This is a genomic window from Stenotrophomonas sp. BIGb0135, from assembly GCF_024810105.1.
Lineage (GTDB): Bacteria > Pseudomonadota > Gammaproteobacteria > Xanthomonadales > Xanthomonadaceae > Stenotrophomonas > Stenotrophomonas maltophilia_AB.
This window is the reverse complement of record NZ_JANUDX010000010.1, coordinates 113232-168847: the sequence shown is the minus strand read 5'-3', so window position 1 is coordinate 168847 and position 55616 is coordinate 113232. Positions and strand designations below refer to the sequence as shown.

51 protein-coding genes, 1 other RNA gene, 1 pseudogene and 2 riboswitches (2 of these 55 cut by a window edge) are annotated in these 55616 nt (G+C 68.8%); of the genes and pseudogenes, 36 read left to right on the top strand and 17 right to left on the bottom strand.

Annotated features, from left to right (window positions below):
• The 5 genes from glyA to ribD form a co-directional block, all read left to right on the top strand.
• Nucleotides 1-1220: the 3' portion of a serine hydroxymethyltransferase gene (gene glyA / locus M2421_RS17905; RefSeq protein ID WP_259209298.1), read on the top strand. 34 nt of this gene lie to the left of the window's left edge; the window shows 1220 of its 1254 coding nt (coding positions 35-1254); the start codon falls outside the window, past its left edge; it ends in the stop codon at nucleotides 1218-1220.
• A 1-nt stretch (nucleotide 1221) separates the two neighbouring features.
• The gene (locus tag M2421_RS17900; protein WP_259209296.1) at nucleotides 1222-1647 is read left to right on the top strand and encodes a hypothetical protein; all 426 of its coding nucleotides are present in this window, start codon (nucleotides 1222-1224) and stop codon (nucleotides 1645-1647) included.
• Between the two features lie 4 nt (nucleotides 1648-1651).
• Nucleotides 1652-2095: a hypothetical protein gene (locus tag M2421_RS17895; protein ID WP_259209295.1), complete on the top strand. Its 444-nt coding sequence runs from the start codon at nucleotides 1652-1654 to the stop codon at nucleotides 2093-2095.
• A gap of 107 nt (nucleotides 2096-2202) precedes the next feature.
• On the top strand, nucleotides 2203-2724 hold the full coding sequence (gene nrdR / locus M2421_RS17890; RefSeq protein WP_259209293.1) for a transcriptional regulator NrdR: 522 nt from the start codon (nucleotides 2203-2205) through the stop codon (nucleotides 2722-2724).
• A gap of 73 nt (nucleotides 2725-2797) precedes the next feature.
• A complete protein-coding gene (gene ribD, locus M2421_RS17885) occupies nucleotides 2798-3880 on the top strand; it encodes a bifunctional diaminohydroxyphosphoribosylaminopyrimidine deaminase/5-amino-6-(5-phosphoribosylamino)uracil reductase RibD (protein WP_259209291.1) in 1083 nt (360 codons plus the stop codon).
• A gap of 153 nt (nucleotides 3881-4033) precedes the next feature.
• On the opposite strand, the gene M2421_RS17880 is transcribed toward ribD, so the two are convergent.
• The 3 genes from M2421_RS17880 to M2421_RS17870 form a co-directional block, all read right to left on the bottom strand.
• Complete coding sequence (locus M2421_RS17880; protein WP_259209289.1) at nucleotides 4034-4699, bottom strand: hypothetical protein; 666 nt, start codon at nucleotides 4697-4699, stop codon at nucleotides 4034-4036.
• A gap of 97 nt (nucleotides 4700-4796) precedes the next feature.
• Nucleotides 4797-5684, bottom strand: a complete 888-nt coding sequence (locus M2421_RS17875; RefSeq protein WP_259209286.1) for a hypothetical protein — start codon at nucleotides 5682-5684, stop codon at nucleotides 4797-4799.
• Nucleotides 5685-5865: 181 nt separating this feature from the next.
• Complete coding sequence (locus tag M2421_RS17870) at nucleotides 5866-6504, bottom strand: hypothetical protein (RefSeq protein WP_259209284.1); 639 nt, start codon at nucleotides 6502-6504, stop codon at nucleotides 5866-5868.
• 159 nt (nucleotides 6505-6663) lie between these two features.
• Nucleotides 6664-6808: riboswitch (FMN riboswitch) on the top strand.
• Between the two features lie 75 nt (nucleotides 6809-6883).
• Here M2421_RS17870 and M2421_RS17865 point away from each other — a divergent pair.
• The 5 genes from M2421_RS17865 (at nucleotide 6884) to thiL (ending at nucleotide 10894) form a co-directional block, all read left to right on the top strand.
• Entirely contained in the window at nucleotides 6884-7507 is a 624-nt protein-coding gene (locus M2421_RS17865; RefSeq protein ID WP_259209282.1) for a riboflavin synthase, read from the top strand.
• On the top strand, nucleotides 7504-8601 hold the full coding sequence (ribB, locus tag M2421_RS17860) for a 3,4-dihydroxy-2-butanone-4-phosphate synthase (protein WP_259209281.1): 1098 nt from the start codon (nucleotides 7504-7506) through the stop codon (nucleotides 8599-8601). The genes M2421_RS17865 and ribB overlap by 4 nt, the downstream gene beginning before the upstream one ends.
• A 167-nt stretch (nucleotides 8602-8768) precedes the next feature.
• Entirely contained in the window at nucleotides 8769-9236 is a 468-nt protein-coding gene (ribH, locus tag M2421_RS17855; protein WP_259209279.1) for a 6,7-dimethyl-8-ribityllumazine synthase, read from the top strand.
• Entirely contained in the window at nucleotides 9233-9712 is a 480-nt protein-coding gene (gene nusB / locus M2421_RS17850) for a transcription antitermination factor NusB (RefSeq protein WP_259209277.1), read from the top strand. Before ribH ends, nusB begins: the two co-directional genes overlap by 4 nt.
• 216 nt (nucleotides 9713-9928) lie before the next feature.
• Nucleotides 9929-10894 carry a thiamine-phosphate kinase gene (gene thiL, locus M2421_RS17845; RefSeq protein ID WP_259209275.1) on the top strand — a complete coding sequence of 322 codons (966 nt, stop codon included), beginning with the start codon at nucleotides 9929-9931 and terminating at the stop codon, nucleotides 10892-10894.
• A gap of 30 nt (nucleotides 10895-10924) precedes the next feature.
• On the opposite strand, the gene M2421_RS17840 is transcribed toward thiL, so the two are convergent.
• From M2421_RS17840 to M2421_RS17825, 4 genes are read right to left on the bottom strand one after another with little or no spacing between them, the layout of a single operon-like run.
• Nucleotides 10925-12313: an FAD-linked oxidase C-terminal domain-containing protein gene (locus M2421_RS17840; RefSeq protein WP_259209273.1), complete on the bottom strand. Its 1389-nt coding sequence runs from the start codon at nucleotides 12311-12313 to the stop codon at nucleotides 10925-10927.
• Nucleotides 12313-12852: a metal-dependent hydrolase gene (locus tag M2421_RS17835; protein WP_259209270.1), complete on the bottom strand. Its 540-nt coding sequence runs from the start codon at nucleotides 12850-12852 to the stop codon at nucleotides 12313-12315. The genes M2421_RS17840 and M2421_RS17835 overlap by 1 nt, the downstream gene beginning before the upstream one ends.
• A 16-nt stretch (nucleotides 12853-12868) precedes the next feature.
• Nucleotides 12869-13237: a YraN family protein gene (locus tag M2421_RS17830; protein ID WP_259209269.1), complete on the bottom strand. Its 369-nt coding sequence runs from the start codon at nucleotides 13235-13237 to the stop codon at nucleotides 12869-12871.
• A 4-nt stretch (nucleotides 13238-13241) separates the two neighbouring features.
• Nucleotides 13242-14957: a penicillin-binding protein activator gene (locus tag M2421_RS17825; protein ID WP_259209265.1), complete on the bottom strand. Its 1716-nt coding sequence runs from the start codon at nucleotides 14955-14957 to the stop codon at nucleotides 13242-13244.
• An 80-nt stretch (nucleotides 14958-15037) separates the two neighbouring features.
• On the opposite strand from M2421_RS17825, the gene rsmI reads away from it, so the two are divergent.
• Nucleotides 15038-15859 (top strand): 16S rRNA (cytidine(1402)-2'-O)-methyltransferase, encoded by an 822-nt coding sequence (gene rsmI / locus M2421_RS17820; protein WP_259209262.1) that lies wholly within the window; start codon nucleotides 15038-15040, stop codon nucleotides 15857-15859.
• Between the two features lie 340 nt (nucleotides 15860-16199).
• Here rsmI and rnpB read toward each other — a convergent pair.
• Both rnpB and M2421_RS17810 read right to left on the bottom strand, forming a co-directional pair.
• Nucleotides 16200-16550, bottom strand: an RNA gene (gene rnpB, locus M2421_RS17815) — RNase P RNA component class A.
• A gap of 29 nt (nucleotides 16551-16579) precedes the next feature.
• Nucleotides 16580-17389 (bottom strand): NRDE family protein, encoded by an 810-nt coding sequence (locus tag M2421_RS17810; protein WP_259209260.1) that lies wholly within the window; start codon nucleotides 17387-17389, stop codon nucleotides 16580-16582.
• 325 nt (nucleotides 17390-17714) lie between these two features.
• Here M2421_RS17810 and mraZ point away from each other — a divergent pair, with 325 nt between their 5' ends.
• From mraZ to lpxC, 15 genes and pseudogenes are all read left to right on the top strand, one after another.
• Nucleotides 17715-18161, top strand: a complete 447-nt coding sequence (gene mraZ, locus M2421_RS17805; RefSeq protein ID WP_259209259.1) for a division/cell wall cluster transcriptional repressor MraZ — start codon at nucleotides 17715-17717, stop codon at nucleotides 18159-18161.
• A gap of 14 nt (nucleotides 18162-18175) precedes the next feature.
• Nucleotides 18176-19144, top strand: coding sequence for a 16S rRNA (cytosine(1402)-N(4))-methyltransferase RsmH (rsmH, locus tag M2421_RS17800; RefSeq protein WP_259209257.1), 969 nt, complete (start codon nucleotides 18176-18178; stop codon nucleotides 19142-19144).
• The gene (ftsL, locus tag M2421_RS17795; RefSeq protein ID WP_259209254.1) at nucleotides 19141-19404 is read left to right on the top strand and encodes a cell division protein FtsL; all 264 of its coding nucleotides are present in this window, start codon (nucleotides 19141-19143) and stop codon (nucleotides 19402-19404) included. Before rsmH ends, ftsL begins: the two co-directional genes overlap by 4 nt.
• Entirely contained in the window at nucleotides 19401-21248 is a 1848-nt protein-coding gene (locus M2421_RS17790) for a penicillin-binding transpeptidase domain-containing protein (RefSeq protein WP_259209252.1), read from the top strand. The genes ftsL and M2421_RS17790 overlap by 4 nt, the downstream gene beginning before the upstream one ends.
• Nucleotides 21245-22726 (top strand): UDP-N-acetylmuramoyl-L-alanyl-D-glutamate--2,6-diaminopimelate ligase, encoded by a 1482-nt coding sequence (locus M2421_RS17785; RefSeq protein WP_259209250.1) that lies wholly within the window; start codon nucleotides 21245-21247, stop codon nucleotides 22724-22726. The genes M2421_RS17790 and M2421_RS17785 overlap by 4 nt, the downstream gene beginning before the upstream one ends.
• Nucleotides 22723-24117 (top strand): UDP-N-acetylmuramoyl-tripeptide--D-alanyl-D-alanine ligase, encoded by a 1395-nt coding sequence (murF, locus tag M2421_RS17780; protein ID WP_259209248.1) that lies wholly within the window; start codon nucleotides 22723-22725, stop codon nucleotides 24115-24117. Before M2421_RS17785 ends, murF begins: the two co-directional genes overlap by 4 nt.
• The gene (mraY, locus tag M2421_RS17775) at nucleotides 24107-25192 is read left to right on the top strand and encodes a phospho-N-acetylmuramoyl-pentapeptide-transferase (RefSeq protein ID WP_068849228.1); all 1086 of its coding nucleotides are present in this window, start codon (nucleotides 24107-24109) and stop codon (nucleotides 25190-25192) included. Before murF ends, mraY begins: the two co-directional genes overlap by 11 nt.
• On the top strand, nucleotides 25192-26520 hold the full coding sequence (ftsW, locus tag M2421_RS17770) for a putative lipid II flippase FtsW (RefSeq protein WP_259209238.1): 1329 nt from the start codon (nucleotides 25192-25194) through the stop codon (nucleotides 26518-26520). The genes mraY and ftsW overlap by 1 nt, the downstream gene beginning before the upstream one ends.
• Nucleotides 26517-27611 carry an undecaprenyldiphospho-muramoylpentapeptide beta-N-acetylglucosaminyltransferase gene (gene murG, locus M2421_RS17765; RefSeq protein ID WP_259209237.1) on the top strand — a complete coding sequence of 365 codons (1095 nt, stop codon included), beginning with the start codon at nucleotides 26517-26519 and terminating at the stop codon, nucleotides 27609-27611. The genes ftsW and murG overlap by 4 nt, the downstream gene beginning before the upstream one ends.
• 31 nt (nucleotides 27612-27642) lie before the next feature.
• The gene (murC, locus tag M2421_RS17760; protein ID WP_259209235.1) at nucleotides 27643-29079 is read left to right on the top strand and encodes a UDP-N-acetylmuramate--L-alanine ligase; all 1437 of its coding nucleotides are present in this window, start codon (nucleotides 27643-27645) and stop codon (nucleotides 29077-29079) included.
• Complete coding sequence (locus M2421_RS17755) at nucleotides 29076-30071, top strand: D-alanine--D-alanine ligase (RefSeq protein ID WP_259209233.1); 996 nt, start codon at nucleotides 29076-29078, stop codon at nucleotides 30069-30071. Before murC ends, M2421_RS17755 begins: the two co-directional genes overlap by 4 nt.
• Nucleotides 30068-30742, top strand: a pseudogene (locus M2421_RS17750) (cell division protein FtsQ/DivIB); the annotation flags it as partial. The gene M2421_RS17755 and the pseudogene M2421_RS17750, both read left to right, overlap by 4 nt.
• A gap of 53 nt (nucleotides 30743-30795) precedes the next feature.
• Nucleotides 30796-32031: a cell division protein FtsA gene (gene ftsA / locus M2421_RS17745; RefSeq protein ID WP_259209228.1), complete on the top strand. Its 1236-nt coding sequence runs from the start codon at nucleotides 30796-30798 to the stop codon at nucleotides 32029-32031.
• A gap of 284 nt (nucleotides 32032-32315) precedes the next feature.
• On the top strand, nucleotides 32316-33542 hold the full coding sequence (gene ftsZ, locus M2421_RS17740) for a cell division protein FtsZ (RefSeq protein WP_259209226.1): 1227 nt from the start codon (nucleotides 32316-32318) through the stop codon (nucleotides 33540-33542).
• 179 nt (nucleotides 33543-33721) lie between these two features.
• Nucleotides 33722-34633, top strand: a complete 912-nt coding sequence (gene lpxC, locus M2421_RS17735) for a UDP-3-O-acyl-N-acetylglucosamine deacetylase (RefSeq protein WP_259209224.1) — start codon at nucleotides 33722-33724, stop codon at nucleotides 34631-34633.
• A gap of 290 nt (nucleotides 34634-34923) precedes the next feature.
• Here lpxC and M2421_RS17730 read toward each other — a convergent pair whose 3' ends face one another.
• Nucleotides 34924-35364, bottom strand: coding sequence for a DUF721 domain-containing protein (locus M2421_RS17730; RefSeq protein WP_259209222.1), 441 nt, complete (start codon nucleotides 35362-35364; stop codon nucleotides 34924-34926).
• Between the two features lie 12 nt (nucleotides 35365-35376).
• On the opposite strand from M2421_RS17730, the gene M2421_RS17725 reads away from it, so the two are divergent.
• The 3 genes from M2421_RS17725 (at nucleotide 35377) to M2421_RS17715 (ending at nucleotide 40350) form a co-directional block, all read left to right on the top strand.
• Nucleotides 35377-36327: a M23 family metallopeptidase gene (locus M2421_RS17725; RefSeq protein WP_038690496.1), complete on the top strand. Its 951-nt coding sequence runs from the start codon at nucleotides 35377-35379 to the stop codon at nucleotides 36325-36327.
• A gap of 167 nt (nucleotides 36328-36494) precedes the next feature.
• The gene (gene secA / locus M2421_RS17720) at nucleotides 36495-39227 is read left to right on the top strand and encodes a preprotein translocase subunit SecA (protein WP_259209218.1); all 2733 of its coding nucleotides are present in this window, start codon (nucleotides 36495-36497) and stop codon (nucleotides 39225-39227) included.
• A gap of 169 nt (nucleotides 39228-39396) precedes the next feature.
• Nucleotides 39397-40350, top strand: a complete 954-nt coding sequence (locus M2421_RS17715) for a Nudix family hydrolase (protein ID WP_259209217.1) — start codon at nucleotides 39397-39399, stop codon at nucleotides 40348-40350.
• 48 nt (nucleotides 40351-40398) lie between these two features.
• Here the strand turns inward: M2421_RS17715 and M2421_RS17710 are convergent, their stop codons facing one another.
• Nucleotides 40399-40983, bottom strand: a complete 585-nt coding sequence (locus tag M2421_RS17710) for a DUF4124 domain-containing protein (RefSeq protein WP_259209215.1) — start codon at nucleotides 40981-40983, stop codon at nucleotides 40399-40401.
• Between the two features lie 49 nt (nucleotides 40984-41032).
• Nucleotides 41033-41860 carry a methylenetetrahydrofolate reductase [NAD(P)H] gene (gene metF, locus M2421_RS17705; RefSeq protein WP_259209213.1) on the bottom strand — a complete coding sequence of 276 codons (828 nt, stop codon included), beginning with the start codon at nucleotides 41858-41860 and terminating at the stop codon, nucleotides 41033-41035.
• A gap of 306 nt (nucleotides 41861-42166) precedes the next feature.
• Here metF and M2421_RS17700 point away from each other — a divergent pair, with 306 nt between their 5' ends.
• The 4 genes from M2421_RS17700 to M2421_RS17685 are packed head-to-tail and all read left to right on the top strand — an operon-like array spanning nucleotide 42167 to nucleotide 45525.
• The gene (locus tag M2421_RS17700) at nucleotides 42167-43087 is read left to right on the top strand and encodes an alpha/beta hydrolase (protein WP_259209211.1); all 921 of its coding nucleotides are present in this window, start codon (nucleotides 42167-42169) and stop codon (nucleotides 43085-43087) included.
• 20 nt (nucleotides 43088-43107) lie between these two features.
• A complete protein-coding gene (locus M2421_RS17695) occupies nucleotides 43108-44178 on the top strand; it encodes a histidine kinase (protein ID WP_259209209.1) in 1071 nt (356 codons plus the stop codon).
• Nucleotides 44175-44915 (top strand): LytTR family DNA-binding domain-containing protein, encoded by a 741-nt coding sequence (locus tag M2421_RS17690; RefSeq protein ID WP_259209206.1) that lies wholly within the window; start codon nucleotides 44175-44177, stop codon nucleotides 44913-44915. Before M2421_RS17695 ends, M2421_RS17690 begins: the two co-directional genes overlap by 4 nt.
• Before the next feature lie 52 nt (nucleotides 44916-44967).
• Nucleotides 44968-45525, top strand: a complete 558-nt coding sequence (locus tag M2421_RS17685; RefSeq protein WP_259209204.1) for a DUF3228 family protein — start codon at nucleotides 44968-44970, stop codon at nucleotides 45523-45525.
• Nucleotides 45526-45624: 99 nt separating this feature from the next.
• On the opposite strand, the gene M2421_RS17680 is transcribed toward M2421_RS17685, so the two are convergent.
• Genes M2421_RS17680 through ybaK form a run of 3 tightly spaced genes read right to left on the bottom strand, consistent with a single transcriptional unit; the run spans nucleotide 45625 to nucleotide 46983 of the window.
• Nucleotides 45625-46002 carry an Imm10 family immunity protein gene (locus M2421_RS17680; protein ID WP_259209200.1) on the bottom strand — a complete coding sequence of 126 codons (378 nt, stop codon included), beginning with the start codon at nucleotides 46000-46002 and terminating at the stop codon, nucleotides 45625-45627.
• Nucleotides 45995-46510 (bottom strand): hypothetical protein, encoded by a 516-nt coding sequence (locus M2421_RS17675; RefSeq protein ID WP_259209198.1) that lies wholly within the window; start codon nucleotides 46508-46510, stop codon nucleotides 45995-45997. Before M2421_RS17675 ends, M2421_RS17680 begins: the two co-directional genes overlap by 8 nt.
• A complete protein-coding gene (gene ybaK, locus M2421_RS17670) occupies nucleotides 46510-46983 on the bottom strand; it encodes a Cys-tRNA(Pro) deacylase (RefSeq protein ID WP_259209196.1) in 474 nt (157 codons plus the stop codon). Before ybaK ends, M2421_RS17675 begins: the two co-directional genes overlap by 1 nt.
• 92 nt (nucleotides 46984-47075) lie before the next feature.
• Between ybaK and M2421_RS17665 the strand changes: the two genes are divergently transcribed.
• A complete protein-coding gene (locus M2421_RS17665) occupies nucleotides 47076-47903 on the top strand; it encodes a hypothetical protein (RefSeq protein ID WP_259209195.1) in 828 nt (275 codons plus the stop codon).
• Nucleotides 47904-47979: 76 nt separating this feature from the next.
• On the opposite strand, the gene ahcY is transcribed toward M2421_RS17665, so the two are convergent.
• Entirely contained in the window at nucleotides 47980-49425 is a 1446-nt protein-coding gene (gene ahcY, locus M2421_RS17660) for an adenosylhomocysteinase (RefSeq protein ID WP_259209192.1), read from the bottom strand.
• Between the two features lie 80 nt (nucleotides 49426-49505).
• A riboswitch (S-adenosyl-L-homocysteine riboswitch) is annotated at nucleotides 49506-49592 on the bottom strand.
• A 125-nt stretch (nucleotides 49593-49717) separates the two neighbouring features.
• Between ahcY and M2421_RS17655 the strand changes: the two genes are divergently transcribed.
• Nucleotides 49718-52243: a prolyl oligopeptidase family serine peptidase gene (locus M2421_RS17655; RefSeq protein WP_259209184.1), complete on the top strand. Its 2526-nt coding sequence runs from the start codon at nucleotides 49718-49720 to the stop codon at nucleotides 52241-52243.
• A 199-nt stretch (nucleotides 52244-52442) separates the two neighbouring features.
• Entirely contained in the window at nucleotides 52443-55154 is a 2712-nt protein-coding gene (ppc, locus tag M2421_RS17650) for a phosphoenolpyruvate carboxylase (protein WP_259209313.1), read from the top strand.
• Between the two features lie 159 nt (nucleotides 55155-55313).
• On the opposite strand, the gene M2421_RS17645 is transcribed toward ppc, so the two are convergent.
• Nucleotides 55314-55616: the 3' portion of an acyl-CoA thioesterase gene (locus tag M2421_RS17645; protein ID WP_256774928.1), read on the bottom strand. 198 nt of this gene lie beyond the right edge of the window; only the last 303 of its 501 coding nucleotides appear in the window; the start codon falls outside the window, past its right edge — the gene reads right to left on this strand; its stop codon occupies nucleotides 55314-55316.

The following is a 55616-nucleotide window of genomic DNA, read 5'->3' as shown; positions in this document are numbered from 1 at the left end:
ATCCCGAACTGGCCAAGGCCATCGCCGCCGAAACCCAGCGCCAGGAAGACCACGTCGAGCTGATCGCCAGCGAGAACTACACCAGCCCGGCGGTGATGGAAGCGCAGGGCAGCCAGCTCACCAACAAGTACGCCGAAGGCTATCCGGGCAAGCGCTACTACGGTGGCTGCGAGTACGTGGACATCGCCGAGCAGCTGGCCATCGACCGCCTCAAGCAGCTGTTCGATGCCGACTACGCCAACGTGCAGCCGCACAGCGGTTCGCAGGCCAACCAGGCGGTGTACTTCGCGCTGCTGCAGCCGGGCGACACCATCCTGGGCATGTCGCTGGCCCACGGCGGGCACCTCACCCACGGCGCCAAGGTCAATGCGTCGGGCAAGCTGTTCAACGCCGTGCAGTACGGCGTGGACGAGGCCGGCCTGATCGACTATGACGAAGTCGAGCGCCTGGCCGTCGAGCACAAGCCGAAGATGGTCGTCGCCGGTTTCTCGGCCTACTCGCAGGTGGTGGACTGGGCGCGCTTCCGCGCCATCGCCGACAAGGTCGGTGCCTACCTGTTCGTGGACATGGCCCACGTCGCCGGCCTGGTCGCCGCCGGCGTCTACCCGAGCCCGCTGCCGCACGCCCACGTGGTCACCTCGACCACCCACAAGACCCTGCGCGGCCCGCGCGGCGGCATCATCATCGCCAAGGGCGCCAGCGAAGAACTGCAGAAGAAGCTGCAGTCCATCGTGTTCCCGGGCATCCAGGGCGGCCCGCTGATGCACGTCATCGCCGGCAAGGCCGTGGCGTTCAAGGAAGCGCTGGAGCCGGGCTTCAAGGCCTACCAGCAGCAGGTGGTCAAGAATGCCCAGGCGATGGCCGACACCCTGATCGCGCGCGGCTACAAGATCGTCTCCGGCGGCACCCGCAACCACCTGATGCTGGTCGACATGATCGGCAAGGACGTGTCCGGCAAGGACGCGGAAGCCGCGCTCGGCCAGGCCCACATCACCGTCAACAAGAACTCGGTGCCCAACGACCCGCGCTCGCCGTTCGTGACCTCGGGCCTGCGCCTGGGCACCCCGGCGGTGACCACCCGCGGCTACCTCGAGCAGGACTGCGTGGACCTGGCCAACTGGATCGCCGACGTGCTCGACGCCCCGGCCGATGAGGCCGTGATCGCCCGCGTCCGCGAGGCGGTCAGCGCGCAGTGCCGCAAGTACCCGGTTTACGGCTGACATGGACGAGGGCCGGCAACGGCGTACCTACGCCGTGCTGGCCCTGGTCACCGGCATCCTCGGGATGGCCGGGGGTGGCACCCTGGCGGTGATCGGGGTGTGGGTCGCCTTCGTTGAGCCGGCCTACCTGGACCGCGCCTCCCGGTTGTTGCTGGGCGGCTGGGGGGCGGCCGGCCTGATCGGGATCGCGGGCTGGCTGTGGTTGAGTGGCTGTTATCTGCGTCACGGCCGCGACGGGCTGCGCGCGAGTGGCCGCTGGGCGTGGGCCGCGCTGTGGCTGGGGATGCTGGCATCGGTGCCGGTGGTGGGGATGGCGGTCTGGCACGCCACCGAGAGCCCGCTGGGGCTGGTCCTGCTGCTGGCCGGGCCGCCGATGGCGTTGCCCGCCGCCCGGCTGGTGCAACTGCGTCGGACCCGGGGCAGCTGAGCGGATGGTGCCGCCACACCGGCAGCAGCGCGCGCTGCTGCTGCACCTGGGGTTGGTTGGCGTCCCGCATGCCGTGGCGGTCGCGGTGGGGGTCGGGCTGTGTCTGCGCGACGTGCTGCATCAGTATGGTGGGCCGGGCGATGTGCCTGGCTGGGCGATGGCCTGGTTCGCCAGCGTCGGCCTCATCGTTGTTGCGTGGTCCGCGCTGGCACTGCGCTGGTGGCGCGGGGGTGCCGAGGCGCTGCGGGCGTGCCCGGCGGGATGGGCCGGCCTGCGGGTCGGCATCGTGGCGACAGCCGCCATCTGGCTGGGCCTGTTGCAGGCGCTGTTCCCCGTGGAGGTCGCCGGGGCGCCCCAGCGGGCGGTTGCCCTGATCCTGCTGCTGCCCGGCATTCCGATGCTCTCCTGCGCGGCGCACCTGGTCTGGCTGCGTCGGCGGGCCGCCTAGGCGGGGCTGGCCTTCGGCCCTGCCATTTGCTGTAGCTGGTCTCTCTCAGGTACCGTTGCGACGCTGCCGTGACCACGGCATGACGTTTTCCTGATGCAAGGCGTTCCATGTACTGTCCGTTCTGCCAGCATGCCGATACCCGTGTGATCGATTCGCGCGTCTCTGAAGACGGGGCGACGATCCGGCGTCGGCGCGAGTGCGAGGCCTGCAACGAACGCTTCAGCACGCTGGAAACGATCGAACTCAAGCTGCCCGCCATCGTCAAGAGCGACGGCAGTCGTGAAGCATTCGATTCGCGCAAGGTCCGCAGCGGCTTCGACCGCGCGCTGCAGAAGCGCCCGGTGCCCGAAGACAAGATCGAGCTGGCGGTGCGCGCGGTGATGCAGCAGGCGCGGATCTGCGGCGAACGTGAAATCCCCTCGATCAAGGTCGGCGAGTTCGTGATGAACGAACTGCGCAAGCTCGACCATGTCGGCTACGTGCGCTTCGCCTCGGTCTATCGCAGCTTCGAAGACGTGGCCGATTTCCGCGAAGAGATCGAAAAGCTGGAGCGCGAACTGCCCTCCAGCACCGAACAGCTGCAACTGCTGGGCGACGTGATCGCGCTGACCAAGAAGAAAAAGGGCTGAACCCGGCCGCGTCGCGGCCACCCTTGCCGGGCTACCATCTGCGCTGCATGCCTGCCGCCGGATTCCCGTTGCCATGACCGACTTCTCCGCCCTCGACCACCTGCACATGGCGCACGCGCTGCGCCTGGCCGAACGCGCGGCGTACACCGCACGGCCCAATCCGATGGTCGGTTGCGTGATCGCCCAGGGCCAGGAGGTGGTGGGCGAGGGCTGGCACCAGCGCACCGGCGGGCCGCATGCGGAGGTGTTCGCGCTGCGCCAGGCCGGCGCGCGCGCGCGCGGCGCCACCGCCTACGTCACCCTGGAACCCTGCGCGCACCATGGCCGCACCCCGCCGTGCGCGCTGGCGCTGATCGAGGCCGGCGTGGGTCGCGTGGTCGCGGCGATGCGCGATCCGTTCCCGAAGGTGGATGGCGGCGGCTTCGTGCTGCTGCGCGAGGCCGGCATCGCGGTGGGGGAAGGACTGATGGGCGCGCACGCGCGCGAACTCAACCGCGGCTTCCTGTCGCGCATCGAGCGCGGCCGGCCGTGGCTGCGGGTCAAGCTCGCCGCCAGCCTGGACGGCCGCACCGCGATGGCCGATGGCCGCTCCAAATGGATCACCGGCGCGGCCGCGCGCGAGGACGTGCAGCACTGGCGTGCGCGTGCCGGCGCGATCCTGACCGGCGCCGACACGGTGCTGGCCGACGACCCGATGCTGACCGTGCGTTTGCCCGACACCGAGGTGCTGCCGCCGCTGCGCGTGGTGCTCGATACGCGGTTGCGCTCGCTGGAGTGCGCGCGCGTGCGCGAAGGCGGGGCGCCGACGTTGTACGTGCACGATGCGTCGGTGAGCCCGCCGGACGCGGCCGACGCCGAGTTTGCCAGCGTGCCCAGCCAGGACGGCCGCCTGGACCTGGGCGCGGTGCTGCGCCTGCTCGCCGAGCGTGGCATCAATGAGGTGCACACCGAAACCGGCGCTACCCTGGCCGGCGCGCTGCTGGCCGGTGGCTGGGTCGATGAGCTGCTGCTCTACCAGGCGCCCACGGTGCTCGGCGAGCATGGCCTGCCGCTACTGTCCGGGCTGGGCATCCATGCGATGGAGCAGCAGCGCCGTCTGCGCGTGGTCGACCAGCGTCAGGTCGGCGAGGACCTGCGGCTGCTGCTGCGGCCCTAGGCAGCGCCATTCACAAGCATTGAAATCCCCCCGTCTCGGCGATCACGAGCCGTTGGACCTCGTTGTTGCAGTCGTCCAGCGTCTGCTGTTCGTTCACATCCCGGACCAGCTCCTGGACCCTCTTTTCCGTGCCCCATCAACGTCCCGGTGATGTTACTCGCCCGGCCCTTCGTGGCCGTCCCGGCCTGCGCCCGACGCGATCCGTCGATCCCACTCGGCGAACGGCAGCAGGCCGAACAGCACGGTGCGGTAGAGGTGTTCGGCACGCGCGGCATGGACATCGCCATGACGGAACGACGACCAGCCGACGGCCGTGGAGAGATGGGCCACCGCGGTGTCGCCGCGCAGGCGTGCGGCGAAGGTCGCAAAAAAAGCATCGCTCAGCGCATGCCGGTCCGCATCATCCCCACTGCGCATCGCGTGGTAGGCAGCGAAGGCCGGTTCGACATCCGGAACCATGCACGCAAGCGTGTACTGCGCGATCTCGGGACTGCCCAACGGCACGACGTCGCGTGCCGTACAGGTGACCCGTGGCAGCCGGATCCGGAGCGCCTCGGACACCTCCTGCATCACTGCCCGGGACGGTGGCTGGATGCCCTCGCGGGTCAGCCATGCGGGAAGATCATCGATGACATCGTCCCAATCGAGGGTGCCCTCGGGCACGGCATCCTGGCTGACCGCCAACAGCGTCGCCCGTGCGTCGTTGTCGTCCTGGAGCAGTACCCGGGCCTGCAGGGTGTACTCGACCTCGGGTGACACCGCAGGGTCGGCGACCACCGTTGACGCATGCAACAGGACCGGGAACAGAGAGCGATACATGCGAGCAGGCCCGAACGTGAGTGATCGCACATTCTCCCGTTCCCGGGGTGGCGTTGAAATGCAATCGGTTGCAGATCGCGCAGCCGGTGCGCGCCCTTCACCGGCAGTCGTCGTCCCACATCGCTTCGGCCATCGAGCGCAGTGCCTTGCATTCCTGTGTCATCGCCGCCGGCGTCGATGTCGCGGCCTTGGCCTTCAGCTCGTCGGCCATCGCCTCCACGCCCGGCAGCTGGTCCGGCGCGGTATTGGCGATGCACTGGCGGTGCTGCAGCAGCAGGAGATCGCAGGCCGGCACGCCGGTGACCTTGGGCGCCGCGTCGGCCAGGGCGTCCTGGCGCCACGCGTTGAACGGCAACACTGCGTCCACGACCGGCGACACCAGTGCGTCCAGATTGCCGCTGTACCAGTAGCCGTTGTCCTTGGCCGGATGCAGGTCCAGGCTCCCGCTCAATTCACGGCGTGGCGCATCGCGCAGGGCGAGCAGGTAGGCGTCGGTGAAGCGCTTGAGGTTCTCGGCCGAATCATCGCGCAGCCCTGCGCTGAACAAGGGACGCAGCGCATCCAGCACCGTGACCTGGCAGGTGAAGCTGACGCTGGCGATCTTTGCATCGTCCACGTACGCATTGTCACGGACCTGGGCATGGGTGGCGCGACAGCGGGTCTGGTGCAGGTTGGCCGCCATCAGCGCTGGTACCGCGGCGCTGTCCCTGGCGCCGCCCGCCTGTTTCGCCAACAGTGATTGCAACGGCGCGGCCATCGCGGCGGCCAGTTCGCCGTGGGCCGGCGTGACCGCATCCTTGCCGTCGAACGCGGGGCGCAGCGCATCATTGAGCGTGCGCGCCGCGCCGGCGTCGTCTTCGAGCAGAACGCGCGCGTAGAGGTCGAAGGTCTGTTCGGGAGTGAGCCCCGCCGCCGGCGCGCCGGTGGCGAGCAGCGGCGCGCACAGCAGGAGAGGGAGGGCGAGCAGCCGGGGGGTCGTCATCATGTTCAGCGTCCACTGCGAAGGGGGCGAAGCCTAACGCGTTTCCCGGCAGCCACGCCTGGCGCAGGGCAGTCAGGTGCGCGGCCCGCACGACGCTCCGCTCCATTGGGAGAGCAACCCAAAAAAAACGAGCCCCTTTCGGGGCCCGTTCGATCATGGCGCGGCGGAAGCCGTCGCTGCCCGATCAGAAACTCGCGCGCACGCCCACCGAGAACTGGGTGACGTCGTCGTACGCCTGCACTTCACCGACCAGGCCCCAGGCCTGGGTGAAGTTGACCTGGCCGCCGAGGGTGCCGACCCAGGTGCCGTCCATGTCGCTGCCGTCGATGTAGCCGGCCTTCAGCCAGGCTTCGGTACGGGCCGACGGCTTGCCACGAACGCCCAGGGTGGCGCGACCGGCGTTGGTGTGGTCCTTCAGGCGATCCACTTCCTCGCCGTCGTAGGACAGCTTGGCTTCGTTGTTGATGCGCAGCCACGCGATGTCGGTGGTGAAGTCCAGGCGGTCGGTCAGCGGCATGTGGTAGCCGATGCCCAGCTCCGGCTGGCGCAGCTCCTGCTTCAGTCGGCCGTTGTAGCCGTAGTAGTCCCAGGTGTAGGTCTTGGAGACCATGCTGTAGCCACCGAAGACGTACACCTGTTCGGCGATGGCGAACGAGCCGCGCAGGTAGCCGCCGTCCAGCTTCGGCTTGGAGTCGGCGCCGTTGCGGTCCAGCTGCAGCTGGGTCCAGCCGCCTTCCACGAAGGTGTAGCTCATGGTTTCAGCGGCGGAGGCCGCGAACGGAGTGGTCGCCAGCAGGGCGGCGGCCAGGAGAATCTTGCGCATGCAGGTTCCTTTGATGACGTTGAGGTCCATTTCAGCCAGCCCTTCGTGGGCGGCAGGGGCGGCGATCACTGCCGCGCGGGCAGATTTTAACCATATCTTCACAAAAAGCGAGCAGTCAGCTTCGCTTGCTACAATGGCCAGGCCGGTTCGCCGGTACACAAACGTCTTCAGGGCGGGGTGCGATTCCCCACCGGCGGTAGGTGCGCAAGCACGAGCCCGCGAGCGCTTCCGGTTCCGCCGGAAGGTCAGCAGATCCGGTCCGATGCCGGAGCCGACGGTATAGTCCGGATGAAAGAAGACGGTGCGACCAGGCCTTCGGCCTGGTGCGCGCCTATATGCCTTGCGGCGTTTTTCGCTCACTTTCCGCGGAGAACGTTCCTTGTTTACTGGAATCATCGAAGGCGTCGGCCACCTGGCCGCACGCGAGACCCTGGGCGGCGATGTCCGCTTCACCTTCCATGTCGGGAGCCTGCCGTTCGAGAACGTGCAGATGGGCGAGAGCATCGCCATCAACGGGGTCTGCCTGACCGTCATCGCCCACGACGCCACCACCTTCCAGGCCGACGCCTCCACCGAGACGCTCGGGCTGACCACGCTCGGCCAGCTGACCGATGGCGCAGTGATCAACCTGGAGCGCGCGATGCGCCCGACCGACCGCCTCGGCGGCCACCTGGTCAGCGGCCATGTCGATGGCCTCGGCCAGGTCCTGTCCATCCATGACGACGCCCGCGCCCAGCGCTGGCGCTTCGCCGCGCCGGCCGCGCTGCTGCGCTACATCGCCAGGAAGGGCTCGATCTGCGTGGACGGGGTCAGCCTGACCGTGAACGAGGTCGACGACCAGGGCTTCGAGGTGGCGCTGATTCCGCACACCGTCGCCCACACCGCCTTCGCCGCCACCGGCGTGGGCAGTGCGGTCAACCTGGAAATCGATCTGGTCGCCCGCTACGTCGAACGGCTGATCGCCGTGCCGGCGCATGGTCCGCAGCAGGGAGCCACCGCATGAACTTCGCCTCCATCCCCGAGATCCTCGAGGACATCCGCCTCGGCCGCATGGTCGTCATCGTCGATGACGAAGACCGCGAGAACGAAGGCGACCTGATCATGGCCGCCGAGCTGGTCAAGCCGTCGGACATCAATTTCATGGTCACCCACGGCCGTGGCCTGGTGTGCCTGCCGCTGACCCGCGAGCGCGCCGCCGACCTGGGCCTGGCGCCGATGGTCCAGGCCAACACGGCGCAGTTCCAGACCAACTTCACCGTCAGCATCGAGGCCGCCGAGGGCGTTACCACCGGCATCTCGGCCTACGACCGCGCGCACACCATCCGCACTGCGGTGAAGCCGGACGCCAAGCCGGCCGACCTGCACCAGCCGGGCCACATCTTCCCGCTGATCGCCCAGCCGGGCGGGGTGCTGACCCGTGCCGGGCATACAGAGGCCGGGGTCGACCTGGCGATGCTGGCCGGGCTGGAGCCGGCCGGCGTGCTGGTGGAGATCCTCAACCCGGACGGCAGCATGGCGCGCCGCCCCGAGCTGGAAGTCTTCGCCCGCGAGCACGGCCTGAAGATCGGTTCGATCGCCGACCTGATCGCGTATCGCCTGGCCACCGAGAAGACCGTCGAACGCGTGGACGAACGCGAGATCGACACCGAGTTCGGCCCGTTCAAGCTGGTCACCTATCGCGACCGGATCGCCCACGACCTGCATTTCGCCCTGGTCCGTGGCACCCCGGATGCCGAGCCGACCCTGGTCCGGGTGCAGGTGGAAAACCCGCTGGCCGACCTGCTGCACTGGCGCCGCGATGATTTTGGCGTGGCCTCCACCGATGCCCTGCGCGCGATCGCCGCCGCCGGGCGTGGCGTGATGGTGGTGCTGTCGGCCCCGCGCGACAGCAACAGCCTGCTGGCCCGCCTGCGCCAGCAGCCGGCGCCGGTCACCCCCGGCAAGGACAAGGACGTGAGCCAGTGGCGCCGCAACGGAGCCGGGGCGCAGATCCTGTCCGACCTGGGCCTGGGCAAGCTGCGCGTGCTGGGCACCCCGCGCCGGCAGGTCGGCCTGGCCGGGTATGGCCTGGAAGTGGTCGAGACGGTCACGCCCTGAGCCGGGTGGACCCGGGCCCGTTCCGCCGGGCGCGCCCGGCTGGACGGCCCGGCATGACGCGCCCCTGCCCGGGCGCAGGGCGATGCGGTGGCCGAATTGGCGACCGCTGAGCCTCTGGCGCGCCCGTGCGCGGTAAACTAATCAACCTTTTGGACCCCACGCCGAACATGAGCCACTACGAAGGCGACCTCCGTACCCCGGAAAAGGGCCGTTTCGCCATCCTCGCCAGCCGCTGGAACGCCCGCATCACCGATGTCCTGGTGGCCGGGGCGCGCGCCAGCCTGGCCGGCAACGGCATCGATGAAGCGTCCATCGACGTGATCCGCGTGCCCGGCGCGTGGGAACTGCCACTGGTGGCCGCCCGCCTGGCCGCCGCGCACGAGCATGCGGCGATCATCGCCCTGGGCTGCGTGATCCGTGGCGATACCCGCCATTACGAGCACGTGGCCGATGGCTGCGCCGAGGGCCTGATGCGCGTGCAGCTGGACTTCGGCGTGCCGGTGCTCAACGGCGTGCTGGCGGTGGAAAACGCCGAGGATGCCGAGGCACGCGCCGGTGGCAGCCATGGCAACAAGGGTGAGGAAGCCGCACTGACGGCGTTGGAAATGGTCAATCTTCTGGAGCAGTTGCCGTGAACAAGTCAAACCCGGGCAAGCCGTCCGGCAAGCCGGTCCGCCGTGATGGCATCGACCCGGTGCTGCGCTCGCGTGCGCGCCGTCGTGCCCTGCAGGCGATCTATGCCTGGCAGATCTCCGGTGGCAACGCGCAGTCGGTGATCGCCCAGTTCGCCCACGAACAGGCCCGCGAAATCGCCGACCTGGCCTACTTCGAAGCGCTGGTGCATGGCGTGCTGGACAACCGCAAGGACCTGGACGAGGCACTGACCCCGTACCTGGACCGCGGCATCGAAGAGGTGGATGCGATCGAACGTGCCGCGCTGCGCGTGGCCGCCTACGAAATGCGCTACCGCATGGACGTGCCGTACCGCGTGGTGATCAACGAAGCCATCGAATCGGCCAAGCGCTTCGGCTCCGAACACGGCCACACCTACGTCAACGGCGTGCTCGATCGCGCGGCCGTGGAATGGCGCAAGGTCGAAAGCGGCCACTGAGCCGGTCGAGTGTCCGCCGGCGGCTGATCCCGCCGCTGCGCGTCCCTGGCGCCGACCGCTGGTCGGCTGACCGCGCAAAGCGCGGTCCGTCGCAGCCGGGATGATCTCCGGTTTCATGGCAGCCGACCCACGGTCGGCGCTACACCCCAACGGTCTTGCCGGATCCGACCCACGGTCGGGCCCCACTCGGCGGATGTTCCGCTGCCGGAGTTGCCGATGTCCCTCGCCGAATTCGCCTTGATCGACCGCATCCGCGCCCGTACCGCCGAACGCGAGGACGTGCTGCTCGGCATCGGTGACGACGCCGCATTGCTGCAGCCGCGTCCCAATGAACACCTGGTGGTCACCGCCGATACGCTCAACGGCGGCGTGCATTTTCCGGACGACACCGCGCCGTTCGATATCGGCTGGAAGACCCTGGCGGTCAACCTGTCCGACCTGGCGGCGATGGGCGCGCGCCCGGCCTGGTGCACGCTGGCGATGTCCCTGCCCGATGCCTCCCCGGACTGGATCGAATCCTTCGCCGACGGCTTCTTCGCGCTGGCTGACGAACACGCCATCGCGCTGGTCGGCGGCGACACCACGCGTGGCCCACTGTCGCTCTCGGTCACCGCGATGGGGCAGGTCGCGCGTGGCCAGGCGCTGCGCCGCGACCGTGCCCAGGTGGGTGACGACATCTGGGTCAGCGGCACGCTGGGCGATGCCGCCGGCGCGCTGCAGTTGTGGCAACGCGGTGAGTTGAACGTCGCCACCGCGACGCTGCTGGCCGACTACGAAGCGCTGCGCCTGCGCCTGCTGCGCCCGATCCCCCGGGTCACGCTGGGCCTGCGCCTGCGCGCCTTCGCGCACGCGGCCGTGGATATCTCCGATGGCCTGTTGGCCGATCTTGGCCACATCGCCGCGCGCAGTGGCGTCGGCGCCGAGGTGGACGCCGACGCGTTGCCGCTGTCGGCCGCGCTGCGTGGCGTGCTCGGCCGCGATGCCGCGCGCGACTGTGCGCTGCGCGGCGGCGATGACTACGAGCTGTGTTTCACCGCTGCCGCCGACCAGCGCGACGCGCTGCACGCGCTGGCCGAATCGCTGCGCCTGCCACTCACCCGCATCGGCCGCATCGTGGACGGGCAGGGCGTGCAGTGCGAGGGCGAGCGCGGCCCGGGCGGCTACCAGCATTTCGCCGACTGAGCATCGCCGGGCGCGGCGAGGCCCGCGGCATCAGGCGGCCGGCGGCAGCACCTTGCCCGGGTTGAGGATGCCGTCCGGGTCCAGCGCCCGCTTGATTGCATGCATCGCCGCCAGCGTGGCCGGGTTGAAGGCCTGCGCCATGAAGTCGCGCTTGGCCAGGCCGATCCCATGCTCGCCCGACAGCGTGCCGCCCAGCGCCAGGGTCAAGGCGAAGATCTTCGGCAGCGCCGCATGCGCGCGTGCGTTCTCGTCGACATCGTCGGGGTGGTAGAGGATGTTGACGTGCAGGTTGCCGTTGCCGGCATGGCCGAAGGTGACGATGACCAGGTCATGCTCGCGCGCCAGCGCCTGCACCCCCGCCACCAGTGCGGGGATGCGTGAGACCGGGACCACCACGTCTTCGTTGATCTTGCCCGGGGCGATGCTGCGCAGCGCCGGCGACAGCGCCTTGCGCGCGGCCCAGAGCTTCTCGCGTGCGGCACCCTCCATGGCCACGTCCAGTGCGAGCATGCCATCGCCCTCGGCCGCGTTGGCCAGCGCCTGCAGCAGGTAGGGCAGGGTGTCGTGGTCGCCGTCGGCCTCCACCAGCAGCATCGCGCCGGCCTCGGGCACCTCGGCGCCATTGCGGCGCAGCAGCTGCAGGCTGCGCGCATCCATGAATTCCAGGCGCGTGGGCACCACCGGTTGCGCCATCAGCCGCGATACCGCCGCGGCGGCCGCATCGGCGTCGCGGTACAGCACACGCAGGCCGGCCTGCGCCACCGGCAGCGGGGTGAGTTTGAGCGTGGCTTCCACGATCAGGGCCAGGGTGCCTTCGCTGCCCACCAGCAGGTGGGTGAGGTCGTAGCCGGTGGCATCCTTGGTATAGGCGCCGCCGCACTGGATCAGCTCACCGGCGCCGGTGACCGCGACCAGGCCGAGCACGTTGTCGCGGCTGGTGCCGTACTTCACCGCGCGCGGGCCGCCGGCATTGCAGGCCAGGTTGCCGCCGATGCTGCAGATGTCCGCGCTGGACGGGTCCGGTGCCCAGAACAGGCCATGCGGTGCCAGGGCATGCTGCAGGTCGCCGTTGAGCACGCCCGGCTCGACCACCGCGCAGCGGTTGCCGGGCTGGATGTCGAGGATGCGTGCCATCCGCGCGAAGGACAGCACGATGCTGCCGTTGACCGGCACCGCCGCGCCGGTGGTGCCGGTGCCGGCGCCACGTGCCACCAGGGCGACGCGATGGTCGCGGCAGGCCCGCACCAACGCCACCACCTGGTCGCGGTCGCGCGGGAACGCCACGCCCAGCGGCACCTGCTGGCGCCACGAGTTGTCCTGCGCGGCGGCGGCGAGGGCGCTGTCATCGGTGCGCCAGCCGTCCTCGCCCAACAGCGCGTGCACGGTGGACAGGAAGGCGGCGGGCAGGTCGGTATGCATCAGGGCGTCCGGGGAGTGGCAGGGGCGCGTTGGATCAACTTCCAGCCGACCACGGCGGCGGCCAGTGGCAGCCATACCCAACGCAGCTCGGAGAAAACGGTGGCCAGGCCGCGCGCGCTGAAGAACTGCCCGGCAAACGGCGAGACGCGGATCGGGCGCCACGGGGCGAACAGGCGCTCGCCGCTCCACGGCCACCACAACGCCACGCCGAGGCCGCCGGAGGTGAAGGCATCCAGCAGCGGATGCGACAGCGCACTGAGGCCTACGAAGGCGGCCGCCTGCACCGCGCCGGCACGCAGGCGTGCATGCAGCAGCGCGGCGAGCAGGGCCAGCAAGGCGGCGAACAGCAGCGAGTGGCTGGCGCCGCGATGGCCGAAGCTGTCGGCATAGGGAATGTGCAGGGCGAAGGCCAGCACGTCGGCATCGGGCAGCATCGCCGCGACGACGCCGGCGGCCAGCAGCGGCGTGGAGACGCGCCCGCGATCGGACGCGCACCACAGCGCCAGCGGGATCGCGGCGTGGGTGAACACACTGGGCATCAGGAAACGCTCGCCATCAACAATCCTCCAGCCGGAAGGCATCGCGCAGCCAGTTCAACCGCGGCGGCTCGCCGCTGGCCTCGATCACGTCGAACCGGCACGGCCGGTCGGCCAGCGCCGGGTGCGCCATCAGGAACAGCTGCGCGGCCAGCAACAGTTTGCGCCGCTTGCGCAGGTCCACCGAGGCGGCGCCGCCGCCGAAGCCGGCACTGGCGCGGTAGCGCACTTCGACAAAGACAGTGGTGTCGCCGTCGCGCATGACCAGGTCCAGCTCGCCGCCGCGATACCGGGCGTTGCGGGTGACCGGCGTCAGCCCGGCGCTGCACAGGTAGGCCTGCGCGGCGGCTTCCACCGCCGCGCCACGCTGCGCCCGCGCGGTTGGCACCGGCTTAGTTGGCGATCGGCATCGGCCGGCCGCCGCTGAAGGTCGACCAGGCCGGGACGCGCAGCACGTTGCCATTGCTGTCCAGGAACAGGGTGCCGGTGGCGCCGTCGAGGCCGCCCTCATTGGCCATCTTGTCCAGGTAGGCGCTGATCTTCCACGCATCGAAACCGAACGCGAACAGGCGCCCGGCCGCGCCGCGCGCGTTGGGCAGGATCTGCCCGGCGGTGCTGGCCGACGGCAGGCCGGCGACGCTGCGCACGTTCCATGCTTCGTTGGGGTAGACGATGCCGTCCAGCGCCATGTCGTCCTCGACCTTGCCCGCCCCGATGGTCAGCTGCGAGGTGCCCACGCGGGTGGCGCCACCGGCGCCGGCGAGCGCCAACTGCGGCGCCAGCGCGCGTGCCTGCGGGGCCTTCACCGCCAGCAGCACGCCCTCCACGGTACCGGCAGCGCGGACCTGCGCGCCGATGTCGCCGACCGCTTCGTTCACGCCGATGGTGGCCACCACCTGGCCGCCGCGCTGGGTGAAGCGCTCGCGGAACGCGGCGGCGGCACGGCGGCCGTTGTCGTCATTGCTGTGCACCACCAGCACCTTGGTGCGCTCGCGGCCACGCAGGTATTCGGCGGCGATGATGCCGTCGTCTTCCGGAGCCAGCGAGAAACCGGCGCTGCCGGCGGGCGGGCTGCTCTTGCCCCGGTTGAGGGCCAACACCGGCACCGGCAGCTGGGCACGGCCGAACACCGCATCCACTTCGTCGCGGCCGAGCGGGCCGACGATGAAGTCCACGCCGGCGCCCACGGCCTTGTCATAGGCGGCCACCGCACCGGCGGCGGTACCGGCGGTGTCGATGAACTGGATGTCCGGGCGCTGGCGGCTTTCACCGTAGTAGCCGCTGAGCAGGCCGTCGCGGACCGGCTGCGCGGCCGTGGCCAGGCGACCGCTCAGCGGCAACAGTACGGCCATCTTGACCGGCGGGCGGTAGCCGTCGCGGGCGGCCGGCGGGCGCTTGCTGGTATCGAACTGGGTGGCCTGTTCGCGATCGAACGGACGCGGCAGCGGCAGGCCGCGGGCGATCAGCGCACGCCCGGCGAAGTTGTACAGCGGCTCGTTGGCCGGCAACGCGGCGGCGCGGCTGCGCAGGGTGGCGTCGTCGAGGCTGCCCAGCAGGCTGGCGATGGTCTGCTGGTTGTCGCTGCGCGCCTTGCCGGTCAGCGCGGCGTGCGCGCGCGCGCGTTCCTGCGCGGCGCCGACGATGTCGCCGTTGGCGGCCAGCGCATCGGCGCGGGCGAGCTGCCAGCGCGTGCGCAGCTGCGGCGCGACGGTGTCGGCCGACTCCTTCAGCGCGGCCAGCGCCTGTGCGGGCTGCTTGTCGGCCAGTGCCAGTTCGGCGGTGGTCAGGTGGAAGCGCTGCTGGCTGGCGCCGCTGAGCTGGCGTGCGGTGACCTGCGCCAGCAGGCTGCGGGCACGCGCGTTGTCGCCTGCTTCATGCCAGGCGAAGGCTGCATCGGCCAGCGCGGCGGCACGCGCGCTGCCCTTGAGCGTGTTGGCCACCGCTTCCAGCTGCACGGCGGCATCGCGTGGCTTGCCTTGATCGATCAATGCCAGCGCCTGGGCCTGGGCCGGCGATTCGGGCGCGCTGGTCAGGCTCGTCGTGGCGCAGCCGGCCATCAGCAGCAGCGACAACGACAGGGCGGAGATCCGTGCGACGGGCTTGTTCATGATCAGGTCCATTCGATGGGGGCAGCGGCCAGGGCCGGGGAACGGTACGATTCTACCCTTGACCCACGAGTGCCGTTGCGATGAGTGCTGTCCCCACGCTGTATGTCGTTGCCACCCCGATCGGCAACCTGGCCGACCTGACGCCGCGGGCGCAGGACGTGCTGCGCTCGGTGGCCGCGATCTGCGCCGAAGACACCCGCCGCAGCGGCCAGTTGCTGGCCCACTTCGGCATCCAGCAGCCGTTGGTGGCGCTGCACGACCACAATGAAGACGCGTTGTCCCAGCGCATCGTCGCGCGCCTGCTGGCCGGGGAGTCACTGGCCCTGGTGAGCGATGCGGGCACGCCGCTGGTCAGCGATCCGGGCTACCGGTTGGTACGCGCCGCGCGCGAGGCGGGCATCCGGGTGAGCCCGGTACCGGGAGCCTGCGCGGCGATTGCCGCGCTGAGCGTGGCCGGCCTGCCCAGCGACCGCTTCACCTTCGAAGGCTTCCTGCCGGCCAAAGGCTCGGGCCGCCGCGAACGCCTGCAGGGCCTGGCCGGCGAAACCCGCACGCTGGTGTTCTACGAATCCTCGCACCGCATCACCGAATCGCTGGCCGACATGGTCGCCGCCTTCGGCGCCGAGCGCCCGGCAGTGCTCGCGCGCGAACTGACCAAGCTGTTCGAAACCGTCCTGGATGGGACCCTGGCCTCGCTGTTGCAGCAGGTGGAAGCGGACGACAACCAGCGCAAGGGCGAGTTCGTGGTGATGGTGCAGGGCGCCGCCGACGACGCGCAGGCGCAACTGGCCGCCGGCCGCCGCATGTACGCCAAGCTCAGCGAGCACCTCCCGCCGTCCACCGCGGCCAAGCTGGCCGCAGAACTCACCGGCGCCCCAAGAAAGGCCCTCTACGGCAGCTGATCGCGAGCTGGGCGCAGGCAGAGCCCCCCAAGGCTGGCCGCACGCGACGCCGAAAAGGTAGAGCCACCCCACGGGTGGCTGCACGCGACGCCGGAAAGGTAGAGCCACCCCATGGGTGGCTGCACGCGATGCCTGAACGAACACCAGCCACCCATGCGGTGGCTCTACGAGACCCGCAGCAAACACCGCATTTGAATAAAGCCCACGCAACCCATCTGGCGGCACAGCCCCCTTCAGTAAAGGGGGCGCGGCGACAGCCGCGGGGAATGGGACGCTGGTGGCCCGGGGCCCAAGGTTTGCGCTGCAAACCTTGGGGCTTTTTTCGTCACGACGAAAAAAGCGGCGGAGCCGGCCGATAAGCCGGGTTTTGTCGTGGACAGTCATTCCTCTAGGCGCTACGTCACCGCAGCGCTCAAGCAACCTACCCGGACCCGACGCGGGCCACGCCATTAGGTCCCTATTTGGTCTTGCTCCAGGTGGGGTTTGCCGTGCCGGTCTGTTGCCAGACTCGCGGTGCGCTCTTACCGCACCATTTCACCCTTACCGGCTTCCCGAAGGAAACGTAGGCGGTATCTTTCTGTTGCACTTTCCGTCGGCTTGCGCCGCCCAGGCGTTACCTGGCACCTTGCCCTATGGAGCCCGGACTTTCCTCGGCATCCGCAAGGGATGACGCGACTGTCTGGCCGACTCCGCCGCGCGCATTTTCGCACATCCGCCCGGTCACAGGGGCGACGGATGCGAGAGCGCATCCGCCACCAGCCCGGGCGACGCATGCCCGACCGCCAGCCGCGTCTCGCCGATGCAGGCACCGTCCGGGCCGAAGCGACGCTCATGGATGAAGCCCTGTCCGCCCGCATCCAGCGCGATGACCGTGCTGGCGCGGGTGCCGTACTCGGGGCTGCGGATGAAGGCCGCACTCAGCCAGCGCTCGCGCTCCAGGCCGATGCCGGTGTCGGGCAGGGTGCTGTCGTCGGCCCGGGTTTCATCGGCCAGGGCCCGCCACAGACCGCTCAGGTCGTCTTCGCCATGATCGGTCCAGGCCCGCAGTGCCGCGTTCAGCCGCAACGTTTTCGGCCAGGGCGCATCCAGCGGCCCGTTGGACATGCCATGGATGCCGGGCGCCAGCGCCTGCCTGCCCAGCGGGTGGTTGCCAAGGAACTGGCAACTTTCCTGGTCGGCCAGCAGCAGGTTGAATGGCGCGAAGGTGGTGGCGCGGGAGGCCAGCTCGTCGGCGAAGGCCACGGCGGACGCGCCCGCCCGCAGGTAATCGGCCACCAGCGCCCCGCGTGAGGGGCCGGTCTGGCGCGCGAGCGGATCGCGGACATTGGTGACCACGGCCATCCGGCCACCCGCGGCAACCCCGGCCCAGGTGCCGCCCGAACGCAGGTCACGTCCGGCCAGCAGCCCGCTGTCCGGCGCTGGCCAGGCCGCCAGCGGCGCGGTGGGGCGGCCGTGGAACTCGTCACGGTTGCCCGCCATGACCAGTTGCCAGCGGGGATGGGTTTTCCAGGCGAGGGCGAGCAGGCACATGGCGTCATTGTGCCGGGGTTTGCGCAAGACCGAGTCAATGGCGACGGGGCTCGGGATGAATGCGCGCCTATGTTTCACGCCCTCTACACGCGCCTGAACTTCGCCCCAATCTCAAAAAATGAGACGAAACAGCAACTTGTGGATAAGCCTTGAACAAGTCTCTAAACATTGCTGCAAGCCCTTGATGTCCAAGGCGATTTCCCGCTCGCAAAGTTGTTGACAACCCAATCGGCACTGCTAAGGTGGGCAACAGAGGCAAAACCGGGTTTTTTGTGGTTTTTCGTGGTTCAATGTTTCATCCAGGCGAAGGAAAGGTGCACGCGTCGTGTTTCAGGGCGAGACGGCCATCACGGTTGACGACAAAGGACGCATGGCGGTTCCCACCGCGCATCGCGACCTTGTCGCACGTGTGAGCAACAACCGCCTGGTCCTGACCTACAACCCGTTCGAGTCCGGCTGCCTCTGGCTGTATGCCGAACAGGAGTGGGAGCGGGTCCGCGACGACGTCATGGCCAAACCCAACACACAGCGCGTCGTGCGTCTGCTGCAACAGAAGCTGGTCGGTTCGGCCGCGCATCTGGAGCTGGACGGCAACGGCCGCATCAGTATTCCTGCCAGCCACCGCGGTGCCGTTGGCATTGAAAAGAAGGCGGTTCTGCTCGGCATGGGCGACAAATTCGAATTGTGGAGCGAGCAGGCACATCGCGCATTGATCCAGCAGACGTTGTCTGACGGGGATCTGGGCGATGGGTTGCTCGACCTGAAGTTGTGAGCCGGGGTGCCCGGATGCGCGGAGCAGCGCAGACCGGTCACCTTCCGGTGTCGCAGTCGCCGGCAGGGCATCTGCCGGTGCTGTACACGCAGGTCCTGGATGGCCTGAAGGTGATCGAAAACGGTACGTATCTCGATGGCACGTTTGGTCGTGGCGGTCACGCCCGCGGCGTGCTCGAGCAACTCGGTCCTGGAGGCCGGCTGCTGGTCATGGACAAGGATCCCGAAGCGATTGCGGTGGCCGAGCGCGATTTCGCGCCGGACCCGCGCGTGTCGATCTTCCGTGGCAGCTTCGCCGACCTGCTGCACTGGGACGCCACCGCCGACGGCCTGGACGGGGTGCTGTTCGACCTCGGCGTTTCTTCGCCGCAGCTGGACGTGGCCGAGCGTGGTTTCAGCTTCGGCAAGGACGGCCCGCTGGACATGCGCATGGACCCGGACAGCGGCGAAAGCGCGGCGCAGTGGCTCAACCGTGCCGAAGAGCGTGAGATCGCCGACGTGCTGTGGACCTACGGCGAAGAACGCCAGAGCCGGCGCATTGCCCGCGCCCTGGTGGCGCGCCGCGAGAAGCAGCCGTTCACCCGTACCGCCGAGCTGGCCGATGCGATCGCCGCGGTGATGCCGCGTGGCAAGGACAAGATCAACCCGGCCACGCGCAGCTTCCAGGCCATCCGCATCCACATCAACCGCGAACTGGCCGACCTCGAAGCCGGCCTGGACGCGGCGATGGCGCGCCTGAAGCCGGGCGGCCGGCTGGCGGTGATCAGCTTCCACTCGCTGGAAGACCGCATCGTCAAGCAGTTCATGAACCGCCACGCCAAGGCCCCGCCGAGCAATCGCCGGTTGCCCGAGGCGCAGCCGTTCGTGCCGAGCCTGGACCTGCACGGCGGCGCCATCAAGGCCGAAGACGACGAGTTGGCGGTCAACCCGCGCTCGCGCAGCGCCGTGCTGCGCGTGGCCGAAAAGCGCGAGGTGGCCGGGTGAGTCGCCTGCTGCTCATCGTGCTGCTGGCCTGCACCGTCGCCTCGGCGATCGGGGTGGTGTTCATGCGCCACCGCCACCGCCAGACCTTCATCGAGTTGTCCAGGGTCGAGCGTGCGCGCGATGAGCTCAACATCGAATTCGGCCGCCTGCAGCTGGAGCAGGCGACCCTGGCCGAGGCGACCCGGGTCGACCGCGTCGCCCGCGAGAAGCTCGGCATGAAGTTCCCCGAAGCGGCGGACGTGGTGGTGGTACGGCCATGAACAAGTCCGGCCGCAACCGCGCACGCAACAGCTTCAACCTGCGCCAGCGCCTGAAGTGGGTGGGCCTGGCGCTTGGGCTGTGCTCGGTGTCGCTGGTTGGCCGCGCGGCCTACGTGCAGATCATCAACAGCGATTTCTACCAGCGCCAGGGCGAAGCGCGCTACCTGCGCGAGCTGCCGATCAACACATCGCGCGGCATGATCACCGATCGCAACGGCGAGCCGGTGGCGGTGTCCACCCCGGTCGCCTCGATCTGGGTCAACCCGCAGGAACTGCTGCGCGCCCCGGACCGCATCCCCGAGCTGGCCACCGCGCTGGGCATGCCGCTGGACGAGCTGACCTCCAAGCTGGCGCAGAAGTCGGACAAGGAATTCATGTACCTGCGTCGCCGGATCAATCCGGACGAGGCGAAAAAGGTGGTGGCGCTGAAGATTCCGGGCGTGGCCTCGCAGCGCGAGTTCCGCCGCTTCTACCCGCAGGGTGAGGCGATGGCGCACGTGCTGGGCTTCACCAACATCGACGACCGCGGCCAGGAAGGGCTGGAGCTGGCCTTCGACGAATGGCTGCGCGGCAAGGCCGGCGCCAAGCGGGTGATCCGCAACCGCAAGGGCGACACCGTCGAGAGCGACCTGCTGCGCGCCGCCGAGCCGGGCAAGGACCTCACCCTCAGCATCGACCGCCGCATCCAGTTCCTGGCCTTCAAGGAGCTGCGCAACGCGCTGATCGCCAACAAGGCCGCCGGCGGCTCGATGGTGATCATGGACGTGGCCACCGGCGAAGTGCTGGCCATGGTCAACCTGCCCACCTACAACCCCAATTCGGTCGGCGGCGCCGCCCCGGACACCCGCCGCAACCGCGCGGTGACCGACCTGGTCGAGCCCGGCTCGACCATGAAGCCGTTGACCATCGCCTCGGCGCTGCAGTCCGGGGTGGTCACCAAGGACACCACGGTGGACACCAACCCGGGCTACATGGCCGTGGGCCGGTTCACCATCAAGGACGTGCCGCGCAACAACGGCGTGCTCAACGTCACCGGTGTGATCACCCGCAGCTCCAACATCGGCGCGGCCAAGATCGCGGCCAAGATGCCGGACCAGGTCTTCTACGACCACGTCCACAGCTTCGGGTATGGCGTGTCCCCGCACAGCGGTTTCCCCGGCGAATCAGCCGGCGTGCTGCCGCGGCCGGCGCGCTGGAGTGGCTCGTCCAAGACCACCATGTCCTACGGCTACGGCCTGAATGTCACCCCGCTGCAGATCGCCACGGCCTACTCGGCGCTGGGCAACGGCGGCAAGCTGATTGCGCCGACCTTCGTCAAGGGCCAGCGCAGCGAAGGCAAGCAGATCATCGACGAGAAGATCGCCAGGGAAGTGGTGGCGATGATGGAAACCGTGGTCACCCAGGGCGGCGCCAAGCAGGCGGCGGTGCTGGGCTACCACGTGGCCGGCAAGACCGGTACCGCGCGCAAGGCCGGCCCGGGCGGGTACGAGCGCGGCCATTACAACGCGCTGTTCGCCGGCGTGGTGCCCGCCACCAATCCGCGCTTTGCCACGGTCATCGTGATCAACGACCCGCAGGCCGGCAAGTACTACGGCGGCCTGGTGTCCGCGCCGGTGTTCCACAACGTGATGGAAGGCGCGCTGCGCCTGATGGACGTGCCGCCGGATGACATCGAGTCGTGGCTGGCCGCCCAGCAGTCCGGAAAGATGGGCCATGCCGCCTCGGTGCTGCCGATGCCGCCCCCGGAAACGGTGATCGCCCCGGATGCCGCCGCCGAATTCGATGCCGCGCTGCCCAGCGCGCACGCCCCGGTGCCGCCCGCGCAGGGAGGCACCCAGCAATGAGCCAGACGATGTTGCTTTCGCAGTTGATTCCCGACGTGGCGCTGGGCCATGACCCGTCCATCACCGGCCTGGTGCTGGACAGCCGGGCCGTGCGCCCGGGCAACGCCTTCGTGGCGATCGCCGGCTTCGGCGCGCATGGCCTGGGCTTCGTCGACCAGGCGCGCGCCAACGGCGCCGCGGCGATCCTGTTCGAGCCGCCGGCACCGATCGAACTGCCCGCACCGGCCGACGCCATCGCGGTCCCGGGCCTGCGCGCGCGCATGGGTGCGATGGCCGACCAGTTCCATGGCCAGCCGTCGCGTGCGCTGACGATGGTCGGCGTGACCGGTACCAACGGCAAGACCTCCACCGTGCAGCTGCTGGCCCAGGCCTGGCACCTGCTCGGCACCGCCAGTGGAAGTATCGGCACGTTGGGCGTGGGGCTTTATGGCCACGTGATCCCGACCGGCTTCACCACCCCGCTCGTGCTGCAGATGCATGAGGTGCTCGCGCAGCTGCGCGATGACGGCGCGCAGGCGGTGGCGATGGAAGTCAGCTCGCACGCGCTCGACCAGGGCCGCGTGGATGCCGTGCACTACGACGTGGCCGTGTTCACCAACCTCACCCGTGACCACCTCGACTACCACGGCGACATGGTCCAGTACGGCGCGGCCAAGGCCCGGCTGTTCCATCGCGAGGGCCTCAAGGCCGCCGTGGTGAACCTGGACGACAGCTTCGGCAGTGAACTGCTGCGCACCGTCGATGCCGGCGTCCAGCAGATCGGGCTGAGCTCGCGCGGCGCGCAGCAGGCCACGCTGCGCGCCGATTCGCTGAAGCTGGATGGCCGCGGCATCGCCTTCGACCTGGTGGTCGATGGCGCCCGCCATCCGGTGCAGTCGCCGCTGCTGGGCCGCTTCAACGTGGACAACCTGCTGGCCGTGGCCGGTGCATTGTTCGCACTCGGCCACCGCCCGGCGGCGATTGCCGCGCTGCTCTCGCAGCTGCAGCCGATCGCCGGGCGCATGAACCGCCTCGGTGGCGAGCGTGGCCTGCCGACCGTGGTGATCGACTACGCGCATACGCCCGACGCGCTGGAACAGGCGCTTGGCAGCCTGCACGACCACCTGGCCGGGCGCCTGGTGTGCGTGTTCGGCTGCGGCGGCGAGCGCGACACCGGCAAGCGCCCGCAGATGGCCGCCATCGCCGAGAAGCTTGCCGACGTCGTCATCGTCACCGACGACAACCCGCGCGGCGAAGACGGCGATGCGATCGTCGCCGACATCGTCGCCGGGCTCAGCTCGCCCGCCGCCGCCACCGTGCAGCGCGACCGGGCCACCGCGATCGCCACCGCGATCGGCCTGGCCGGCGCCGGCGACATCGTGCTGATCGCCGGCAAGGGCCATGAGCCCTACCAGGAAGTGCACGGGGTGCAGCATGCCTTCGACGACACCGACGTGGCCGGCCGCGTGCTGGCATCGCGGCAGGGAGTGACGCAATGAAGCGCACCCCGCTGTCGCTGATCGCACATTGGGCCGGTGGCGAGATCCATGGCGATGACACCGCCATCGACGCCATCAGCAACGACACCCGCACCCTGGGCCCGGGCAGCCTGTACGTGGCGCTGCGCGGCGAACGCTTCGACGGCCACGACTTCGCCGCCGATGCGGTCGCGCGCGGTGCCTCGGCGATGCTGGTCGAGCGCCTGCTGGACGTGGCGCTGCCGCAGATCGTGGTCGCCGACGGCGAGTACGCGCTGGGGCGCATCGCCCATGGCATGCAGCGTGACCGCGCCACCGAGGTCTTCGCGATCACCGGCAGCAACGGCAAGACCAGCGTCAAAAGCCTGCTGCTGGCGATCCTGGAACAGGTCGCGCGCGAGCAGCACAAGGTGGTCTACGCCAACCCGGGCAACCGCAACAACGAGATCGGCCTGCCGCTGGCCGTGCTCGATGCGCCGGAGGATGCCGACTTCGCCATCTACGAGATGGGGGCCGGCAAGCCGGGTGACATCGCCTACCTCACCGACATCGTGCGCCCGCGCTACGCGCTGGTGAACAACATCGCGCCGGCGCACCTGGAGCGGATGGGCAGCCTGCAGGGCGTGGCCACCACCAAGGGCGCGATCTACGCCGCGCTGCCGGCCGACGGCGTGGCCGTGATCAATGCCGACGACGCCTTCGGGATCTGGTTCGAGCAGCACATCGTCGGCCAGCCCCCGCGCAGCCGCGTGCTGCGCTACGGCCTGGACCACAGTGCCGACGTCTCGGCGCTGGCGATCCGCCCGACCGCCACCGGCAGCCAGTTCCTGTTGACCAGCCCGCACGGGCAGGTCGAGATCGCCCTGGCCTTGCCGGGGCGGCACAACATCAGCAATGCCCTGGCCGCTGCCTCGCTGGCGCTGGCCGCGGGCATCGGCCTGGACCAGATCGCACTGGGCCTGGCCCGTGCCGAACCCGTGCCGGGCCGGCAGATCGCGCACCAGCTGCGCAACGGCGCGGTGCTGATCGATGACAGCTACAACGCCAATCCCGGCTCGTTGGCCGCCGCGATCGACGCGTTGGCCGGCGGCAAGGCCGAGGGCTGGCTGGTGCTGGGCGACATGCGCGAGCTCGGCCCGGATGGCGAGGCGCTGCATGCCCAGGCCGGGCGCCGCGCGCGCGAGGCCGGTCTCAAGCACCTGTACACGCTGGGCACGCTCAGTGCGGCCGCATCCACCGCCTTCGGCGAGGGCGGCCGGCACTTCCAGGACCACGACAGCCTGGCCGCGGCGCTGGCCGACGAACTGCATGCTGGCGTGCGCTGCCTGGTCAAGGGCTCGCGCGGCAGTGCCATGGACAAAATTGTGAAAGCGCTGCTGGCGCGAGGAGAGGAAAGCCCCAATGTTGCTTGAACTGGCCCGATGGTTGCAGCAGTTGGAGAGCCTGTTCGGGCTGTTCGGCTATCTGACTCTGCGCGGCATCCTGGCCGCGCTTACCGCGCTGTTCCTGTCGCTGTGGCTGGGCCCGGCGATGATCCGCAAGCTGGCGCAGTTCAAGGGTGGCCAGCCGATCCGCACCGACGGCCCGCAGACCCACTTCTCCAAGGCCGGCACGCCGACCATGGGCGGTTCGCTGATCCTGCTCACCATCACCCTGTCGGTGCTGCTGTGGGCCGACCTGCGCAACCGCTATGTGTGGGTGGTGCTGGCGGTGATGCTGTGCTTCGGCGCCATCGGCTGGTATGACGACTGGATCAAGATCGTGCGCCGCGACCCGAACGGGTTGAAGTCGCGCTGGAAGTACCTGCTGCAGTCGATCTTCGGCCTGGCCGCGGGTCTGTTCCTGTTCTACACCGCCGACGTGCCGGCCGCGCTGACGTTCTATATCCCGATGTTCAAGTCGGTGGCATTGCCGCTGGCCGGGATCAGCTTCGTGGCCATCGCCTACTTCTGGATCGTCGGCTTCTCCAACGCGGTCAACCTGACCGACGGCCTGGACGGCCTGGCGATCATGCCGACCGTGCTGGTGGCCTGCGCGCTGGGCGTGTTCGCCTACGCCTCGGGCAACGTGGTGTTCTCCAACTACCTGCAGATCCCGCAGATCCCGGGGGCCGGCGAGCTGGTCATCATCTGCGCGGCGATCGCCGGCGCGGGCCTGGGCTTCCTGTGGTTCAACACCTATCCGGCCATGGTCTTCATGGGCGACATCGGCGCGCTGGCGCTGGGCGCGGTGTTGGGCACCATCGCGGTGATCACCCGCCAGGAACTGGTGCTGGTGATCATGGGCGGCGTGTTCGTGATCGAAACGCTGTCGGTGATGATCCAGGTCGCCTCGTTCAAGCTGACCGGCAAGCGCGTGTTCCGGATGGCGCCGATCCACCACCACTTCGAACTGAAGGGCTGGCCCGAACCGCGCGTGATCGTGCGCTTCTGGATCATCTCGGTGGTGCTGGTGCTGATCGGCCTGGCCACGTTGAAGGTCCGCTGATGAACGACCTGTCGCGCCAGGCAACCCGCCTTGAAGCCATCGGAGGCCACTTCGACAAGTGGCTGCTGGGCGCGATCATCGCGCTCACCGGGCTGGGTGTGGTGATGGTCGCGTCGAGCTCGATCGCGCTGATGAGCAGCCCGTTCTATTACCTCAACCGCCACCTGATCTTCCTGGCGGTGGGCATCGTGCTGGCGATCATCGCCATGCGCACCGAGCTCAAGAGCATCGAACAGTACAACCAGGTGCTGCTGCTGGGCTGCTTCGCCCTGCTGGTGGTGGTGTTCGTGCCCGGCCTGGGCAGCAGCGTCAACGGCGCGCGTCGCTGGATCAACCTGGGCATCTCCAAGTTCCAGACCGTCGAAGCGGTCAAGGTGCTCTACATCGTGTGGCTGTCCAGCTACCTGGTGCGCTTCCGCGATGAGGTCAATGCCACCTGGCCGGCGATGCTCAAGCCACTCGGCGTGGCCGGCGCGCTGGTGGTGCTGCTGCTGCTGCAGCCGGACTTCGGCTCCTCCACCCTGCTGCTGGCGATCACCGCCGGCATGCTGGTGCTGGGCGGGGTGAACATGCCGCGCATGTCCATGCCGGTGGTGTTCGGGCTGGTGGCGATGAGCGCGCTGGCGATCATCGAACCGTACCGCATGCGCCGCATCACCTCCTTCCTCGACCCGTGGGCCGACCAGCAGGGCGACGGCTACCAGCTGTCCAACGCGCTGATGGCCGTCGGCCGCGGCGAATGGACCGGCGTGGGCCTGGGCAACTCGGTGCAGAAGCTCTACTACCTGCCCGAGGCGCACACCGACTTCATCTTCTCGGTCACCGCCGAGGAGCTGGGCTTCCTCGGTACCTGCCTGATCATTTCGCTGTACGCCCTGCTGGTCGGTCGCACCTTCTGGCTGGGCATGCGCTGCGTGGAGATGAAGCGCCACTTCTCCGGCTACATCGCCTTCGGCATCGGGCTGTGGATCAGCATGCAGAGCTTCGTCTCGATCGGGGTCAACCTCGGCATCCTGCCGACCAAGGGCCTGACCCTGCCGCTGATTTCCTCCGGTGGCTCCAGCGTGCTGATGACCTGCGTGGCGATGGGCCTGCTGCTGCGGGTGTCCTACGAACTGGATCGCGCCGAGCGCCGCCAGGCCGTGCGCATGGGCGCCGCCGAAGGCGACGAGCCGGTGGGCGGTGAACCGGGCAGGGCGCCGGGCGCATCCGCCGTGGCCGCTGCGATGCAGGACGCCGCGCATGACGCGGCACCGCGCGACAGTTCGCCACGCGGCACCAGCCGCATGCAGCAACGCATCGAACCGACGTTGGGGAGGATGGGATGAGCACCGCCTCCGCCCCGTCCTCCGCGCGCCCGGTGCTGATCATGGCCGGCGGCACCGGTGGCCACATCTTCCCCGGCCTGGCCGTGGCCCGGGTGCTGCGCGAGCGCGGCATCCCGGTGACCTGGCTGGGCAGTGACGGTGGCATGGAAACGCGCCTGGTGCCGCAGCACGACATCCACATCGACACGCTGGCCATCAGCGGCCTTCGCGGCAAGGGCAAGCTCGCCCTGTTGACCGCGCCGGGGCGCCTGCTGCGCGCGGTGCGCGCGGCCGGCTTCCTGATCCGCGACCGCCAGCCCCGCGCGGTGATCGCCTTCGGCGGGTTCGCCTCCGGCCCCGGCGGCCTGGCCGCGCGCCTGCACGGCCTGCCGCTGCTGGTGCACGAACAGAACCGCGCGCCCGGCCTGACCAATCGCATCCTGTCGCGCTTCGCACGGCGCGTGCTGACCGGCTTCCCGGGCAGCTTCGCCCAGCGCGAGGAAGCGGTGGGCAACCCGGTGCGTGCGGAGATCGCCGCGATCACCCCGCCCGAACTGCGCCTGGCCAACCGCCAGGGGCCGTTGCGGCTGCTGGTACTTGGTGGCAGCCAGGGCGCGCGCGCCTTGAACACCGCCGTGCCGCAGGCGCTGGCAGCGCTGGGCGCCGGCAGCGCGTTCGACGTGCGCCACCAGAGCGGCGAAAAACTGCATGCCGAAGCGTTGAAGGCCTACCAGGATGCCGGCGTGGCCGCGCGCGTGGATGCCTTCATCGCCGACATGGCCGAGGCGTTCGCCTGGGCCGACCTGGTGGTGTGCCGCTCCGGCGCCTCGACCCTGGCCGAGCTGTGCGCGGTCGGGATCGGCAGCGTGCTGGTGCCGTTCGCCGCCGCCGTCGATGACCACCAGACCCGCAACGCGGAGTACCTGGTCGAACGGGGCGCGGCGGTATTGCTGAAGCAGGATGAAACGCTGGCCACGCACCTGCAGGGCGTGCTGCGCGAATTGTCCGAAAATTCCGCCCGTCGCATGCAGATGGCCAACGCCGCGCGTGCCCTGGCCAAAGTCGATGCCGCCGAGCGCATCGCCGACATCATCCTCGAGGAATCCAAATGAAGACCGCTACGCGCCTGCCGCGAGGCCGCGCATGATCCGCCGCCTGCACGACACCAACGACCTGGTCCGCGCGTTCCCGCGCGTGCACTTCGTCGGCATCGGCGGCACCGGCATGAGCGGCATCGCCGAAGTGATGCTGACGCTGGGCTATGAAGTGTCCGGTTCGGACAACGCCGACAACGCCGCGACCCGTCGCCTGGCCAGCCTGGGTGCGCGCGTGATGCGTGGCCACTCGGCCGCCAACGTGCTGGGCACCGACTGCGTGGTGGTGTCCAGCGCGATCCGCGATGACAACCCCGAGCTGATGGAGGCGCGCAGCCAGCGCATCCCGATCATGCCGCGCGCGGCCATGCTGGCCGAGCTGATGCGCTTCCGCCGCGGCATCGCGGTAGCCGGCACGCATGGCAAGACCACCACCACCAGCCTGACGGCGGCGGTACTGAGCGAAGGCGAGCTGGACCCGACCTTCGTGATCGGTGGCCAGCTGCTGGCCGCCGGTGCCAACGCCAAGCTCGGCGGGGGCCAGTGGCTGGTGGCCGAGGCCGACGAGAGCGATGGCAGCTTCCTGCGCCTGAACCCGCTGGTGTCGGTGATCACCAACATCGATTCGGACCACCTGGAAAACTACGGCAACGATTTCGCCCGGGTCCAGGCCGCCTTCGCCGAATTCCTGCAGCGCCTGCCGTTCTACGGCCTGGCCGTGCTGTGCATCGATGACCCGGAAGTGGCCGCGCTGGCCGCGCAGACGCCGCGCCACGTCATGAGCTACGGCATGAGCAGCACGGCCGACGTGCGTGCCGAGGACGTGGTCCAGGACGGTCCGCGCATGCGCTTCACCCTGCGCCTGCCCGAAGGCAGCAGCCATCCGGTGACGCTGGCGCTGCCGGGCGCGCACAACGTCCTCAATGCCCTGGCCGCCGCCGCGGTGGGCTGGCAGCTGGGCGTGGCGCCCGAGGCGATCGCCCGCGCGCTGGAGAGCTTTGCCGGCATCGGCCGCCGCTTCAACGACCTGGGCATCGTCACCACCGCCACCGGCGCCAAGGTGCGGGTGATCGACGACTACGGCCACCACCCGCGCGAGCTGGCGGCGGTGTTCGCCGCGGCGCGTGGCGGTTGGCCCGAACAGCGCCTGGTGGTGGCGTTCCAGCCGCACCGCTACAGCCGCACCCGCGACCAGTTCGACGCGTTCGCCGCGGTGCTGTCCGAGGTGGACGCGCTGGTGCTGAGCGAGGTCTATCCGGCCGGCGAAGCGCCGATCCCCGGCGCCGATTCGCGCTCGCTGGCGCGCGCCATCCGCGCCCGCGGCCGCAGCGAACCGGTGGTGGTCGGCCAGACCGCCGAGCTGTCGCACGTCCTGCCCGACGTCCTGCAGGACGGCGACCTGCTGCTGATGATGGGCGCCGGCGACATCGGCCACATCGCGCAGTTGATCGCCACCGAAGGCTTCACGGAGACCCCGGCGGCATGAACCCGATCTTCTTCCCCTCGCTGCGCATCACCGACCCGGCCCGCTTCGGCCGCGTCGCGGTGTTGCTGGGCGGCACCTCCAGCGAACGCGACGTCTCGCTGGATTCCGGTCGCAACGTGATCGAGGCGCTGCGTGCGCGCGGCGTCGACGCGGTGGCCGTGGACGGCATCCCGGCGCTGGCACGGGCCCTGGTCGAACAGCGTTTCGACCGCGTCTTCAACATCCTGCATGGCCACAACGGCGGCGGCGAAGACGGCATCGTGCAGGGCCTGATGCAGGCCTTCGGCGTGCCGTACACCGGTTCGGACGTGCTCGGCTCGGCGCTGAGCATGGACAAGATCCGCACCAAGCAGGTCTGGCTGTCGCTGGGCCTGCCGACGCCGCGTTACGTCAAGCTGGTGGAAGGCGTGGACGTGCATGCGGCCGCGGCCGAACTCGGCTTGCCGGTGGTGGTGAAGCCGGCCAACGAAGGCTCCAGCGTGGGCATCAGCCGGGTCGTCGACGATGCCGGCCTGGATGACGCGGTGGCGCTGGCCACGCGCTACGACGGCCAGCTGCTGATGGAGCAGATGGTGGTCGGCGACGAACTCACCGTGGCCATCCTCGGCGACCAGGCGCTGCCGTCGATCCGCATCGTGCCCAAGGGCCAGTGGTACGACTACAACGCCAAGTACATCGCCGAAGACACCCAGTACCTGTGCCCGGGCCTGGACGGCGAGGACGAGCAGGAGATCCGCCGCATCGCGCTGGCCGCCTTCCAGGCCGCCGGCTGCCGTGGCTGGGGCCGGGTGGACGTGATGCGCGACCGCGCCAGCGGCCGCTTCTACCTGCTGGAAGTGAACACCGCACCGGGCATGACCAGCCACTCGCTGGTGCCCAAGGCCGCCGCACAGGCCGGCATCGGGTTCGAGGAACTGGTCTGGCGCGTGCTGGAGCAGACCTTGCCGGCCAACCTGCAGGACGGCACCGACCGGGAGCGCGCCCACGCATGAACGCGGTGCTGCGCATCTTCGTCTGGTTGCTGGCCCTGTCGGTGGTGGCGCTGCCTGTGGTGGCGGTGCTCAACGGCTGGGTCGGTGCCGAGCGCTGGCCGCTGGCCAAGCTGCGCGTGCACGCCGAATTCAAGCGGGTGCCGGCCGAACAGCTGCAGCAGGTGGTGCTGCCGTTCGCCAAGGCCGGCTTCTTCGCGGTCAAGCTGCAGGACGCCCAGGACGCCATCGAAAAGCTGCCGTGGGTGGAAAGCGCGCAGGTGCGCAAGCAGTGGCCGGACGTGCTGGAAATCACCCTGGTCGAACACAAGCCGTTCGCGCGCTGGGGCAACGACCGCCTGCTGTCCGAGCAGGGCAAGCTGTTTGCCACGCCCAAGAAGCTGCAGGACCTGGCGTTGCCCGACCTGGACGGACCGGACAGCCAGACCGAGGAAGTGGTGGCGCTCTACAACGATGCACGCGCGCTGTTCGCGCCGGCCGGCGTGGACGTCAAGCGGGTCAGCATGGACGCGCGTGGCAGCTGGTCGCTGCTGCTCAGCAACGGCACCGAAGTGGTCGTGGGCCGCGACGACGCGCGTTCGCGCCTGCAGCGTTTCGTGCGCGTGCTGCCGCAGCTGACCAACCAGCAGGCGCCGATCGAACGCGCCGACCTCCGTTATACCAATGGCTTCACGCTGAGCTGGGGTACCCCGGCCGCTACCGCGCCCAAACCGGCGCAGGACAGGACATGAATCGCAAGGGTGACAAATCACTGATCGTCGGACTGGATATCGGCACCTCCAAGGTGGTGGCGCTGGTCGGTGAGTATTCGCCGGGCAATCCGATCGAGGTCATCGGCATCGGCTCGCACGAATCGCGCGGGCTCAAGCGCGGCGTGGTGGTGGACATCGAGTCGACCGTGCAGTCGATCCAGCGCGCGGTCGAAGAGGCCGAGCTGATGGCCGGCTGCGAGATCCGCTCGGTGTACGCCTCCATCTCGGGCAACCACGTGCAGTGCCGGAACTCGCCGGGGATCGTGCCGATCCGCGAAGGCGAAGTGACCTGGGGCGACCTGGACCGGGTGCTGGACGCGGCCAAGGCCGTGGCGATCCCGGCCGACCAGAAGATCCTGCATGCGATCCCGCGCGAGTACGTGCTGGACGATTCGCAGGAAGGCATCCGCAACCCGGTCGGCATGACCGGCGTGCGCCTGGAGGTGCATGCGCACCTGGTGGTGTGCGCGCAATCGGCCGCGGCCAACATCAGCAAGTGCGTGCAGCGCTGCGGCCTGCAGGTGGATGACCTGGTGCTGTCATCGCTGGCTTCCAGCAAGGCCGTGCTGACCGCCGACGAGCGCGAGCTGGGCGTGGTGCTGGTGGACATGGGCGCGGGCACGACCGACCTGGCCGTGTTCGTGCAGGGCGCGATCTGCCACACCGCGTCGTTGCCGATCGCCGGCGACCACGTCACCAACGACATCGCGCACATGCTGCGCACCCCGACCCCGGAAGCGGAGCAGATCAAGGTGCGCTATGCCTGCGCGCTGGCGCAGCTGGCCACGGCCGAGGAAAGCATCCAGGTGCCCAGCGTCGGCGATCGCCCGCCGCGCCGGATGCCGCGCCACGCACTCGCCCAGGCGGTGCAGGGACGTTACGAAGAGATCTTCGAGATGGTGCAGGCCGAACTGCGCCGCTCCGGCTTCGAGGAACTGGTGCGCGCCGGCATGGTGCTCACCGGCGGTGCCTCGAAGATGGAAGGCGTGGTCGAACTGGCCGAGGAAATGCTGCAGATGCCGGTGCGCGTGGGCATTCCGCAGCACGTGACCGGGCTGGGCGAAGTGGTGGGCAACCCGGTGCACGCCACCGGCGTGGGCCTGCTGCTGATGGGCAGCCAGATCGAACACCCGCGCCGTCCGTCGCTGCCCACCGGGCGCGCGGGCAGCATGTTCAAGAAACTCAAGACCTGGTTCCGCGGCGAATTCTGAGCGCGGTCCTGACACGCAGTACACATGCAACACGCGATAAGCAGTTCCCGAAAATCCACGTAGTCCATGCAATACCCGCAATACCACGCAGTGCGATGTAGATAAAACAACGAGCAACACCACGGCCCCCCGGCCGTTTCTTGAAACAGGCAACACGGCCCGAACCGGTGCGATCCGGCCAGGGCAACACCAACTACAACTCGCCGGCACGACGGTGGGGGAGGACAGGAGAAGGAATCTCCAACGCCCCCGTCCCGCGTAAACGGCATCAAGAGGACACGGACATGGCGCATTTCGAACTGATTGAAAAGATGGCACCCAATGCGGTGATCAAGGTGATTGGCGTGGGCGGCGGCGGCGGCAACGCCGTGGCGCACATGGTCAGCACCAGCGTGGACGGCGTGGAATTCATCACCGCCAACACCGACTCGCAGGCCATCAAGAATTGCGGTGCCAAGCTGCAGCTGCAGCTGGGTACCAACGTCACCAAGGGCCTGGGTGCAGGCGCCAACCCGGAAGTCGGCCGCCAGGCCGCGCTGGAAGACCGCGAGCGCATCATGGATGCCCTGCAGGGTGCGGACATGGTGTTCATCACCGCCGGCATGGGCGGTGGCACCGGCACCGGCGCAGCCCCGGTGGTTGCCCAGCTGGCCAAGGAGATGGGCATCCTGACCGTCGCCGTGGTCACCAAGCCGTTCCCGTTCGAAGGCCGTCGCCGCATGCAGGTCGCGCTGAAGGGCATCGAGGAACTGAGCCAGCACTGCGATTCGCTGATCACCATCCCGAACGAAAAGCTGATCACCGTGCTGGGCCGCAACGCCACCATGATCCAGGCCTTCCGTGCCGCCAACGACGTCCTCCAGGGCGCCGTGCAGGGCATCGCCGACCTGATCGTGCGTCCGGGCCTGATCAACGTCGACTTTGCCGACGTGCGCACCGTCATGTCCGAAATGGGCCTGGCGATGATGGGTACCGGCACCGCGCGTGGCGACGACCGCGCCCAGGCCGCCGCCGAAGCCGCCATCCAGAACCCGCTGCTGGACGATGTGAACCTGGCCGGTGCCAACGGCATCCTGGTCAACATCACCGCCGGCGCCGACTTCACCATGGCCGAGTTCGACGAGATCGGCCGCACCATCGATGGCTTCGCCTCCGAAGACGCCACCGTGGTGGTGGGTACCGTGCTGGATCCGGACATGCAGGACGAAGTCCGCGTGACCGTGGTCGCCACCGGCCTGAACCGTGCCGTGGCCGCCAAGACCCAGCGTCCGGGCGAGCGTGCACCGATCAAGCTGGTCCGCAACGCCACCACCGGCCAGCCGGAGTTCGGCGAGTTCGACACCGGCGGCGATGCCGTGTCCAAGGCCGTGGGCGGCATGGGCATGGGCCTGCGTCGTCCGAGCGCGGACGCGCCGTCCGCGTCGACCCCGTCGTCTTCGGCGCCGGCCGCCGCCGAACTGCCCAACGACTACCTGGACATCCCGGCGTTCCTGCGCCGCCAGGCGGACTGAGGAATGCGTGCCGGGGTCTTGTCCTCCCCGGTAGGCGCCTCCATGTCCCTTGCTGCCGGGCCCGGAGTGGCCCGGCAGTCTGCCGCCCGTGTTCTGGTTCAGAAAGGGGTGGTGGTAGTGCGTGTTATTCTTGTTTGTCTCAGCCGCGCTGACCGCGCGCATTCCCGGTCCTGCCCCCCATGATCCCGCAACGCACCCTCAAGAACACGATCCGCGCCACCGGCGTTGGCCTGCACAGCGGCGACAAGGTCTACATGACCCTGCGCCCGGCCCCGGTCAATCATGGCATCGTGTTCCGGCGGGTCGACCTGGATCCGGTGGTGGAAGTGCCCGCGCGTGCGGACCTGGTCACCGAAGTCACCCTGTGCACCGGGCTGACCTACCACGAGGCCAAGATCCAGACCGTCGAGCACCTGATGTCGGCGCTGGCCGGGCTGGGCGTGGACAACATCATCGTGGAGCTGTCCTCGGCCGAACTGCCGATCATGGACGGGTCCTCCGGTCCGTTCGTGTTCCTGCTGCAGTCGGCAGGCATCGCCGAACAGGACGCTCCCAAGCGTTTCATCCGCATCCTCAAGACGGTGGAAGTCACCGAAGGCGACAAGGTCGCCCGCTTCGAGCCCTACGAGGGCTACAAGCTCGGTTTCACCATCCAGTTCGATCACCCGATGATCCCGGCCAAGCAGTCCCGCGCCGAGATCGAGTTCTCCACGGCCGCCTACACCAAGGAAATCTCCCGCGCGCGCACCTTCGGTTTCATGCGCGACCTGGAGTACATGCGCGAGCGCAACCTGGGCCTGGGCGGTTCGATGGACAACGCCATCGTGCTGGACGAGTTCCGCGTGCTCAACGACGACGGCCTGCGTTATGCCGACGAGTTCGTGCGCCACAAGATCCTCGACGCGATCGGCGACCTGTACCTGGCCGGCGGCCAGGTGCTGGGGGCCTATGAAGGCTTCAAGTCCGGCCATGCGCTCAACAACAAGCTGGTGCGGGCCCTGATGGCCGATGCCAGCGCGTGGGAGTGGGTGAGTTACGACGCGGCCGCCGCGACGGCCCCGGTCGCCTATGGGGCGCCCGCCTACGCGTGACCCGCCCCGCGAGGCTGGCGCAAGTCATTGAATTGATTGAAAACCAAACGGCGCCCAGGGCGCCGTTCTGCGTTTCTGGGGCGAACCGGGGGTAACGTTGACGTCAATGAACCGTCTACGGACGCAGGTCACGGAATTGTGAACCTGATCGAGGTTATTGCTGAATTTAACGAGTTTTTAATAAAAGACTAACGACTGCGCGACGATCGACGGCTACGATGCTGGCCGGTTCCCAGACAAATTCACGTACTCGTGACGCGTCCGGGAAGGGGCCGGATGCCCCGATGCCTTCAGGACCTGGGTAGATCCATGTCCTTCAGGCAAGCCAACGCGTCGCGTAGCCCTTTGTGCGTGGCGGCTGAAACTGCGTGGGGGCCATTCCTGTTATCGATCGCTGGGGAGCGTGGAGGAGGGGCAGACGCGGTTTTGACGGTCACCTTGGTGACCTTCAGCCCGATGGACCGGGCCGCGTCGATCAACTGTGCCTCGGCAAGCCGCAATCTGGCGTGCCACACGGGGGAATCGACGAGAAAAACGAGGTGCTCGCCGTTTACATTCGCCAGCCGGCAACGGGTGGCCAGTGCAGGCGGCAAATGGGGGCGCAATTGACGGTCAAGCGCGTCGAGCCACAGGGCACGACGCAGCGGGTTACCGGCTTTGTCCGCCATGACCACATCCAGCGCCGGCTTCGGCGCTGACGGGGTACGGGCACTGGATTTCGGCTCAGACATGAAAACTCACTGATGGCATTCAAAAAGATCGTAATCAAAACGCGTGAAGGAAAGGCCAAGACGCCCCTGGCGCGTTTGCGTTTCTACTTCGAGGATTCACCCCGTGCCCTGCTGGGCAGTGTGCTGGGGGTAGGCTGCCTGATCGGCTTCGGTGCCGGTATCGGTGGCAGCATGTTCAATGATTCGCGGCTCCACGCCAAGGTCGCCCAGCAGGAACGCGAGCTGGCCCAGGCCCAGAAGGACGCCCAGACCCAGGTCAACGCGCTGGCAGCGCGGATGGGTGAACTGCAGGCCCAGGCCACCCGTCTCAACGCCCTCGGCGAACGGCTGACCCAGATGGGCAAGCTGGAAGATGGCGAATTCGACTTCAACGAGACCCCCGGCCTCGGTGAAGGCGAGCCCGGCCCGACCCAGGACATCCCGGTCAGCGCGGTCAACGCCGACTTACAGGTGCTGGAGCAGCGCTTCGCTGCTTCAGGCCGCCAGTTGTCGGTGATGGAATCGCTGATGTTCGACCACCAGCTCGAGCAGAATGCCGTGCCGGGGCGCATGCCGATCCGCAACACCTACATCACCTCCAACTTCGGCACCCGCAGCGACCCGTTCGGTCGCGGTGCGGCCACCCACAAGGGCATGGATTTCCACGCCAAGGTCGGTGACCCGGTGATGTCGGTGGCCGACGGCGTGGTCAGCTTCGCCGGCGTGAAGGGCGGTTACGGCAACGTGGTCGACGTGGACCACGGCAACGGCTACGTGACCCGCTATGCGCACAATTCCCGCCTGGTGGTGAAGCCGGGCGACCTGGTCCGGGCCGGTCAGGAAGTGGCCAAGGCCGGTTCCACGGGCCGTTCCACCGGTGCCCACGTGCACTTCGAGGTCTGGGAGCGGGGCCAGGTGGTCAACCCGCGCAAGTTCCTCGGTGACGGCGGCAATACCCCGGTCGGACGCGTTTCGCGCGGCTGATCGCGGATTTCGCTTCGGAAGGGGGTGCTTGAAACGCCAGGCCCCCGACCCAAGCTACAATGGGTGTTGCCATAGACAGGGCGCAGTGCGCCCTGTTTCGTTTGCGGCGGACGATTCCCCCGGGGGAGCGTCGCCGTTGGGGCGTCTCATTCCAACCGGTTCCTTCAATGATCAACAGCCTGCTTACCCGCGTCTTCGGCAGTCGTAATGAACGACAGCTGCGCCAGCTCAACCGCATCGTCGCCAAGGTCAATGCGTTGGAGCCGGAAATCGAAAAGCTCTCCGACGAGCAGCTCAAGGCCAAGACCCCGGAGTTCAAGCAGCGCATCGCTGACGGTGAAGCGCTGGACAAGGTGCTCCCGGAAGCGTTCGCGGTCTGCCGCGAGGCCAGCCGCCGCGTGCTCGGCATGCGCCACTACGACGTCCAGCTGATCGGCGGCATGGTCCTGCACCTGGGCAAGATCGCCGAAATGCGCACCGGTGAAGGCAAGACCCTGGTCGCCACGCTGCCGGTGTACCTGAACGCGCTGGAAGGCAAGGGCGTCCACGTGGTCACCGTGAACGACTACCTGGCCCGCCGCGACTCGGCGCAGATGGGCAAGCTGTACAACTGGCTGGGCCTGAGCGTGGGCGTGGTCTACCCGGGCATGCCGCACGGCGACAAGCGCGAGGCCTATGCCAGCGACATCACCTACGGCACCAACAACGAATTCGGCTTCGACTACCTGCGCGACAACATGGCGCTGTCGCGTGCCGACCGCTACCAGCGCGGCCTGCACTACGCCATCGTCGATGAAGTCGACTCGATCCTGATCGATGAAGCGCGTACCCCGCTGATCATCTCCGGCCCGGCCGATGATTCCCCCGAGCTGTACATCCGCGTCAACCGCGTCGTCCCGCACCTGATCAAGCAGGAGGCCGAGGAAGGCGAGGGCGATTTCTGGGTGGACGAGAAGGGCAAGCAGGTGCACCTGTCCGAAGCGGGCATGGAGCATGCCGAGGCGCTGCTGGTGGAAGCGGGCATCCTCAATGCCGAGACCGAAGGCCTGTACGCGGCGCAGAACCTGACCGTGGTGCACCACCTCAATGCCGCCCTGCGCGCGCATGCCATCTACCAGCGCGACGTGGATTACATCGTGCGCGATGGCGAAGTGGTGATCGTCGATGAGTTCACCGGCCGTACCCTGGCCGGTCGTCGCTGGTCCGATGGCCTGCACCAGGCGGTGGAAGCGAAGGAAGGCGTGCCGGTCCAGCGCGAGAACCAGACGCTGGCCAGCATCACCTTCCAGAACCTGTTCCGCATGTACAAGAAGCTGTCCGGCATGACCGGTACGGCCGATACCGAAGCCTACGAATTCCAGAGCATCTACAACCTGGAAGTGGTGGTGATCCCGACCAACCGCCCGACCATCCGCAAGGACGGTTCGGACCAGGTGTTCCTCAACCGCAACGGCAAGTTCAACGCGGTGCTGGCCGACATCCAGGCCTGCAACGAGCGCGGCCAGCCGGTGCTGGTGGGTACCACCTCGATCGAAACCTCGGAGATGCTGTCCGAGCACCTGAACAAGTCCGGCGTGCGCCACGAGGTGCTCAACGCCAAGCAGCACGACCGCGAAGCGACCATCATCGCCAACGCCGGCATGCCCGGCGCGGTGACCATCGCCACCAACATGGCCGGTCGCGGTACCGACATCGTGCTGGGCGGTTCGCTGGAAGCGCAGCTGCACGAGCTGGGCGAAGGCGCCACTGACGAGCAGCGCGCGCAGGCCAAGGCCGAGTGGCAGAAGCGCCATGACGCGGTCAAGGCCGCCGGCGGCCTGCACATCGTGGGCACCGAGCGCCACGAGTCGCGCCGTATCGACAACCAGCTGCGTGGCCGTTCCGGCCGCCAGGGCGATCCGGGTTCGTCCCGCTTCTACCTGTCGCTGGAAGACAACCTGATGCGCATCTTCGCCTCGGACTGGGTCCAGAAGGCGATGCGCATGATGGGCATGAAGGAAGACGACGTCATCGAGGACCGCCTGGTCAGCCGCCAGATCGAGAAGGCGCAGCGCAAGGTGGAAGCGCACAACTTCGACATCCGCAAGAACCTGCTCGACTTCGACGACGTCAACAACGACCAGCGCAAGGTGATCTACGCCCAGCGCGATGAGCTGCTGGACGCCGAGTCGGTCAAGGACAACGTGGACGGCATCCGCGGCGATGTGATCTTCGACATCGTGGCGCGTTTCGTGCCGCCGAACTCGATCGACGAACAGTGGGACCTGGAGGGCCTGGAAGCCACCCTGGCCGCCGACTTCGGCGTGCAGATGGACCTCACCGGCCTGGTCAAGCTGCACGAGGAACTGGACGCTGAGGCGATTGCCGCCAAGGTCCAGGCGCGCATCGACGAGCACTTCGCCGAGAAGGAAAACGGCGTGGGCGAGGAGACCATGCGCGCGCTGGAGAAGCACGTCATGCTGACCGTGCTGGACCAGAGCTGGAAAGAGCACCTGGCACGCATGGACTACCTGCGCCAGGGCATCTACCTGCGCGGTTACGCGCAGAAGCAGCCGAAGCAGGAATACAAGAAGGAAGCGTTCGAGCTGTTCTCGGAAATGCTGGAGAACGTGAAGCGCGAAGTGGTCACCCTGCTGGCGCGCGTGCGCATCCGCAGCGAAGAGGAAGTGGCGGCACTGGAAGCAGCCGAGCGCCAGCAGGTCGAAGCGCGCCTGCTGCAGTCGCAGTTCCAGCACCAGGACGCCGGCGGCTACAGCGCCGACGAAGAGGCGGCGGACGTGCTTTCGGCGCAGAACGGGGTGGCCCAGGTGCGCCTGGATGAGCCCAAGGTCGGCCGCAACGACCCGTGCCCCTGCGGCAGCGGCAAGAAGTACAAGCACTGCCACGGGCAGCTCACCTGACCCGGACAGGGTAGATCCACGCCCTGCGTGGAGGCCCCCCGGGGCACGCAGAAAACCCCGCCGCGTGCGGGGTTTTTTGTTGTCGGTCGTGCGTGGCCGGTGCGCGTCGCCGCGGGTGCCGGCGCCCGGGCCATTGCGCCGGCAAGGCGGTTTTCGGCATGCTCCCCCCATGCCTTCCCCCAAACGATCGATCCACGTCGTGGCCGGCGTCATCACCGACGCCCGCGGCCGCATCCTGCTCAACCGCCGCACCGAAGACCGCGACATGGGCGGCCTCTGGGAGTTTCCCGGCGGCAAGCGCGAGCCCGGCGAAAGCTCCGAACAGGCGTTGGTGCGCGAGCTGCGCGAGGAGTTGGGGATCGAGGCGGAGGTCGGCGCGTGGATCATGGACGTGCCGCAGATGTACCCGGACAAGCGCCTGCGCCTGGAAGTGCGGCGGATCAGCAGCTGGAAGGGCAGCCCGCGCGGCCGTGAAGGACAGGCCATCACCTGGGTCACCCCGGACAAGCTCTCCCGCTATTCGATGCCGCCGGCCGATGTGCCGGTGGTGGCGGCGTTGCGCCAGCCCGACCGCTACCTGATCACCCCCGAACCCGAGGCCGACCACGCCCAGGCCCACCACGACTGGCACCAGCGCCTGGCGCAGGCGTTGGCCGCCGGGGTCAACCGGATCCAGTTGCGCACCCCGGCCAGCCCGGCCCGGGTGGCCCTGGCCGAGCAGGCCATCGGCGCCCATCGCGGTGCCGTGCAGTGGCTGCTCAACCGCGACATTGCGTTGGCCCGCCGGCTCGGCGTGGGCGTGCACCTGGGCGCGGAACAAGTGCTGCAACTGGACGCACGGCCCTTGCCGGCCGGGCAGCTGGTGGCTGCCTCCTGCCACGACCTGGCGCAGCTGCAGGCCGCCCAGCGGCTGGGCTGCGACTTCGCCGTGCTTGGCCCGGTCCAGGCCACCGCCAGCCATCCGGGCGCCACCGCGCTGGGCTGGGAGGCGTTCGAGCAGCTGCGCGAGCAGGTCTCGCTGCCGTTGTATGCGTTGGGCGGGCTGCATCCGGACGATATCGGCAAGGCGCGCCAGCACGGCGCGCAGGGCATCGCCGCGATCCGCGCACTGTGGCCGGCCTGAGCGGCCCCGCAGCGCCGCCCGCTGGCCGGCACCCGCAGCCCATCGCCGCTACAAGGTGATCCAGAAACACCCGTACTGGCGACGCAGCCCGAACACCGTGCGCGCCGGCGTGGCCGTGTTGCCCAGGGTCTGCTCCAGGCGCAGCCCCACCGGGCGTGGCCGGCGCGGCGCGACATCGGCCAGCGGCTGCGCATCGCCGCCCGGCAGCGGTCCACTGGCAGGCCCGTCCGTCAGCGCCGCCTCGCTTTGCGGGTACACCGGCGCGATGTCCACCAGTGGCCGCTGCACCACCGCTTCCAGCCGGCCGATGATCTGGTTGGCGGTCGCGTTGGAGACGTTGTTCCACAGATAGATGGAGGACAGCCGGTTGACGTCCTGCTGGCTCACCGCATCGCGGATCTGCCCGGTCAACTCGCTGAGCCGACGCGCGCAGCCGGCGCGGTAGATGCCGGTGTTGCCCACGGTGGGCGTGCGGACCGGCATGCGTGCGGTGGCGCCCAGCGCGTCGCAGCTACGGTCGGTGAATACGGTCTGGCCCTGGGCGTTGGTGCAGCGGTTCACGCGCTGCGCCTGCGCCGATGCCGGAGCGGGCAGGCACGACGCGCACAGCAGGAGCAGGACGAGCGATTTCATCGCAGCAGAGTAACGATGCGCACGTTATCTGCAAGCGATGTGGCCGCGCTCAGCCGCGCAGCAGTTTCAGCACCTGGGTGGTCGGCTTGGCCAGGTTGAGGGTGTAGAAGTGCAGCCCAGGCGCGCCGCCAGCGACCAGCCGTTCGCACAGCCCGGCCACCACCTCCGCCCCGAACGCACGCACCGATTCGGCATCGTCGCCGTAGGCCTGCATCTTGCGGCCGATCCAGCGCGGGATCTCCGCCCCGCACTGCTCGGAGAAGCGGCGCAGCTGGCTGAAGTTGGAGATCGGCATGATCCCCGGCACGATCGGCACGCCCACCCCCAGCTTGCGCACCGCATCGACGAAGTGGAAGTACGCATCGGCATTGAAGAAGTACTGGGTGATCGCCGCATCGGCACCGGCATCGATCTTGGTCTTGAAGTGCTTCAGGTCCAGCAGGGCATCGTCGGCCTGCGGATGGGTCTCGGGGTAGGCGCCCACTTCGATGCGGAACGCGTCGCCGTGTTCGGCGCGGATGAAGCTGATCAGGTCCGAGGCATAGCGCAGGTCGCCGGGGTGGCCCATGCCCGAGGGCAGGTCGCCGCGCAATGCGACGATCCGGCGGCAGCCGATGGCGCGGTACAGCTTGAGCAGTTCGCGGATCTCCTCGCGGCTGCCGCCCACGCAGGACAGGTGCGGGGCGGCGTCGAAGCCATGGTGCTGCTTGAGGTGGCGCACGGTCTCGGAGGTGTAGCTCAGGGTCGAGCCGCCGGCCCCGAACGTACAGGAGACATACTCCGGCGCAAAGGCCTTGAGCTTGCTCGCGGTACGATCAAGCTGCGCGCGCTGCTCGTCGGTCTTGGGCGGGTAGAACTCGAAGCTGATGGCGGTCATGGGCGGCGGGAACGTCGGCGGGTGTGGATCAATCATATCTTTTCATCGCGATGAATGTGAAGTGCGTGAGGCCGGCTGCGGCTGACCGGGCGGAACCTGCCGCCGGTAAATGCGCTGGCCGACGGCGTCGCCTTCCCATCGCCGCCCCACGCAGGGCAGCCGATTGCTGGGGCGCCGGCTCGCCGAGGCCGCAAGGCTCGTCCGCCTCCCGCGACCGCTCACCGCCTTCTGCGTCCGCTGCTCATGTAATTGCCCGCACCGCCTCGGCGCGCGTCACGCTCCACGCTCATCCAGCAGGAGCCTGCCATGTCGACCGCCCGTCCCCGCCGCATCTACGCCATCGCCCCGTTTGCTGCGCTTGCGCTGACCGCATGGGCCACCTTGGCCAGCCCCGCCCATGCGGCCATCGAGCCGTTCCAGGGCCTGCAGGTCGAGGTCATCGGCAGCGGCCGACCGGTGCTGATGATCCCCGGCCTCAACAGCGGTGCCGAGGTCTGGCGTGAGACCTGCACCGCGCTGCAGCCGCAGGTGCAATGCCATCTGATCCAGCTGCCGGGCTTCGCCGGCGCGCCTGCCACGGCCAGCGATGATTTCCTGGGCGCCATGCGTGACCGCCTGCTGGCCTACAGCGCGGACCGCAGGCTCGATCATCCCGCCGTGATCGGCCACAGCCTCGGCGGCGTGCTGGCGCTGCAGATGGCGATCGCGGCACCCCGGCACATCGGCCCCCTGGTGATCGTCGATGCCTTGCCGTACCTGGGGGCCGCGCAGAATCCGGCGGCGACGCCGGCCACGCTCGAACCGATGGCCGAGCAGGTCCGGGCCGGCATGCTCGCCATGGACGCCACCCAATACGCGGCGCAGACCGATGCCGCGGTCGCCAACATGGCGCATGCCCCCGCGCATGTGGCGACCTTGAAGCAGTGGGGGCGCGACAGCGATCGCGGCGCCACCGCCAGCGCGGTGTATTCGATGACGATGACCGACCTGCGCCAGCCGATCGCCGGCATCAGGGTGCCGGTGCTGGTGCTGGGCGCGTGGGCGGCCTACCAGCCGTTCGGTGCGACCGAAGCCAGCACGCGCCAGGTCTTCGAGGCCCAGTACGCCGCGCTGCCCGACGTACGCATCGAGATGAGCCGCGCCGGCTACCACTTCCTGATGTGGGATGATCCGCGCTGGCTGCAGGCGCAGATCCGGGACTTTCTCGACCTGCCCGTGGCGCACTGATCGACAGCGGCGTGGAGACGATGAACACGAGGCAGGCAGCACGCAATTCGGGTTTCTGGTGGGCGAACGCGGGCCTGTGGGCTGGCTACCTGGGCGTGAGCATCGGCATGGGCATCGCCTACCGTGGCCCTTGGTCCGGCGGGACCCTGATCTATGTGATGGTCGCGCTTGGCCTGTTCGCCGGCACTGCACTGATACGCCACTGGGCGCTTGGCCATGCGTGGCTGCAACGCGATCTGCTGGGGCTGACGTGGCGGATGGCGCTGGCCGTGGTGGGCGTCGCGGCCGCCATCCAGCTCCTCACCGCCGCCGTGCTGCTCCCCGCGCTTGCATGGGACTGGGTGGCGCTGCCGGGACAGCGCGCCTATTACCGGCCGGTCGATACGTTCAACTACTGGCTCAGCACTGCCATCGTGTTGAGCGTGTGGTGCGCTCTGTGGACCGGCCGCCGCGCGCTGCATCGGGCTCGCGACAGCGAAATGGCGCACCTGCGCGCCGAAGCGCAGCGGGCGACGCTGGAGCACCAGGCGCTGCGTGCGCGGCTCAATCCCCACTTCGTGTTCAACGCGCTCAACAACCTGCGCGCGCTGATCAATGAAGACCCGGCGCGTGCACGCGAGATGGTCACTCATCTGTCCAGCACGCTGCGCCACGCACTGGTGCATACCGATGGCGATTGGGTCACCGTGGCCGAGGAGTGGCGCGTGGTGCAGGACTACCTGGCCGTGGAGGCGATCCATTACGAAGACCGCCTGCGCGTGCGGACCGATATCGATGCGGACGCGCTGCGCGCACGGCTGCCGCCGATGGCGTTACAGCTGCTGGTGGAGAACGCCATCAAGCACGGCATCGCCGTCCACGCCGGCGGTGGCGAGCTGACGATCCGCGTGCGGCGCGAGGGTGGCTGGCTGCGGGTGGAGGTGGACAATCCCGCCCCGCACGAGGCCGGCAGCGAAGGCCATGGTATCGGCCTGGCCTATCTGCGCGCCCAGCTTGGCATCGACGCGGCGGCATCCTCCCTCGACCGGGGCACATTCCTGCTGGAACGTCAGGGCGAACGCATGCTGGCCCGGTTGGAGGTGCAGCAATGAGTGCGTCACTGCGCGTGCTGATCGTGGATGACGCGCGGCTGGCGCGCCGCGAACTGCGCACCCTGCTGGCGGCGATCCCCTGGGTGGAATGCGTGGGCGAGGCGGACGATGTGCCCGCTGCACGCGAAGCGATCCTGCGCGAGCGGCCCGATCTGGTGCTGCTGGATGTGCAGATGCCCTCGGGCGAAGGCTTCGATGTGCTCGACGGCCTGGAGACGGTGCCGATGGTGGTGTTCGTCACCGCCTACGACCAGTACGCGGTGCGCGCTTTCGACGCCAACGCACTCGACTACCTGGTCAAGCCGGTGGAGGCGGGCCGCCTGCAGGCGGCATTGGAGCGTGGCCGGGAGCGCCTCGCGGCACCGGCCGTCTCCCCTGCGACGAACAGCGCTCGCGATTCGCTGGGCGCTGACGACCAGGTGTTCCTGCGCGATGGCGAACGGTGCTGGTTCGTGGCGCTCGGCGAGATCCGCAAGGTCGTGGTCGACGGCAACTACGCACGGCTGTGGTTCCGCGACCAGAACGCCGTGCTGGCGCGCAGCCTCAGCACGCTGGAGTCCCGGCTGTCGCCGGCGCTGTTCTTCCGCGCCAACCGCAACACCCTGGTCAATCTGCGCCGCGTGCGTGCGATCAAACCGTCCCTCGGTGATGGCTACGACCTGACCCTGGATGACGGCAGCCAGGTCGAGGTCTCGCGGCGCCAGGCGCGCGAGCTGCGTGAGCGGCTGGCGCTGTAGGGCGCGCCGCACGCGTTACCCTGTGCACGATCTCCGCCGCCTGCCCGTGCCCATGTCCATCGTCCTCACCGAATTCGCCCGTCCCCGCCTGTTCCCGCGTACCCCGCGCGGCAACACCGTCCAGGACTGCACCGCCGAGCAGTTCCAGGCGTACCTCAACACGCATGCACCATTGAAGGTGCTCGATGGCTACGCGCCGTTCTGCAAGCTGTTCGTCTACGAGAACTGGACCAGCACGCGCTGCCTCACCGTGCCCATCACCGACGCCAACCGCCACCAGTTGCACACCGGCTACGAGGCGCGCAACCGCAACGAGCTGCCGGTGCTGGTGCGCTGGTTCGAGGGCGTCGAGTCGCCGCGCGCCAACTACCTGGTGGTGATCCTGTACAGCGCCGCGCAACTGGCGCTGGAGGGCTCGCCGATCGACGCCGACTGGGGCATCGTCGGCTGCATCTACACCGCCGAGCCGGAGGAAGTGCCGATGGCCCCGATCACCATGATGCGCAACGCGCTGGGGGTGGACGAGGGCGGTTCCGGGGTGCCGCTGGACCGCGATGCCTACCAGCGCGCCGTGGCGTTCTGGGAGAGCAACGCCAACTGGCGCCCCTGAGCGCCCCGGCCCGCTGCACGCGGCCCCCGTAGCGACACCCCATGGGGCTGCACGCGGACCGGGGCGAAACGCAGCCACGCATGGCGCGGCGCTACAGGTCTATGACGCATCCACCGGGATGCCCATGCGCCGGAGCATCGCGGCGAATGCGGCCACGTCCTCCGGCGGGGCCGCCAGCGCAATGCGCAGCGGCGACGCCGCCAGGCCCAGCGCATCGGTGGTGATGGCGTCCAGGTGCAGCGCCAGGGCGTCGGCCGAGAGCTGCGCCGCGTGGATGCCGCCGTAGGCCGCGCGTGCCTGCGCATGCAGGCAGACATGCACGCCGTCGTGGCCCAGGGCGATGTCCTGCGCGTCGGGATGCTCGGCCTTCTGCAGCAGCAGGTAGCGGCGGGTGTCGTGTGCGTGGTTGGCCAGGCCGGCCATCAGCACGCCGTCGTCCGCGCCGACATGGACGACGGCAGCGATGAAGTCATGCATGCGATGGGGGTCCGTCAACGGTGGGAAGGGTCCGGGTCCACTCCCACCAGGGGTAGTGGTACTCGCGGTCGGTGGCCAGCCAGTGCGCCGCGCAGTCCACGCAGGTGACCGAATGCGCCTCGCCCCAGCCACCCTCGGCTTCACCCACCGCATCGATGACCACGTGCCCACGGGCGGCCTCGCGACGCGGATCGAAGAACGGGTAATGCGGGTACAGGGCGCACAGGCAGCCGGCCCGATCCCGCCAGAAGCGCAGCCGTCGCAAGGCGAACTGCAGGTGATGGTCGTTGGCGAACAAGGCGCCGCGCAGCGCGATGTGCGCGGTGGCGCGCTCGATCCGTTCGACCCACGGCGCAAGCGCGTCCAGCTCGGCCGGATCGCGCAGTTGGGCGATGGCGCAGGCCGCGCGGTAGATGCGGTCGGGGTCCGACGACAACAGCGCCTGCAGGTGCTGCGCGCCGGGTCCTTCGGTGGGGGCGGCCGGCTCCCGGGAGAAGGGCCAGCGCATCAGCGGGCCCTGCCGATGGCGGCATAGCGGCCATCGGTAAGGCGCAGCAGGTCGGCCGGTGCCACCGCCACCTCCAGCCCGCGCCGGCCGGCGCTGACATGCAGCGTGGCCAGCGCCTGCGCGCTGGCATCGAGGAAGGTGCGATGCTTTTTCTTCTGTGCCAGCGGGCTGATCCCGCCGACCAGGTAGCCGGTGGCGCGCTGTGCCTGTTCCAGCGGGGCCATCTCGCACTTCCTGCAGCCGGCCGCCTCGGCCAGCGCCTTCAGGTCGAGCGTGCCGCTGACCGGCACGATCGCCACCAGCAGTTCGTGCTTCTCCGTGCTGGCCAGCAGCGTCTTGAACACCTGCGCCGGGTCCAGCCCGAGCTGCTGCACCGCCTCGCCGCCGTAGGAGTCGGCATCGGGATCGTGTGGGTAGGACAGCACGCTGTGGACGATGCCGTGCTTCTTGAGCAGGTTGATGGCCGGTGTCATGGGTGCATCGTAACGCGGTGCGGACCGGCTGCCTTGACCGAGGCGACTGCGATCGCGGCGATAATGGGGACAGTCCCGTCTGGAAAGATCCCATGCGCCTCTCTGGTCACTGCAACGCGCTCAGCTTCGACCGTGATGTGGCGCGCGGACCGTATCCTCCCCAGGGGTTCGTATCGATCGCGGAAGGCGCGCTCGGCAATGGCGATTGTTTCGGGCTGTATTGGCCGTTGGGGCGTGAGGCGGACGCGCCGTTCGTGTGCGAGATGTTCCATGACGAAGGGCGCATGGAACTGCGCCATTCTTCGGTGCAGGTGTTCTCGCGCTGGCTGGACGTGAACGGTGGCGACTATGGCGAGCGTGAGGTCGAGGATCCCGGTTCACCGACCCTGCAGTTGGAGCAGGCGCGTGCGCACGTGCTGGCAGGGCAGGTCGAGCAGGCCATTGATCGGCTGCGCGCAGCATGCACGGCGTTCCCGGAGCTTCAGCCGGGCTGGACGCTGCTGGCAAGCCAGTACCTGCGGCAGGGGCAGCGTGACGCGGCGATCGATGCGGCACGCTCGGCCGTGCTGGCCAACTGGGCGTTTGGCATTCCCGAGCCCGGGGTGCTGCGCATCCTGCGCGCTGCCCCGGCCAGCATGGACCCGGTGATCGCCCTGGTGCAGCGGATGGGCTTCGCCTTCGGCGGCGCAAAGACCAATCCGGATTACGCGCTGATGCAGGCCTGCATCGATGACTGCTGGGCGGCCGGTGACGCGCTGACCGCGCTGCGACTGTCGCAGAACCGCTGCTACGTGCTTGCGGGCGAAACGGTGTCGTTCCAGGAACGGGAAGGGTTCGCGCTGTCGCGCTGGCAAGCGGACTTCGCCGCGCAGTGCCAGGCCGTCCTGAACGACGACCGCAGGTGTTTCGGCCAGGACTGAAGGGCATTCCGGCACAAAAAAAACGGGCGCCTTCCGGCGCCCGTCTGTGTTCAACGCACCAGGATCGGCACGCCGATCAGTAGCGGTAATGCTCCGGCTTGAACGGACCGTCCACCGGCACGCCGATGTAGTCGGCCTGTTCCTGGCTCAGGGTGGTCAGCTTCACGCCGATCTTTTCCAGGTGCAGGCGCGCCACTTCCTCGTCCAGCTTCTTCGGCAGCAGGTACACCTTGTTCTCGTAGCTGTCCTTGTTCGCCCACAGGTCGATCTGGGCGAGGGTCTGGTTGGCGAACGAGTTGGACATCACGAAGCTCGGGTGGCCGGTGGCGCAGCCCAGGTTGACCAGGCGGCCTTCGGCCAGCAGGAAGATCGCGTTGCCGTTCGGGAACACGTACTTGTCCACCTGCGGCTTGATGTTGATGTGCTGCACGCCCGGGAAGCCGACCAGCGCATCGACCTGGATCTCGTTGTCGAAGTGGCCGATGTTGCAGACGATGGCCTGGTCCTTCATCGCGCTCAGGTGCTCGATGCGGATGATGTCCTTGTTGCCGGTGGTGGTGACGTAGAGGTCGGCACGGCCCAGGGTGGATTCGATGGTGTTGACTTCGAAGCCTTCCATCGCCGCCTGCAGGGCGCAGATCGGATCGATCTCGGTGACCACCACGCGCGCGCCATAGGCACGCAGCGAGGCGGCGCAGCCCTTGCCCACGTCACCGTAGCCGCAGACCACGGCGACCTTGCCGGCCAGCATCACGTCCATCGCGCGCTTGAGGCCGTCGGCCAGCGACTCGCGGCAGCCGTAGAGGTTGTCGAACTTGCTCTTGGTGACCGAGTCGTTGACGTTGATCGCCGGAATCAGCAGGGTGCCGGCCTGGGCCAGCTGGTACAGGCGGTGCACGCCGGTGGTGGTCTCTTCGGAGACGCCCTTCCAGTCCTTGACCACGCGGGCCCAGTAACCCGGACGCTCCTTGGCCACGCGCTTGAGCAGGTCCTTGATGACCTGTTCTTCGTGCGAGGCGGCCTTTTCGTTGACCCAGTTGCTGCCGTTTTCCAGCTCGTAACCCTTGTGGATCAGCAGGGTCACGTCGCCGCCGTCATCGACCACCAGCTCCGGGCCGGTCAGGGTGCCGTCGGGCAGGGTGAAGGTGAGCGCGTCCAGGGTGCAGTCCCAGTACTCCTCCAGCGACTCGCCCTTCCAGGCGAACACCGGGGTGCCCGACGCGGCGATCGCGGCGGCGGCATGGTCCTGGGTGGAGAAGATGTTGCAGGAGGCCCAGCGCACGTCGGCGCCGATGTCCTTCAGGGTCTCGATCAGCACCGCGGTCTGGATGGTCATGTGCAGCGAGCCGGTCACGCGCACGCCCTTCAGCGGCAGGGTGGCGGCGTGCTTGCGGCGGATCGACATCAGGCCCGGCATTTCGTGCTCGGCGATGTCCAGTTCCTTGCGGCCCCAGTCGGCGAGTTTGATATCGGCAATCTTGTAATCACCTTCGGTGGAGAAGGTCTTGGCAACAGCATTCATTGGAAAGCTCCGGTAGTGACGCGCCATGCTCGTCAAGCGCGATGTCGGTCATCGGACACCTGCATGACAGCAAGACTCGCAATCGCCGGGCGCCGTTGGAACGATCCTGGCCACCGAGCCTGGCCGCGCGGACAGGGTCCACAACGGTCGCAGCGCCCCTCGGTGGAGGGTCGCCCATTATATCCCGGCGCGCTGCACTGGCATGAATCCGGCACCGCCCCCAACCAACGGCAGGGGGGCGGGCGGGCTGCGGCTGTTAAGGTCCAAGGTTTGCATCAACATGGGATGGAAGATGACTCGCACTGATCGTCGGCGCCGGGCGCGCTGGGGGAGCCTGATCGTGGGCATGGCACTGCTGGCCGTGGCCCCACTTGGGCTGGCCGCACCGGCCGCCCAGACCGCCGCCCCGCAGGTGGCTGCCGCCAGGGGCGCGCAGGGCTATGAGCTGCCGTCGGCGGCCCTGCAGGCCGTGGTCGACGCGCCGCGCGCGCCCACCCTGCACCTGTCCCCGCGCCGCGACGTGGCCGCGCTGCTGCAGACACCGGCATTGCCGTCGATTGCCGAGGTCGCGCAGCCGGAACTGAAACTGGCCGGCCTGCGCATCAACCCGGCCACCCATTCGGCCAGCCGTTTCAGCTTTGGCAACAAGCTCTGGCTGACCACCGTGGCCGACGGCAAGGAGCGCCAGATCACCGGCCTGCCGCAGCCGCTGTCGATCGCCAGCCTGGCCTGGTCGCCGGACCAGCAGTACCTGGCCTTCAACCAGGTGCACGCGGCCACCGGCGCCAATGAACTGTGGATCGTCGATGTCGCCGCCGGTTCGGCGCGGCGCCTGCTCGCCGACCTGAACACCGTGCTCGGCGACGGCTACAGCTGGCTGCCCGACAGCCGCGGCCTGCTGGTGATGCAGCAGCTCAAGGGCCAGGGCCCGGCACCGGCCGCGGGCGGCATTCCCGCCGGCCCGGCGATCCAGCAGACCGAGGCCGATGCCGGGGTGCGCTCGATCCGCACCTACCAGGACCTGCTCAGGAACGAGGCTGATGCCCGCCAGTTCGATTACTACGCCAGCGCGCAGCCGGCGCGGATCACCCTCAATGGCGTGACCACGCCGCTATCCGGCAGCGGCGTCTACCTGGACACGAGCGTCTCACCGGACGGCCGCTACCTGCTCAGCGAGCGCGTGCTGCGCCCGTACTCCTACCTGGTCCCGGTCGATGACTTCGCACGGCGCATCGAGGTGCTGTCCGCCGCCGACGGTTCGCTGGTGCACACGGTGAGCAACCTGCCGCTGGTGGAAGGCCTGCCGACCGGCAACGACGCCGTGCCGACCGGCGTGCGCAACATCAGCTGGCGCGCCGATGCCCCGGCCACGCTGGTCTGGGCCGAAGCCCAGGATGGTGGCGACCCCAACCGCGAGGCCAAGGTGCGCGACGCGGTGCTGACCCAGGCGGCGCCGTTCGAGACCCCGCCGATCACCCTGGCCCAGCTCGGCAGCCGTTACGCCGGCATCCAGTGGGGGCGGGGCGACCTGGCCCTGCTCAACGAATCGTGGTGGAAGAGCCGCGAGGTCAAGCAGTGGCGCATCGCCCCGGACCAGCCCGGGCAGGCGCCGGAGCTGCTGTCCTCGCGCTCCTCGCAGGACCGCTACAACGATCCGGGCCGGCCGGCGCTGGTGCGCGACGTCAACGGGCGCTCGCGCCTGCAGATCAGCGCCGATGGTCGCAGCATCTTCCTCTACGGCCAGGGCGCATCGCCGGAAGGCGACCGTCCGTTCGTCGACCGCCTCGACCTGGCCAGCAAGCAGACCACGCGCCTGTTCCACTCGCAGGCACCGACCTATTCGGCGCCCATCGCCCTGCTCGACCAGGAGGGCACCTCGCTGCTGCTCACCCGCGAATCGCCGGAAGAACCCTCCAACGTGTACGTGCAGTCGCTGGCAGACCCCACCGCCGCGCCGCGCGCGCTGACCCACTTCGCGCACCCGCTGCCGCAGCTGCGTGGGGTGAGCAAGGAGCAGATCCGCTACAAGCGCAACGACGGGGTGGACCTGACCGCCACGCTGATGCTGCCGCCGGGCTACACCGCGAAGAAGGATGGCCCGCTGCCGCTGCTGATGTGGGCCTACCCGGGGGAGTTCAAGACCGCCGCCGCCGCCAGCCAGGTCACCGATTCGCCGTATCGCTTCAACGCGATCAGCTACTGGGGCCCGCAGGCATTCCTGGCCAAGGGCTATGCGGTGCTGGTGAGCCCGTCGATGCCGATCATCGGTGAGGGCGACAAGGAACCCAACGACACCTACCTGCCGCAGTTGATCGCCAACGCCGAGGCGGCCGTGGACGAGGTGGTCCGGCGCGGGGTGACCGACCGCGAGCACATCGCGATCGGTGGCCATTCCTACGGCGCGTTCATGACCGCCAACCTGCTCGCGCACACCCGCCTGTTCAAGGCCGGCATCGCGCGCAGCGGCGCCTACAACCGCACGCTCACCCCGTTCGGTTTCCAGGCCGAGGAGCGCAACTACTGGCAGGCGCAGGACGTGTACCAGAAGATGGCGCCGTTCAACTACGCCGACAAGATCAAGGACCCGATCCTCTTCATCCACGGCGTGGACGACAACAACTCCGGCACCTTCCCCATCCAGAGCGAGCGCATGTTCGCAGCGGTCAAGGGCTTGGGCGGCACCGCGCGGCTGGTGATGCTGCCCAACGAATCGCACGCCTACCGCGCGCGCGAGTCGATCATGACCATGCTGGCCGAAAGCGAGCGCTGGCTGGAACAGACGGTCGGTCCGGGCAAGCCGATCAAGACGCAGCGCTGAGGCGGCAGGTACCGGCCGTTGGCCGGTACCGCAAAGGACCAGGAGTGCCGGCCGTTGGCCGGCTCCTCGCGGTGCACGACATCGCATGGGGCCGGCCAATGGCCGGCACTACCAGATGTAACTAGTTGCGCGACGCAGCATTGACCTCGTTGTGGGGTAGGCTTGGGTGGATTCCGTTCCCGAGGCCAGTGCGTCGCAGATGAACGAGTACCGAAGCAGCATCGTTTTTGCCACTCCCGATATCCCCCTGCGCGACGACGTACGCCGACTCGGCGCACTGGTCGGCGACCTGCTCGCCGAGCAGGTGTCCACGCAGTTCTTCGATGATGTGGAACAGGTGCGCACGCGCGCCATCGCCCGCCGCGAAAGCGACGCACCGCTGTCCGATCTCAACGATGCCCTCACCGGCCTGCCGCCCGAGCGCGCCGAAGCGATGGTGCGTGCGTTCAGCACCTACTTCCAGGTGGTCAACATCGCCGAGCGCGTGCATCGCATCCGCCGCCGTCGTGACTACCAGCGCGCCGGCACCGCCGCGCCGCAGCCGGACGGGTTGCAGGATGCGCTGCTCAAGCTCAAGGCGCAGGGCGTGACCCTGGCCGAGCTGGCCGAATGGCTGCCGCGCATCGACATCGAGCCGGTGTTCACCGCGCATCCGACCGAAGCCGTGCGCCGCGCGCTGCTGGAGAAAGAGCAGTTGATGGTGGCCAGCCTGGTCGACAACCTCGACGGCCAGCGCACCCCGGGCGAGGCCGCCGCCGATGCGGCGCGCTTCCGCATGGCGCTCACCGCGTCCTGGCAGACCACCGACTCCTCGCCGGTGCGGCCCACCGTGGACGACGAACGCGAGCACGTCGGCTTTTACCTGGTGCAGGTGCTGTACCGGGTGATTCCGGTGCTGTACGAATCGCTGCAGCAGGCCCTGCTGGAAACCTACGGGCAGGACCTGCCGCTGCCACGCCTGCTGCGCTTCGGCACGTGGGTGGGCGGGGACATGGACGGCAACCCGAACGTGGATGCCGGCACCATCCGGATCACCCTGGATGCCCAGCGCCAGGCGGTGCTCGGCCGCTACCAGAAGGACCTGCTGCAGCTGGCCAGCCTGCTCAGCCAATCCACCGAGCGGATCGCGGTGAGCGAGGCGCTGCAGGCGCGCGTGGCGCACTACGAACAGCTGCTGCCGCAGGTGACATCGCGCCCGCGGCATGCCGACATGCCGTACCGCCTGCTCAACGACCGCATGCGCGCGCGCGTGCAAGCCACCCTCGACGATGCCGACGGGGCGTATGCCGCGCCGGAGGAACTCGAGCAGGACATCGAACTGATCCTGGACAGCCTGCACGCCAACAAAGGCGACCATGCCGGCGGCTTCGCGGTGCGCCGCCTGTTGTGGCGGGTGCGGACCTTCGGCTTCCACCTGGCGCGGCTGGACGTGCGCCAGGAGTCCAGCGTGCACGGCCGCGCGCTGGCCAGCGTGCTCGATGGGCAGGACGCGTGGGATGCCGCCGATGCGGTGGCCCGGGCGGCACGGCTGGCACCGTTCGCCAGCGGCGAGCAGGCCCTGCCGGCCAGCACCGAAGACGGCGGCAAGCGGCTGGATGCGGTGTTCGCCGCGTTGGCCGACGCGCGCCATCGCCACGGTGCCGATGCACTGGGCAGCTACATCATCTCCATGGCGCATGACCGCAGCGACGTGCTCGCGGTGCTGGCGCTCGCACGTCGCGGTGGGCTGGTGGACGAGGCTGGCGCGGTGCCGCTGGATATCGCGCCGTTGTTTGAAACCGTGGACGATCTCAAGCGCGGCACCGCCACCCTGCGCGACCTGCTCGCCGACCCGGTCTACCGCACCCACCTGGCCGCGCGCGGCGATGTGCAGATGGTGATGCTGGGCTATTCGGACAGCGGCAAGGATGGCGGTATCGCGGCCTCGCGCTGGGGCCTGCAGCGTGCCCAAGTGGAACTGCTGGAGGTGGCCGCCGAGAACGACATCCGCCTGACCTTCTTCCATGGCCGTGGCGGCTCGATCAGCCGCGGTGGCGGCAAGACCACGCACGCCGTGGATGCCTCGCCGCGTGGCAGTATCGACGGCCGCCTGCGCGTGACCGAGCAGGGCGAAGTGATCCATCGCAAGTACGGCATCCGTGCGCTGGCGCTGCGCTCGCTGGAGCAGTCCACCGGTGCGGTGCTGCGCTCCAGCCTGCGCCCGCGCGCGCCGGAGCCGCGCGAGGAACAGTGGCGCCCGGTGATGGACCTGATCGCGGAGAGAAGCGCCGATGCCTACCGCGCCTTCGTCGGCCAGAAAGACTTCATGCAGTACTTCCGGCTGGCCACGCCGATCGACGTGATCGAGCGGATGACGCTGGGCTCGCGCCCGTCGCGGCGGCTCGGCGAGGATGCCGCGCTGTCCAACTTGCGCGCGATCCCGTGGGTGTTCGCCTGGAGCCAGGCCCGCGCGGTAATCCCCGGCTGGTATGGCGTGGGCAGCGGCCTGCAGGCGGCGATCGAGGCCGGCCACGAGGACACCCTGAAGGAGATGGCGCGCGACTGGCCGTTCTTCAGCACCTTCCTGGACGACATCGCGATGGTGCTGTCCAAGGGCGATCTGACCATCGCCGAGCAGTTCTCGCAGCTGTCCGGCGGCCTGCATGCCACCTTCTTCCCACAGATCCAGCGCGAGCTGGCGCTTACCGGCCAGGTGATCCTCGCGCTTACCTGGCAGGACGAACTGCTCCAGCACGACCAGCGTCTGGCGCTGTCGATCCGCCTGCGCAACCCCTACATCGATCCGATCAGCGTGCTGCAGGTGGACCTGCTGCGGCGATGGCGGGCCAGTGGCGGCGAAGACGACGACGTGCTGCGCGCGCTGGTGGCGTGCGTCAACGGTGTCTCGCAGGGTGTACAGAACACCGGGTGATCCACACCGTTGGTCTGTGGCCCGTCACCGGGAGTGCCGGCCGTTGGCCGGCGCCCCGCAACGCCGGGCATTGTTGCCTTGCGCGCGGGGCGACGCGTTGCCCACTGCACCTCCGTCCAACATCGCGCCGTGCCGGCCAGCGGGCGGCACTCCCGGGGGTTATTCCGGGGAGGGCGGGTTGGACGCCAGCAGCTCCAGGTGCCGCTGCTCCATTTCCTCACGCAGCTGGCGGCGGATCAATGCGGCCGCGTGCCGGCGGCGTTCGTCGCTGGTTTCCAGCTGCAGCGGCGGTACCGGAGTGGGCTTGCCGTCCTCGTCCACCGCGACCATGGTGAAGAAGCAGCTGTTGGCGTGGCGCACGCTGCGCTTGAGGATGTCCTCGGCCACCACCTTGACCCCGATCTCCATCGACGAGGTGCCGGTGTAGTTGACCGAGGCCAGGAAGGTGACCAGCTCGCCGAC

What these genes read in the sequence shown, in the direction of transcription:
- M2421_RS17900 (WP_259209296.1), top strand. Translation starts at nt 1,222, where the DNA reads ATGGACGAGGGCCGGCAACGGCGTACCTACGCCGTGCTGGCCCTGGTC.
- M2421_RS17895 (WP_259209295.1), top strand. Translation starts at nt 1,652, where the DNA reads ATGGTGCCGCCACACCGGCAGCAGCGCGCGCTGCTGCTGCACCTGGGG.
- nrdR (WP_259209293.1), top strand. Translation starts at nt 2,203, where the DNA reads ATGTACTGTCCGTTCTGCCAGCATGCCGATACCCGTGTGATCGATTCG.
- ribD (WP_259209291.1), top strand. Translation starts at nt 2,798, where the DNA reads ATGACCGACTTCTCCGCCCTCGACCACCTGCACATGGCGCACGCGCTG.
- M2421_RS17880 (WP_259209289.1), bottom strand. Translation starts at nt 4,699, where the DNA reads ATGTATCGCTCTCTGTTCCCGGTCCTGTTGCATGCGTCAACGGTGGTC.
- M2421_RS17875 (WP_259209286.1), bottom strand. Translation starts at nt 5,684, where the DNA reads ATGATGACGACCCCCCGGCTGCTCGCCCTCCCTCTCCTGCTGTGCGCG.
- M2421_RS17870 (WP_259209284.1), bottom strand. Translation starts at nt 6,504, where the DNA reads ATGCGCAAGATTCTCCTGGCCGCCGCCCTGCTGGCGACCACTCCGTTC.
- ribB (WP_259209281.1), top strand. Translation starts at nt 7,504, where the DNA reads ATGAACTTCGCCTCCATCCCCGAGATCCTCGAGGACATCCGCCTCGGC.
- ribH (WP_259209279.1), top strand. Translation starts at nt 8,769, where the DNA reads ATGAGCCACTACGAAGGCGACCTCCGTACCCCGGAAAAGGGCCGTTTC.
- thiL (WP_259209275.1), top strand. Translation starts at nt 9,929, where the DNA reads ATGTCCCTCGCCGAATTCGCCTTGATCGACCGCATCCGCGCCCGTACC.
- M2421_RS17840 (WP_259209273.1), bottom strand. Translation starts at nt 12,313, where the DNA reads ATGCATACCGACCTGCCCGCCGCCTTCCTGTCCACCGTGCACGCGCTG.
- M2421_RS17835 (WP_259209270.1), bottom strand. Translation starts at nt 12,852, where the DNA reads ATGCCCAGTGTGTTCACCCACGCCGCGATCCCGCTGGCGCTGTGGTGC.
- M2421_RS17825 (WP_259209265.1), bottom strand. Translation starts at nt 14,957, where the DNA reads ATGAACAAGCCCGTCGCACGGATCTCCGCCCTGTCGTTGTCGCTGCTG.
- rsmI (WP_259209262.1), top strand. Translation starts at nt 15,038, where the DNA reads ATGAGTGCTGTCCCCACGCTGTATGTCGTTGCCACCCCGATCGGCAAC.
- M2421_RS17810 (WP_259209260.1), bottom strand. Translation starts at nt 17,389, where the DNA reads ATGTGCCTGCTCGCCCTCGCCTGGAAAACCCATCCCCGCTGGCAACTG.
- rsmH (WP_259209257.1), top strand. Translation starts at nt 18,176, where the DNA reads ATGCGCGGAGCAGCGCAGACCGGTCACCTTCCGGTGTCGCAGTCGCCG.
- M2421_RS17790 (WP_259209252.1), top strand. Translation starts at nt 19,401, where the DNA reads ATGAACAAGTCCGGCCGCAACCGCGCACGCAACAGCTTCAACCTGCGC.
- M2421_RS17785 (WP_259209250.1), top strand. Translation starts at nt 21,245, where the DNA reads ATGAGCCAGACGATGTTGCTTTCGCAGTTGATTCCCGACGTGGCGCTG.
- murF (WP_259209248.1), top strand. Translation starts at nt 22,723, where the DNA reads ATGAAGCGCACCCCGCTGTCGCTGATCGCACATTGGGCCGGTGGCGAG.
- mraY (WP_068849228.1), top strand. Translation starts at nt 24,107, where the DNA reads ATGTTGCTTGAACTGGCCCGATGGTTGCAGCAGTTGGAGAGCCTGTTC.
- ftsW (WP_259209238.1), top strand. Translation starts at nt 25,192, where the DNA reads ATGAACGACCTGTCGCGCCAGGCAACCCGCCTTGAAGCCATCGGAGGC.
- murG (WP_259209237.1), top strand. Translation starts at nt 26,517, where the DNA reads ATGAGCACCGCCTCCGCCCCGTCCTCCGCGCGCCCGGTGCTGATCATG.
- murC (WP_259209235.1), top strand. Translation starts at nt 27,643, where the DNA reads ATGATCCGCCGCCTGCACGACACCAACGACCTGGTCCGCGCGTTCCCG.
- M2421_RS17755 (WP_259209233.1), top strand. Translation starts at nt 29,076, where the DNA reads ATGAACCCGATCTTCTTCCCCTCGCTGCGCATCACCGACCCGGCCCGC.
- ftsA (WP_259209228.1), top strand. Translation starts at nt 30,796, where the DNA reads ATGAATCGCAAGGGTGACAAATCACTGATCGTCGGACTGGATATCGGC.
- ftsZ (WP_259209226.1), top strand. Translation starts at nt 32,316, where the DNA reads ATGGCGCATTTCGAACTGATTGAAAAGATGGCACCCAATGCGGTGATC.
- lpxC (WP_259209224.1), top strand. Translation starts at nt 33,722, where the DNA reads ATGATCCCGCAACGCACCCTCAAGAACACGATCCGCGCCACCGGCGTT.
- M2421_RS17730 (WP_259209222.1), bottom strand. Translation starts at nt 35,364, where the DNA reads ATGTCTGAGCCGAAATCCAGTGCCCGTACCCCGTCAGCGCCGAAGCCG.
- M2421_RS17725 (WP_038690496.1), top strand. Translation starts at nt 35,377, where the DNA reads ATGGCATTCAAAAAGATCGTAATCAAAACGCGTGAAGGAAAGGCCAAG.
- secA (WP_259209218.1), top strand. Translation starts at nt 36,495, where the DNA reads ATGATCAACAGCCTGCTTACCCGCGTCTTCGGCAGTCGTAATGAACGA.
- M2421_RS17715 (WP_259209217.1), top strand. Translation starts at nt 39,397, where the DNA reads ATGCCTTCCCCCAAACGATCGATCCACGTCGTGGCCGGCGTCATCACC.
- M2421_RS17710 (WP_259209215.1), bottom strand. Translation starts at nt 40,983, where the DNA reads ATGAAATCGCTCGTCCTGCTCCTGCTGTGCGCGTCGTGCCTGCCCGCT.
- metF (WP_259209213.1), bottom strand. Translation starts at nt 41,860, where the DNA reads ATGACCGCCATCAGCTTCGAGTTCTACCCGCCCAAGACCGACGAGCAG.
- M2421_RS17700 (WP_259209211.1), top strand. Translation starts at nt 42,167, where the DNA reads ATGTCGACCGCCCGTCCCCGCCGCATCTACGCCATCGCCCCGTTTGCT.
- M2421_RS17695 (WP_259209209.1), top strand. Translation starts at nt 43,108, where the DNA reads ATGAACACGAGGCAGGCAGCACGCAATTCGGGTTTCTGGTGGGCGAAC.
- M2421_RS17690 (WP_259209206.1), top strand. Translation starts at nt 44,175, where the DNA reads ATGAGTGCGTCACTGCGCGTGCTGATCGTGGATGACGCGCGGCTGGCG.
- M2421_RS17685 (WP_259209204.1), top strand. Translation starts at nt 44,968, where the DNA reads ATGTCCATCGTCCTCACCGAATTCGCCCGTCCCCGCCTGTTCCCGCGT.
- M2421_RS17680 (WP_259209200.1), bottom strand. Translation starts at nt 46,002, where the DNA reads ATGCATGACTTCATCGCTGCCGTCGTCCATGTCGGCGCGGACGACGGC.
- M2421_RS17675 (WP_259209198.1), bottom strand. Translation starts at nt 46,510, where the DNA reads ATGCGCTGGCCCTTCTCCCGGGAGCCGGCCGCCCCCACCGAAGGACCC.
- ybaK (WP_259209196.1), bottom strand. Translation starts at nt 46,983, where the DNA reads ATGACACCGGCCATCAACCTGCTCAAGAAGCACGGCATCGTCCACAGC.
- M2421_RS17665 (WP_259209195.1), top strand. Translation starts at nt 47,076, where the DNA reads ATGCGCCTCTCTGGTCACTGCAACGCGCTCAGCTTCGACCGTGATGTG.
- ahcY (WP_259209192.1), bottom strand. Translation starts at nt 49,425, where the DNA reads ATGAATGCTGTTGCCAAGACCTTCTCCACCGAAGGTGATTACAAGATT.
- M2421_RS17655 (WP_259209184.1), top strand. Translation starts at nt 49,718, where the DNA reads ATGACTCGCACTGATCGTCGGCGCCGGGCGCGCTGGGGGAGCCTGATC.
- ppc (WP_259209313.1), top strand. Translation starts at nt 52,443, where the DNA reads ATGAACGAGTACCGAAGCAGCATCGTTTTTGCCACTCCCGATATCCCC.